Annotated in this window: 60 protein-coding genes (1 of these 60 only partly in view); 37 read left to right on the forward strand and 23 right to left on the reverse strand. The window is 31.5% G+C overall.

Annotation, left to right across the window (positions count from 1 at the left end; all coding sequences use genetic code 11):
* Positions 1-56 precede the first annotated feature (56 nt).
* The 12 genes from Q0842_RS08510 to Q0842_RS08565 all read left to right on the forward strand — a co-directional run bounded on the left by Q0842_RS08510 (position 57) and on the right by Q0842_RS08565 (position 14,199).
* Entirely contained in the window at positions 57-2,432 is a 2,376-nt protein-coding gene (locus Q0842_RS08510) for a heavy metal translocating P-type ATPase metal-binding domain-containing protein (RefSeq protein WP_298496848.1), read from the forward strand.
* Positions 2,433-2,621: 189 nt separating this feature from the next.
* Positions 2,622-2,807: a cbb3-type cytochrome oxidase assembly protein CcoS gene (gene ccoS / locus Q0842_RS08515; protein WP_298496851.1), complete on the forward strand. Its 186-nt coding sequence runs from the start codon at positions 2,622-2,624 to the stop codon at positions 2,805-2,807.
* A gap of 10 nt (positions 2,808-2,817) precedes the next feature.
* Complete coding sequence (ccoN, locus tag Q0842_RS08520; RefSeq protein ID WP_298496854.1) at positions 2,818-5,010, forward strand: cytochrome-c oxidase, cbb3-type subunit I; 2,193 nt, start codon at positions 2,818-2,820, stop codon at positions 5,008-5,010.
* 21 nt (positions 5,011-5,031) lie between these two features.
* Positions 5,032-5,217, forward strand: coding sequence for a CcoQ/FixQ family Cbb3-type cytochrome c oxidase assembly chaperone (locus Q0842_RS08525; RefSeq protein ID WP_298496857.1), 186 nt, complete (start codon positions 5,032-5,034; stop codon positions 5,215-5,217).
* A complete protein-coding gene (locus Q0842_RS08530; RefSeq protein WP_298496860.1) occupies positions 5,214-6,119 on the forward strand; it encodes a cbb3-type cytochrome c oxidase N-terminal domain-containing protein in 906 nt (301 codons plus the stop codon). Before Q0842_RS08525 ends, Q0842_RS08530 begins: the two co-directional genes overlap by 4 nt.
* Positions 6,120-6,204: 85 nt before the next feature.
* Positions 6,205-7,629, forward strand: coding sequence for a cytochrome c oxidase accessory protein CcoG (gene ccoG, locus Q0842_RS08535; RefSeq protein WP_298496862.1), 1,425 nt, complete (start codon positions 6,205-6,207; stop codon positions 7,627-7,629).
* Between the two features lie 124 nt (positions 7,630-7,753).
* Complete coding sequence (locus tag Q0842_RS08540) at positions 7,754-8,200, forward strand: FixH family protein (protein ID WP_298496863.1); 447 nt, start codon at positions 7,754-7,756, stop codon at positions 8,198-8,200.
* A 1-nt stretch (position 8,201) separates the two neighbouring features.
* Positions 8,202-8,903 (forward strand): sulfite exporter TauE/SafE family protein, encoded by a 702-nt coding sequence (locus Q0842_RS08545; protein WP_298496865.1) that lies wholly within the window; start codon positions 8,202-8,204, stop codon positions 8,901-8,903.
* 192 nt (positions 8,904-9,095) lie between these two features.
* Positions 9,096-9,767 (forward strand): TetR/AcrR family transcriptional regulator, encoded by a 672-nt coding sequence (locus tag Q0842_RS08550; protein WP_298496867.1) that lies wholly within the window; start codon positions 9,096-9,098, stop codon positions 9,765-9,767.
* A gap of 2 nt (positions 9,768-9,769) precedes the next feature.
* Complete coding sequence (locus Q0842_RS08555) at positions 9,770-11,437, forward strand: ATP-binding cassette domain-containing protein (RefSeq protein WP_298496869.1); 1,668 nt, start codon at positions 9,770-9,772, stop codon at positions 11,435-11,437.
* A 3-nt stretch (positions 11,438-11,440) separates the two neighbouring features.
* The gene (locus tag Q0842_RS08560; RefSeq protein ID WP_298496873.1) at positions 11,441-12,799 is read left to right on the forward strand and encodes a biotin/lipoyl-binding protein; all 1,359 of its coding nucleotides are present in this window, start codon (positions 11,441-11,443) and stop codon (positions 12,797-12,799) included.
* On the forward strand, positions 12,796-14,199 hold the full coding sequence (locus tag Q0842_RS08565; protein ID WP_298496875.1) for a TolC family protein: 1,404 nt from the start codon (positions 12,796-12,798) through the stop codon (positions 14,197-14,199). The genes Q0842_RS08560 and Q0842_RS08565 overlap by 4 nt, the downstream gene beginning before the upstream one ends.
* A gap of 39 nt (positions 14,200-14,238) precedes the next feature.
* Here Q0842_RS08565 and Q0842_RS08570 read toward each other — a convergent pair whose 3' ends face one another.
* The gene (locus tag Q0842_RS08570) at positions 14,239-15,072 is read right to left on the reverse strand and encodes a universal stress protein (protein WP_298496879.1); all 834 of its coding nucleotides are present in this window, start codon (positions 15,070-15,072) and stop codon (positions 14,239-14,241) included.
* A 16-nt stretch (positions 15,073-15,088) separates the two neighbouring features.
* Positions 15,089-16,453, reverse strand: a complete 1,365-nt coding sequence (gene hemN, locus Q0842_RS08575) for an oxygen-independent coproporphyrinogen III oxidase (protein WP_298496881.1) — start codon at positions 16,451-16,453, stop codon at positions 15,089-15,091.
* Between the two features lie 122 nt (positions 16,454-16,575).
* On the opposite strand from hemN, the gene Q0842_RS08580 reads away from it, so the two are divergent.
* The 4 genes from Q0842_RS08580 to Q0842_RS08595 are packed head-to-tail and all read left to right on the forward strand — an operon-like array spanning position 16,576 to position 19,076.
* Positions 16,576-17,145 carry a superoxide dismutase family protein gene (locus Q0842_RS08580; protein WP_298496884.1) on the forward strand — a complete coding sequence of 190 codons (570 nt, stop codon included), beginning with the start codon at positions 16,576-16,578 and terminating at the stop codon, positions 17,143-17,145.
* 38 nt (positions 17,146-17,183) lie between these two features.
* Positions 17,184-17,714, forward strand: coding sequence for an RNA polymerase sigma factor (locus Q0842_RS08585; protein ID WP_298496886.1), 531 nt, complete (start codon positions 17,184-17,186; stop codon positions 17,712-17,714).
* Positions 17,715-17,717: 3 nt separating this feature from the next.
* The gene (locus Q0842_RS08590) at positions 17,718-18,515 is read left to right on the forward strand and encodes an anti-sigma factor (protein WP_298496888.1); all 798 of its coding nucleotides are present in this window, start codon (positions 17,718-17,720) and stop codon (positions 18,513-18,515) included.
* Positions 18,516-18,542: 27 nt separating this feature from the next.
* On the forward strand, positions 18,543-19,076 hold the full coding sequence (locus tag Q0842_RS08595) for a CIA30 family protein (protein WP_298496891.1): 534 nt from the start codon (positions 18,543-18,545) through the stop codon (positions 19,074-19,076).
* On the opposite strand, the gene Q0842_RS08600 is transcribed toward Q0842_RS08595, so the two are convergent.
* On the reverse strand, positions 19,077-20,435 hold the full coding sequence (locus Q0842_RS08600; protein WP_298496894.1) for a pyridoxal-phosphate dependent enzyme: 1,359 nt from the start codon (positions 20,433-20,435) through the stop codon (positions 19,077-19,079).
* A 200-nt stretch (positions 20,436-20,635) separates the two neighbouring features.
* Positions 20,636-21,871, reverse strand: a complete 1,236-nt coding sequence (locus Q0842_RS08605; protein ID WP_298496896.1) for an FtsX-like permease family protein — start codon at positions 21,869-21,871, stop codon at positions 20,636-20,638.
* Between the two features lie 9 nt (positions 21,872-21,880).
* Here Q0842_RS08605 and Q0842_RS08610 point away from each other — a divergent pair, with 9 nt between their 5' ends.
* Entirely contained in the window at positions 21,881-23,134 is a 1,254-nt protein-coding gene (locus tag Q0842_RS08610) for a DUF1343 domain-containing protein (protein WP_298497061.1), read from the forward strand.
* Complete coding sequence (locus Q0842_RS08615; RefSeq protein ID WP_298496899.1) at positions 23,131-24,195, forward strand: serine hydrolase; 1,065 nt, start codon at positions 23,131-23,133, stop codon at positions 24,193-24,195. Before Q0842_RS08610 ends, Q0842_RS08615 begins: the two co-directional genes overlap by 4 nt.
* A gap of 111 nt (positions 24,196-24,306) precedes the next feature.
* Here Q0842_RS08615 and Q0842_RS08620 read toward each other — a convergent pair whose 3' ends face one another.
* The 3 genes from Q0842_RS08620 to Q0842_RS08630 all read right to left on the reverse strand — a co-directional run bounded on the left by Q0842_RS08620 (position 24,307) and on the right by Q0842_RS08630 (position 26,915).
* Positions 24,307-25,599, reverse strand: coding sequence for a cell surface protein (locus Q0842_RS08620; RefSeq protein ID WP_298496902.1), 1,293 nt, complete (start codon positions 25,597-25,599; stop codon positions 24,307-24,309).
* Positions 25,600-25,683: 84 nt separating this feature from the next.
* The gene (locus Q0842_RS08625) at positions 25,684-26,238 is read right to left on the reverse strand and encodes a DUF4331 family protein (RefSeq protein WP_298496903.1); all 555 of its coding nucleotides are present in this window, start codon (positions 26,236-26,238) and stop codon (positions 25,684-25,686) included.
* Positions 26,239-26,264: 26 nt separating this feature from the next.
* Positions 26,265-26,915, reverse strand: coding sequence for a DUF4331 family protein (locus tag Q0842_RS08630; protein ID WP_298496906.1), 651 nt, complete (start codon positions 26,913-26,915; stop codon positions 26,265-26,267).
* 150 nt (positions 26,916-27,065) lie between these two features.
* Here Q0842_RS08630 and Q0842_RS08635 point away from each other — a divergent pair, with 150 nt between their 5' ends.
* The 3 genes from Q0842_RS08635 (at position 27,066) to Q0842_RS08645 (ending at position 29,860) form a co-directional block, all read left to right on the forward strand.
* The gene (locus tag Q0842_RS08635) at positions 27,066-28,238 is read left to right on the forward strand and encodes an LETM1-related biofilm-associated protein (RefSeq protein WP_298496908.1); all 1,173 of its coding nucleotides are present in this window, start codon (positions 27,066-27,068) and stop codon (positions 28,236-28,238) included.
* A gap of 60 nt (positions 28,239-28,298) precedes the next feature.
* Complete coding sequence (gene lpxD / locus Q0842_RS08640) at positions 28,299-29,291, forward strand: UDP-3-O-(3-hydroxymyristoyl)glucosamine N-acyltransferase (protein WP_298496911.1); 993 nt, start codon at positions 28,299-28,301, stop codon at positions 29,289-29,291.
* An 89-nt stretch (positions 29,292-29,380) separates the two neighbouring features.
* Positions 29,381-29,860 carry a GNAT family N-acetyltransferase gene (locus tag Q0842_RS08645; protein WP_298496914.1) on the forward strand — a complete coding sequence of 160 codons (480 nt, stop codon included), beginning with the start codon at positions 29,381-29,383 and terminating at the stop codon, positions 29,858-29,860.
* Positions 29,861-30,010: 150 nt separating this feature from the next.
* Here Q0842_RS08645 and Q0842_RS08650 read toward each other — a convergent pair whose 3' ends face one another.
* The 6 genes from Q0842_RS08650 to Q0842_RS08675 all read right to left on the reverse strand — a co-directional run bounded on the left by Q0842_RS08650 (position 30,011) and on the right by Q0842_RS08675 (position 34,524).
* Positions 30,011-30,766 (reverse strand): LytTR family DNA-binding domain-containing protein, encoded by a 756-nt coding sequence (locus Q0842_RS08650; protein WP_298496916.1) that lies wholly within the window; start codon positions 30,764-30,766, stop codon positions 30,011-30,013.
* Between the two features lie 146 nt (positions 30,767-30,912).
* Positions 30,913-31,242 carry a 2TM domain-containing protein gene (locus Q0842_RS08655; protein WP_298496919.1) on the reverse strand — a complete coding sequence of 110 codons (330 nt, stop codon included), beginning with the start codon at positions 31,240-31,242 and terminating at the stop codon, positions 30,913-30,915.
* Between the two features lie 12 nt (positions 31,243-31,254).
* Entirely contained in the window at positions 31,255-31,557 is a 303-nt protein-coding gene (locus tag Q0842_RS08660; protein WP_298496922.1) for a 2TM domain-containing protein, read from the reverse strand.
* 12 nt (positions 31,558-31,569) lie between these two features.
* Positions 31,570-32,916: a 2TM domain-containing protein gene (locus Q0842_RS08665; RefSeq protein WP_298496923.1), complete on the reverse strand. Its 1,347-nt coding sequence runs from the start codon at positions 32,914-32,916 to the stop codon at positions 31,570-31,572.
* Between the two features lie 22 nt (positions 32,917-32,938).
* On the reverse strand, positions 32,939-33,562 hold the full coding sequence (locus Q0842_RS08670; protein ID WP_298496926.1) for a hypothetical protein: 624 nt from the start codon (positions 33,560-33,562) through the stop codon (positions 32,939-32,941).
* Between the two features lie 230 nt (positions 33,563-33,792).
* Positions 33,793-34,524, reverse strand: coding sequence for an energy transducer TonB (locus Q0842_RS08675; protein WP_298496928.1), 732 nt, complete (start codon positions 34,522-34,524; stop codon positions 33,793-33,795).
* A 287-nt stretch (positions 34,525-34,811) separates the two neighbouring features.
* Between Q0842_RS08675 and Q0842_RS08680 the strand changes: the two genes are divergently transcribed.
* The 7 genes from Q0842_RS08680 to Q0842_RS08710 all read left to right on the forward strand — a co-directional run bounded on the left by Q0842_RS08680 (position 34,812) and on the right by Q0842_RS08710 (position 38,398).
* On the forward strand, positions 34,812-35,117 hold the full coding sequence (locus Q0842_RS08680) for a metalloregulator ArsR/SmtB family transcription factor (protein ID WP_298496931.1): 306 nt from the start codon (positions 34,812-34,814) through the stop codon (positions 35,115-35,117).
* Between the two features lie 50 nt (positions 35,118-35,167).
* A complete protein-coding gene (locus Q0842_RS08685) occupies positions 35,168-35,404 on the forward strand; it encodes a thioredoxin family protein (protein ID WP_298496934.1) in 237 nt (78 codons plus the stop codon).
* A gap of 10 nt (positions 35,405-35,414) precedes the next feature.
* Complete coding sequence (locus Q0842_RS08690; protein ID WP_298496937.1) at positions 35,415-35,822, forward strand: OsmC family protein; 408 nt, start codon at positions 35,415-35,417, stop codon at positions 35,820-35,822.
* Positions 35,815-36,792, forward strand: a complete 978-nt coding sequence (locus tag Q0842_RS08695; protein ID WP_298496939.1) for a permease — start codon at positions 35,815-35,817, stop codon at positions 36,790-36,792. The genes Q0842_RS08690 and Q0842_RS08695 overlap by 8 nt, the downstream gene beginning before the upstream one ends.
* Before the next feature lie 19 nt (positions 36,793-36,811).
* Entirely contained in the window at positions 36,812-37,249 is a 438-nt protein-coding gene (locus tag Q0842_RS08700) for a nitrophenyl compound nitroreductase subunit ArsF family protein (protein WP_298496942.1), read from the forward strand.
* Positions 37,250-37,957, forward strand: coding sequence for an aromatic aminobenezylarsenical efflux permease ArsG family transporter (locus Q0842_RS08705; protein ID WP_298496944.1), 708 nt, complete (start codon positions 37,250-37,252; stop codon positions 37,955-37,957).
* Positions 37,958-38,080: 123 nt separating this feature from the next.
* Positions 38,081-38,398: a hypothetical protein gene (locus Q0842_RS08710; RefSeq protein WP_298496946.1), complete on the forward strand. Its 318-nt coding sequence runs from the start codon at positions 38,081-38,083 to the stop codon at positions 38,396-38,398.
* Between the two features lie 429 nt (positions 38,399-38,827).
* Here Q0842_RS08710 and Q0842_RS08715 read toward each other — a convergent pair whose 3' ends face one another.
* The gene (locus tag Q0842_RS08715) at positions 38,828-40,981 is read right to left on the reverse strand and encodes a TonB-dependent receptor (protein WP_298496949.1); all 2,154 of its coding nucleotides are present in this window, start codon (positions 40,979-40,981) and stop codon (positions 38,828-38,830) included.
* Between the two features lie 218 nt (positions 40,982-41,199).
* Between Q0842_RS08715 and Q0842_RS08720 the strand changes: the two genes are divergently transcribed.
* Positions 41,200-41,694: an RNA polymerase sigma factor gene (locus Q0842_RS08720; RefSeq protein ID WP_298496951.1), complete on the forward strand. Its 495-nt coding sequence runs from the start codon at positions 41,200-41,202 to the stop codon at positions 41,692-41,694.
* A gap of 4 nt (positions 41,695-41,698) precedes the next feature.
* Positions 41,699-42,340 (forward strand): hypothetical protein, encoded by a 642-nt coding sequence (locus tag Q0842_RS08725; protein ID WP_298496953.1) that lies wholly within the window; start codon positions 41,699-41,701, stop codon positions 42,338-42,340.
* Between the two features lie 286 nt (positions 42,341-42,626).
* Here the strand turns inward: Q0842_RS08725 and Q0842_RS08730 are convergent, their stop codons facing one another.
* The 4 genes from Q0842_RS08730 to Q0842_RS08745 all read right to left on the reverse strand — a co-directional run bounded on the left by Q0842_RS08730 (position 42,627) and on the right by Q0842_RS08745 (position 46,860).
* A complete protein-coding gene (locus tag Q0842_RS08730; RefSeq protein WP_298496956.1) occupies positions 42,627-42,956 on the reverse strand; it encodes an HNH endonuclease in 330 nt (109 codons plus the stop codon).
* 7 nt (positions 42,957-42,963) lie between these two features.
* The gene (locus tag Q0842_RS08735; protein ID WP_298496959.1) at positions 42,964-43,860 is read right to left on the reverse strand and encodes a restriction endonuclease; all 897 of its coding nucleotides are present in this window, start codon (positions 43,858-43,860) and stop codon (positions 42,964-42,966) included.
* Positions 43,861-43,982: 122 nt separating this feature from the next.
* Complete coding sequence (locus Q0842_RS08740; protein ID WP_298496963.1) at positions 43,983-44,582, reverse strand: pseudouridine synthase; 600 nt, start codon at positions 44,580-44,582, stop codon at positions 43,983-43,985.
* A complete protein-coding gene (locus tag Q0842_RS08745; protein ID WP_298496965.1) occupies positions 44,569-46,860 on the reverse strand; it encodes a type IA DNA topoisomerase in 2,292 nt (763 codons plus the stop codon). The genes Q0842_RS08740 and Q0842_RS08745 overlap by 14 nt, the downstream gene beginning before the upstream one ends.
* Positions 46,861-47,059: 199 nt before the next feature.
* Between Q0842_RS08745 and Q0842_RS08750 the strand changes: the two genes are divergently transcribed.
* Positions 47,060-48,202 (forward strand): fibrinogen-like YCDxxxxGGGW domain-containing protein, encoded by a 1,143-nt coding sequence (locus Q0842_RS08750; protein ID WP_298496968.1) that lies wholly within the window; start codon positions 47,060-47,062, stop codon positions 48,200-48,202.
* Between the two features lie 13 nt (positions 48,203-48,215).
* On the opposite strand, the gene Q0842_RS08755 is transcribed toward Q0842_RS08750, so the two are convergent.
* A complete protein-coding gene (locus Q0842_RS08755; protein ID WP_298496971.1) occupies positions 48,216-49,022 on the reverse strand; it encodes a 1-acyl-sn-glycerol-3-phosphate acyltransferase in 807 nt (268 codons plus the stop codon).
* A gap of 42 nt (positions 49,023-49,064) precedes the next feature.
* Positions 49,065-49,703, reverse strand: a complete 639-nt coding sequence (locus tag Q0842_RS08760; protein WP_298496974.1) for a CoA pyrophosphatase — start codon at positions 49,701-49,703, stop codon at positions 49,065-49,067.
* 5 nt (positions 49,704-49,708) lie between these two features.
* Here Q0842_RS08760 and Q0842_RS08765 point away from each other — a divergent pair, with 5 nt between their 5' ends.
* The gene (locus tag Q0842_RS08765) at positions 49,709-50,413 is read left to right on the forward strand and encodes a peptidylprolyl isomerase (RefSeq protein WP_298496977.1); all 705 of its coding nucleotides are present in this window, start codon (positions 49,709-49,711) and stop codon (positions 50,411-50,413) included.
* Positions 50,414-50,460: 47 nt separating this feature from the next.
* Here the strand turns inward: Q0842_RS08765 and Q0842_RS08770 are convergent, their stop codons facing one another.
* On the reverse strand, positions 50,461-51,072 hold the full coding sequence (locus Q0842_RS08770; RefSeq protein ID WP_298496978.1) for a trimeric intracellular cation channel family protein: 612 nt from the start codon (positions 51,070-51,072) through the stop codon (positions 50,461-50,463).
* A 56-nt stretch (positions 51,073-51,128) separates the two neighbouring features.
* Positions 51,129-51,848, reverse strand: a complete 720-nt coding sequence (locus Q0842_RS08775; RefSeq protein ID WP_298496981.1) for an RDD family protein — start codon at positions 51,846-51,848, stop codon at positions 51,129-51,131.
* Between the two features lie 24 nt (positions 51,849-51,872).
* Between Q0842_RS08775 and Q0842_RS08780 the strand changes: the two genes are divergently transcribed.
* The 5 genes from Q0842_RS08780 to Q0842_RS08800 all read left to right on the forward strand — a co-directional run bounded on the left by Q0842_RS08780 (position 51,873) and on the right by Q0842_RS08800 (position 57,247).
* The gene (locus Q0842_RS08780) at positions 51,873-52,862 is read left to right on the forward strand and encodes a stage II sporulation protein M (RefSeq protein ID WP_298496984.1); all 990 of its coding nucleotides are present in this window, start codon (positions 51,873-51,875) and stop codon (positions 52,860-52,862) included.
* A complete protein-coding gene (locus Q0842_RS08785) occupies positions 52,859-53,584 on the forward strand; it encodes a hypothetical protein (protein WP_298496988.1) in 726 nt (241 codons plus the stop codon). Before Q0842_RS08780 ends, Q0842_RS08785 begins: the two co-directional genes overlap by 4 nt.
* Complete coding sequence (locus Q0842_RS08790) at positions 53,584-54,789, forward strand: DUF4350 domain-containing protein (protein ID WP_298496991.1); 1,206 nt, start codon at positions 53,584-53,586, stop codon at positions 54,787-54,789. The genes Q0842_RS08785 and Q0842_RS08790 overlap by 1 nt, the downstream gene beginning before the upstream one ends.
* A gap of 71 nt (positions 54,790-54,860) precedes the next feature.
* On the forward strand, positions 54,861-55,862 hold the full coding sequence (locus Q0842_RS08795; protein ID WP_298497065.1) for a MoxR family ATPase: 1,002 nt from the start codon (positions 54,861-54,863) through the stop codon (positions 55,860-55,862).
* Between the two features lie 53 nt (positions 55,863-55,915).
* Complete coding sequence (locus Q0842_RS08800) at positions 55,916-57,247, forward strand: DUF58 domain-containing protein (protein ID WP_298496994.1); 1,332 nt, start codon at positions 55,916-55,918, stop codon at positions 57,245-57,247.
* Positions 57,248-57,253: 6 nt separating this feature from the next.
* Here the strand turns inward: Q0842_RS08800 and Q0842_RS08805 are convergent, their stop codons facing one another.
* Positions 57,254-57,671: the final stretch of a hypothetical protein gene (locus Q0842_RS08805; protein ID WP_298496997.1), read on the reverse strand. It continues 821 nt past the right edge of the window; only the last 418 of its 1,239 coding nucleotides appear in the window; the start codon falls outside the window, past its right edge; the stop codon is at positions 57,254-57,256.

A 57,671-nucleotide genomic window follows, 5' to 3' on the forward strand; every position in this document is an offset into this window, starting at 1 on the left:
TTTATTATACATTTGTTATTTAAATTTTGCAAACAGGTATAAATGAGCAAATATTTATGGAACATAAAACATGTTTCCATTGTGGGTTAGATTCATCATCTTCCGAAATCACTTTTGATGATAAGTCGTTTTGTTGCAATGGCTGCAAAACCGTGTACGAGATTTTCTCTACTAACGATTTAACCTGTTACTATGATCTACAAAGCGCTCCAGGTGCTACTCCAAAAGAGATAGAGGGTAAATACAACTTTTTAGACAATGTTAAAATTGTAGAAAGTTTATTAGAATTTAATGATGAAAAAACACAAATTGTAACTTTATACATCCCTCACATTCACTGTAGTTCTTGTATTTGGATTCTTGAAAATTTAAACAAATTACACCCATCAATCAGTTCTTCTATTGTAAACTTTGGAAAGAAAACTGTAAGGATTAACTATTATACCGAAAACTTTTCTTTAAAAGCCTTAGTAAAACTTTTAAGTAGTATAGGTTACGAACCTTTTATAAGTTTAGACGATTATAGTGTTGGAAAAAAAAATGTAGATAGATCATTAATATACAAACTAGGTGTTTCTGGTTTTGCTTTTGGTAACATTATGTTTTTATCGTTTCCAGAGTATTTCCAATCTACAGAATTTTGGTTAGAACAATACAAGCATTTATTTAGGTGGTTAATGTTTGTGTTTTCAATTCCTGTGGTATTTTATTGTGCGCAAGATTATTTTATATCTGCCTACAAAGGGTTAAAAGCTAAAATTTTAAATATTGATGTACCTATAGCTTTAGGGGTAACGGTGCTTTTTTTAAGAAGTACAACCGAAATTGTTTTAGATTCTGGCTCTGGTTTTTTCGACAGTCTATCAGGACTTGTTTTCTTTTTATTACTTGGTAAATTTTTTCAGCAAAAAACCTATAATTTTTTATCTTTTGAACGTGATTATAAATCTTATTTCCCAATTGGAATTACCAAAATACATACAGATGGACATGAAGAGTCTATTCAAGTTTATGACATAGAGAAAGGTGACAGATTACTAATTAGAAATGAAGAACTAATTCCTGTAGATAGTATTTTAATAAAGGGGAGCGCTAGGGTTGATTACAGTTTTGTTACTGGTGAATCTGAAGCTGTTTCTAAACAATCTGGTGATAAACTTTTTGCAGGCGGAAAACAGCTTAATGGAAGTATTGAAGTTGATGTTTTAAAAACTGTTGAACAGAGTTATTTAACTCAACTTTGGAGTAATGATATTTTTAATAAAAATAAAGAAGATAGCTTTACTACGCTAACTAATGCCATTAGTAAAAAATTTACTATTACCATTTTAAGCATTGCCATTATTGCCACAGCTTATTGGTTATTTATTGATTCTACAAAAGCATTAAATGTATTTACAGCAGTATTAATTATAGCATGCCCTTGTGCAATTGCCTTAGCTGCTCCATTTACATTTGGAAATTTATTGCGCATTTTTGGCAAGCTAAAATTTTATGCTAAAAATGCTTCTGTAATTGAACAATTAGCCGCAATCGATACTATTATTTTCGATAAAACAGGAACCATTACAGCGAACAAAGAAACTTCTATTGAGTATGATGGTTTTGAACTTTCGGGTAATGAAGAATCTTTATTGAAAAGCACCTTAAGAAACTCAAACCACCCTTTAAGTAGATCTTTATACGCACTATTAACTGAAAACGACATTGTAACTTTAGACGCATATGAAGAGCATATTGGAGAAGGTATAGAAGCAAAACACAACAAAGATTCTATAAAAATTGGCTCTGCTCCTTTTGTTGGTTACTCTTCTGAAACAGCCACACTAAACACAGCTGTTCATGTAAGTACTAATAACCTATACAAAGGAAAATTTACGTTTTACAATAAATACAGAAAGGGGCTTTCAAAATTATTTAATAAACTTAAGAAAGATTATGATTTGGTAATTCTTTCTGGCGATAATTCTGGAGAACAGGAAAATTTAACTAAATTACTACCTGCTAAAACAAAACTGTTTTTTAACCAGAAACCTGAAGACAAATTGGAATACATAAAACATCATCAAAATTCTGGAGCCAAAGTATTAATGATTGGTGATGGTTTGAATGATGCCGGAGCATTAGCACAAAGTAATGTTGGAATTGTTATTTCAGAAAATGTAAATGTATTTTCACCAGCATGTGATGCTATTTTAGATGCTACTAAATTTAATAAATTATATAATTTCATTAAGGCTTCTAAATCGGCAATTAAAATAATAAAATGGAGTTTTTTCCTATCATTTATATATAACAGTATTGGGCTTTATTTTGCAGTTACTGGACAACTAGCACCTGTTGTAGCAGCTATTTTAATGCCTTTAAGTTCTATTAGCATTGTAATTTTCACAACTGTTTGCACAAACATTTTAGGAAAGAAATTACATTAATATTAAAGATAAAATTTGGCTGACAAATGCGTTAGGGATTGTAAAGAAAAGCCCACAGCGAGGCACGAGCGAGGACTTGTATTGAAAAGCCCGACCCTTGTGGAAACGCCAAAAAAATAAATAACATGACAAATGTCATCTTTTAACAATAAGCATAAAAGTATTTTTGAACCATAACTTCAAGTAGGTATGAGTGTTATATATATTTTATTAGCTATAAGTATTATAGTGGCAATTGGTTTTTTTATAGCCTTTATTGTCTCTGTAAAAAGCGGACAATATGACGATAGTTATACACCATCGGTACGCATGTTATTTGAAGATGAGTTAATTAAAAACAAACCTGAAAAAACGATACTAACCAAAGAAGAATAATTTATAAACTATGGAAATGCAACAATTTCATTACGATAATAAAATAGTTAAAAACTTCATTTACGCCACAATGCTTTGGGGTGTTGTGGGTATGCTAGTAGGCTTATTACTAGCGTTTATGTTTTTATTTCCAAACTTAACAGACGGTATTTCGTGGTTAAGCTTTGGTAGACTAAGGCCATTGCATACCAATGCTGTAATTTTTGCCTTTGTAGGAAATGCCATTTTTGCTGGTGTTTACTACTCCACACAACGATTATTAAAAGCTAGAATGTTTAATGATACCTTAAGTAAAATTAACTTTTGGGGTTGGCAACTTATTATTGTTGGTGCCGCAATTACTTTACCTCTAGGCTTTACAAGTTCTAAAGAATATGCCGAATTAGAATGGCCGTTTGATATTGCCATAGCGCTAATTTGGGTCATTTTTGGATGGAACTTAATAGGAACCATGCTTAAAAGAAGACAACGCCATTTATATGTTGCTATTTGGTTTTATATCGCTACGTTTGTTACTGTTGCAGTACTACATATTTTTAATAGCTTAGAGCTTCCTGTAAGTGCTTTTAAAAGTTACTCGGTTTATGCCGGTGTACAGGATGCCTTAGTACAATGGTGGTATGGACATAATGCTGTGGCTTTCTTTTTAACAACACCATTTTTAGGATTAATGTACTATTTTGTACCTAAAGCTGCGAATCGTCCTGTTTACTCTTATAGATTATCTATTGTACACTTTTGGTCGTTAATCTTTATTTATATCTGGGCTGGACCGCATCACTTATTATATACAGCTTTACCAGAATGGGCGCAAAACTTAGGTGTTACATTTTCTATAATGTTATTAATGCCATCTTGGGGAGGTATGATAAACGGCTTATTAACACTTCGTGGTGCTTGGGATAAAGTACGTACAGATCCTGTTTTAAAATTTATGGTGGTAGCCATTACTGGTTATGGTATGGCAACTTTTGAAGGACCAATGCTTTCGCTTAAAAATGTGAATGCTATTGCACACTTTACCGATTGGATTATTGCACACGTACACGTAGGCGCTTTAGCTTGGAATGGTTTTTTAACTTTTGGTATGATTTATTATTTAGTACCACGTTTATTTAAAACCAAATTATACTCTGTTGGGTTAGCTAACCTACACTTCTGGATAGGTACTTTAGGTATCATAATGTATGCTTTACCAATGTATGTTGCTGGTTTTACTCAAGCAAGTATGTGGAAACAATTTAATCCAGATGGAACTTTAACATATGGTAACTTTTTAGAAACTGTTACAGAAATAATCCCAATGTACTGGATGCGTGCTATTGGTGGTACTTTATATATAACTGGTATGCTAATTTTAGTTTACAATATTATTGTAACCATTAAAAAAGGTAGTGTAGTTGAAGATGAATTAGCTGAAGCTCCTGCCTTAGAACGTGTAACTAAAAAACGTACTGCTAACGAAGGATGGCATACTTGGATTGAACGTAGACCAATACAACTTACTATTTTAGCTACAATAGCTATTTTAATTGGTGGTCTTGTTCAAATTGTACCAACTATTGTAGTAAAATCAAATATACCAACCATAGCAAGTGTTAAACCATATTCGCCTTTAGAATTAGAAGGACGTGATATTTATATTCGCGAAGGTTGTGTGGGCTGCCACTCACAAATGATTCGTCCGTTTAGAAGTGAAGTAGAACGCTATGGTGAATACTCTAAAGCCGGTGAATATGTTTACGATCACCCATTCCTTTGGGGTAGTAAACGAACTGGTCCAGATTTACATAGAATTGGAGGTAAATACTCTGACAACTGGCACTTTAATCACATGTACGACCCACAAAGTACATCATCAGGCTCTATTATGCCTCGTTATCCATGGCTAATTACTGGTAGTAGTAGTAAATTAGATAAATCGATGACAGAGAAAAAAATGGAAGCTATGGTAACATTAGGAGTTCCATATACAGATGAAGAAATTGCAAATGCTCAACAAAGCATGCTTGAACAAGGTGCTCAAATTGAACAAAACCTGCATGCAGATCCTGATTTCACTAAAACCTATGAAGCAGATAAAAAATATGCTTCTGATAATGGTGAAGACTTTATAGAAATGAAAAACAGAGAAATAGTTGCACTTATTGCTTATTTACAAAGATTAGGAACTGATATTAAAGTAGAAACAGCTCAAAATTAACCAACTAAAATATTTAAAACCATGTTGAAATTTGTAAAAAACCATATGGAGAGTATTACAGGAATTGAAATTTATCCAATAATTTCTCTAATTATCTTCTTTACTTTTTTTGTACTATTATTTTGGTGGGTTATTACTGCTAAAAAAGACTATATAAATACTGTAAGCAACTTACCATTAGACAACCAAAACGACGATATATCATGAGAAAATTTCCATCCTGGATTCGGGTACCAGTAGTATTTTTTATAATTTTCGGAGCCGTTGAGTATTTTATTGACTCTGGTGAACAACCAGCTTTTATAGAATACCCTGCTGTTTTACTTTTTCTTCTTTTAGTATTATTAATACTTATAGCTATTGAAGCTATAGTTGGCGCTTTAGAAAATGTAATGCTTCATAAATTAGATGAAGAAGCTAAAGCTCGCTTTTTAGCTGAAAAAGAAAATGCATTTAAACTTACTTGGTTACAAGATACATATCAAAAACTGTTAGGTCAAAAACCTATTGAACAAGAAGGTGAAATTATTCTTGACCATAATTATGATGGTATAAAAGAATTAGACAATAATTTACCACCATGGTGGGTCTATTCTTTCTACATCTCTATTGTTTTTGCAGCTGTTTATTTATTAAGATTTCATGTTTTTGATGGTTATAGTCAAGCTGACGAATTAGAAACCGAATTAGCAGATGCAAGAATTGCAATAGAAGAATACAAGAAAACAGCAAAAGACTTAGTAGACATTAATACTGTTACACTTTTAACTGATGCTGGAGATTTAACTGCTGGTAAAACCATTTTTCAAACCAACTGTGTTGCATGTCATATGGCAGATGGTGGTGGTGGTATTGGACCAAACTTAACAGACGAGCATTGGATATTAGGTGGTGGTATAAAAAATGTATTTAAAACAGTATCTGAAGGTGGACGTTCTGGTAAAGGTATGATTGCTTGGAAAGCGCAACTAAAACCATCTGAAATGGCTCAAGTAGCTAGTTATGTTTTAAGTTTTCAAGGTACAACTCCTGCAAACCCTAAAGCTCCTGAAGGTGATATTTGGGTAGAAGAGAATAATGAAACAACGGATAATGTAGTGACTGATTAATAGCAAATAATAATAACTAAACTATCCATTCCTGCCAGTTTTTAACTAAATATATGTTACTGGCAGGATTTTAAAACAAAAAATCGTGGAAACCCCTGAAAACGAAGTATTTAGAGACTCGATTGGTACGATTACTGAAGACGGTAAACGCGCTTGGGTTTTTCCCAAAAAACCTAATGGAAAATTTTATGAATATAGAAAATATGTAAGCTACTTTCTATTAGCCTTTTTAATTTTATCGCCTTTTATAAAAATAAACGGTAATCAGTTTTTAATGTTCAATGTTTTGGAACGCCGATTTAACATATTCGGGTTTCCTTTTTGGCCACAAGATTTTCATTTGTTTGTTATTTCTATGATAATTGGTGTCGTTTTTATCACACTATTTACAGTTGCTTTTGGTAGGATATTTTGTGGTTGGATTTGTCCACAAACCATTTTTATGGAAATGGTTTTTAGAAGAATTGAATACTGGATTGAAGGAGACAGAAACAAACAGCGTAAATTAGCTAGACAAAAATGGGATGCTGAAAAAATTAGAAAAAAAGGACTTAAATTTATCATATTTGCTTTAATATCATTCATAATTGCAAATGTATTTTTAGCTTATTTAATAAGTAGCGACAAACTTATTGAACACATTTCCGAAGGGCCATTAGAAAATATAAGTACATTAATTTCTTTATTAATTTTTACGGCCGTTTTTTATTTTGTGTTTGCGTGGTTTAGAGAGCAAGTTTGCATTATTGCTTGCCCTTATGGTAGACTTCAAGGTGCATTATTAGATAACAAATCAATAGTTGTTGCTTATGATTATAAACGTGGTGAAGCCGAAAATGGTAGAAAAAAGTTTAGAAAAAATGAAGATCGCGAAGCTTTAGGTTTTGGAGATTGTATTGATTGTTTACAATGTGTTCATGTATGCCCAACAGGAATTGATATTAGGAATGGTACACAATTAGAATGTGTTAACTGTACAGCTTGTATTGATGAATGCGACCATATAATGGAGAGTATTAATTTGCCAAAAGGGTTAATTAGATATGCTAGTGAAGAAAACATAGAAAACAATACGCCTTTTAAATTAACACCCAGAATTAAGGGATATATAGCTGTACTAGCCATATTAACAGGGTTGTTAATTGGTATGTTATTTTTAAGAAATGATGTTGAAGCAAATGTTCTTAGACTACCAGGACAACTGTATGAACATAAAGAAAACAATATAATAAGTAATGTTTTTACTTATAAGTTGGTAAACAAAACGTCTGAAAATATTGAGGATGTTAGTTTTAAATTAATGTCGCATAAAGGTGAATTAAAATTGGTATCAACAAGTGATGATTTTATTGTTCCAAGTCAAGGAATTGCTGAAGGTACTTTGTTTATCGAGATTAATAATTCTGCATTGACAGGAGATAGAAATAAAATTAAAATTGGTGTTTATAAAGGTGATAAACTTATTGAAACTACAACGGCAAATTTTTTAGGACCTAGAAGTTTTAAATAAGATATAAGTATAAAAAACAGTTTTGGTAATTAAAAAATGTATTAGAATTTAAACAGTACGTATAAGTTCACAAACAAAGTAGTAAGAGACCAGCCCAAAAGGGTAATGCTAAATAAAAGAAATTATGAAATTTAATTGGGGAACAGGAATTGTATTAGCGTTTATAGGGTTTATTTCATTTATCATGTACTTTATTATTACTATGAATGTAAATGATAAATATGATCATGATTTAGTAAGTGATGATTATTATGCAGACGAGTTACAATACCAAAACGATATAAATAAACTAGAGAATACTAAAGATTTAAGCACTAACATTAGTTACGAAAAAACAACTAATGGGTTAATAATAAAATTCCCAAAAGGATTAGATTACAAAAATATTAAAGGAAAATTGTTCCTATATAGACCATCTAACAAACAACTAGACTTTGAGACTGCTATTTCATTGTCTAATCTTAATTTGCTCATACCTGACAAACGTTTGGTAGATGGTCGTTGGAACATAAAAATAGATTGGCAATATAATGGAAAAAATTATTTATTTAAAGAATCTATAAATTATTAACATGCTATTTTCGGCATTTATACTTGGGCTATTAGGAAGTTTCCATTGTGTTGGCATGTGTGGGCCTATTGCTTTTATGTTGCCTGTAGACCGAACTAATAAGGTTAAAAAAATATCACAAATCACTATATATCATATAGGTAGACTTTTAGCCTATAGTTTAATTGGGTTAATTTTTGGACTTATTGGCAAGAGTCTCTTTATCTTTGGCTACCAGCAACAACTATCTATAATTATTGGTGTTTTAATGATTTTAGTAGTTGTTATTCCTCAAAAAACATTTAATAAGTATAATTTCTCTAAACCTATATATAAAATTATTTCTAAAGTTAAATCGTCATTAGGATCTGCTTTAAAGAAAAAAACCATGGATACATTTTTAACCATAGGTTTTTTAAACGGTTTCCTTCCTTGTGGATTAGTATATATGGCTTTATTTGCCGCATTAGCTAGTGGTAATGCGGCAAGCGGAAGTTTATATATGGCTGTTTTTGGTTTAGGCACTATACCTTTAATGACAACTGCAATTTATTTAAGTCACTTCTTAAAAGGAACCATAAAACAGCAAATTCAAAAAGCTATTCCTGTTTTTGTCGTTATTATTGGCTTGTTATTTATTTTAAGAGGGTTGGGGCTAGGTATCCCTTACATCTCTCCAACTCCAATTAACGATTTAGTTACTAATGGCATAGACTGCCACTAATTAAGATATATTAGTTGTTTACTTTCTTTGGTTTTCAACAAGCAAACAATTCACAAATAATTGTTTTACAGAATATTAACAAAAAATAATTTTGTTCATAAGATTTTATTATGATTACTATTAGCAAAATCAATAGCTTTATTTTCTATTGTAATAGTATTACTATTATATTTGCGAATAAATTAATTAATTATGGATTCATTACTTTCAAACTTAAAAATTTCTGTACCTGAAAAAATCTATGTAAAAGATCCAGAATCTTCAGATTTAGGTAAACGCATTATAGAACACAGCATACTTCTTATAAATGATATAGGTTTTGATAGTTTTACTTTTAAAAAACTTGGTAACATTATTGGTTCAAACGAAAGTTCTATCTATCGTTATTTTGAAAGTAAGCATAAATTATTACTTTATTTGTCATCGTGGTATTGGGCATGGATTGAGTATCAATTAGTGTTTGAAACTCATAGCCTAAAAGCTGGTAATAAAATTGAAAAAGCTATTGAAATTGTAACCAGATCCATAAAAGAAGATTCAAAATTCTCACACATTAACGAAGTTGTTTTAAACAAAATTATGGTTAATGAAAATTCAAAATCATTTCTTACTAAAGAAGTAGACAAAGAAAACAAAGATGGCTATTTTATAATTTATAAGCGCATTGTTCATCGTTTAAGAGATATGATTATTGCAATAAAACCAAATTATGAATACCCTTCAAGTTTAGCGAGCACCATTTTAGAAGGTAGTTTACACCAACACTTTTTAAAAGACCATTTTATTTCAATAACAGATTGCAATAATGGACTTACCCCTACCGATTTTATGAAAAACCTTGTACTAAACACATTGAAATCTTAACTATGGAAAACAAACAAATGACCCCTTGGCAGCGTTTAATAGGTTTACTTCAACTTGAAAAAAGAGATATTTTACAAATTTTTTATTATGCCATCTTTGCTGGTGTAGTTGCCTTATCATTACCATTAGGAATTCAAGCTATTATTAACTTAATACAAGGTGCTCAAATATCAACCTCTTGGATAATTTTAGTAATTATTGTAACAATTGGAGTTGCATTTTCTGGTGCTTTACAATTAATGCAATTAAGAATTATTGAAACTATTCAACAACGTATTTTTACTAGGGCATCTTTTGAGTTTGCCTATCGTTTTCCTAAAATAAAAATGTCTGAATTGCGTGATTATTACCCACCAGAACTAGCAAATAGATTTTTTGACACATTAACAATTCAAAAGAGTTTATCAAAAATCTTGATTGATGTGCCAACAGCTGTACTACAAATTTTATTTGCTTTAATTCTACTATCATTTTACCATCCATTCTTTATAATTTTTGGATTGCTCCTATTAGTTTTAATATTTGTTGTATTCAAATTTACAGCCATAAAAGGGCTCGAAACTAGTTTAAAAGAATCTAAAAACAAGTATAAAGTAGCACATTGGATTCAAGAAATTGCAAGGTCTGTAATAAGTTTTAAATTATCAGGAAGTACAAGCTTAGGCATAAATAAAAATGATGATTTGGTTAGCGATTATTTAAAAGCTAGAGAAAGTCACTTTAAAATATTAATGCTTCAGTTTATTCAAATGATAAGTTTTAAAGTTATTGTAACTGCAAGTTTATTATTAATTGGTGGTGCATTAGTTTTAAACCAAGAAATGAATATTGGTCAGTTTGTAGCTGCAGAAATTATTATACTATTAGTAATTGCATCAGTTGAAAAACTCATTTTAGGATTAGAATCATTTTACGACACCTTAACATCTTTAGAAAAAATCGGGCAAATAGTTGATAAAGATTTAGAAAGTCAATCCGGCGAAACACCACAATTCACTAAAGGAATTCAAATTGAATTAGAAAATGTAGCTTATGAGGTTGATAATAGAGATAAGCATATTTTAAAAGACATATCATTAAAAATAAACTCTAAAAGTAGAATCCTAATTAAAGGAGAAAGTGGTTCTGGAAAATCTACTTTATTAAGATTAATTGCTGGTGTTATTGAAGCTACTGGTGGCCATGTTTATGTAAACGATATGTCTATTAACAGCATACACTTAAACTTTTATAGGTCGCAATTAGGTTTATCACTATCAGATGAAAATCCTTTTGAAGGTTCTATTAGAGAAAATTTAACCTTTTCTAACACTAATATAACCGACGAAAAAATATATGAAATACTTGATATAGTTGGACTTAAATCATTTATCAAAGAACAGCCTGAAGGTTTAAATACAGTTCTTTATCCTGATGGTAGGCAAATGTCTTACTCATTGTCTAAAAAAATTGTTTTAGCTCGTGCAATATTAAAAAATCCAAAAGTACTTATTCTTGAAGATGCATTAGATAGATTTAATAGATCTGAAACTAAAGCTATTGTTGATTATTTATCTCACCCAGAAAGGCCATGGGCACTTATTGTAGTTAGCTTTAGTACTGTTTGGACAGATAAATGTAACGAAATTATCACCTTAGAAAAAGGTAGAATCAAATCTAAAACCTCTTAAGTTATGCTCAATATATCAAACAACCAATTGAATAAAAAAATAGACATAGCCGAATTTAAGTCTGGAAAAAAAATCATGAATGTTAAGTATTATAAATACTTTAATAGATTTTTACTTACTGCAGCCATAATAGGTTTTATCGTTTTGTTTTTACCATGGACTCAGAATATTACGGGTCAAGGCATTGTTACTACTTTAAAGCCAAATCAACGACCGCAACATATCCAGTCTCAAATTCCAGGCCGTATTGAAGAGTGGTATGTACAAGAAGGTGATGAAGTAAAAGCAGGTGATACTATTTTAAGAATATCTGAAGTTAAAAGTGATTATTTCGATGACAAATTAGTTGAAAGAACTAATGATCAAATTAAAGCAAAGTCGTCATCAGTAATAGCTTACAAGGATAAGGTTGAAGCTTTAAACCGTCAAATTTCTGCTTTAAAAAGTGAGCAAAATTTAAAGATGGAGCAAACTAGAAACAAATTATTACAATCTAAATTAAAAGTAAAAAGTGATAGTATTGATTTAGAGGCTGCTAAAACAAATTTAAAAATCGCAGAAACTCAATATAATCGTATTGAAACTTTAGAAAAAGAGGGATTAAAAGCCGTTAAAGATGTAGAAGAAAAACGTTTAAAACTGCAAGAAACACAAGCCAAACTTATATCTCAAGAAAATAAATATCTAGCCAGTAAAAATGAAGTAATTAATGCTAAATTAGAATTATCTAGAACAATTGCGGCTTTTGCTGATAAAATTTCGAAATCGCAAAGCGATATGTATACTGCACAATCTAGCGGTTACGACACGCAAGCACAAGTAACAAAACTAGAAAATTCATATAGTAATTATAAAAAACGTAATAGTTTATTATATGTTACTGCACCACAAAACGGTTTTATAAATAAAGTATTAACCGGAGGGATTGGTGTAACATTTAAAGAAGGCGCAGAATTGGTAGGCATTATGCCTTCAAAATACGATCTAGCCGTTGAAACCTATGTTAGACCTATAGATTTACCCTTACTTCATGTTGGCGAAAAAGTTCGTGTACAGTTTGATGGTTGGCCAGCTATAGTTTTTAGTGGATGGCCTAATGTTTCTTATGGTACTTATGGTGCAAAGGTTGTAGCTATTGAACGTTTTATAAGTGATAATGGCAAATACAGAGTCTTATTAGCGCCTGATGACTCAGACCATACCTGGCCAGAAGCTATTAGAGTTGGTTCTGGAGCAAAAACTATAGCCCTATTAGAAGATGTTCCAATATGGTTTGAATTATGGCGCCAAATAAATAGTTTCCCTCCAAATTATTATCAACCTGAAGATGGTAAATCTTCATCAATAAAAGACAAAAAATGAGAGTAACCTTATTAACTTTATTTCTTTGTTTTAGCGTATTTAGTAACGCTCAAGATAGTACAAAAACAATCACATTATCTGAATATTTAGGGTATGTTAAGTCCTTCCACCCTATTGTTAAGCAAGCTAATTTGATTATAAACGAAAGTGAAGCTAAACTTATGAAAGCTCGTGGTGCTTTTGACCCTAAGTTAGAGGTAGATTATGATAGAAAGAAATTTAAAGGCACCGAATATTACGATAGACTAAATGCTTCTTTTAAAATTCCAACTTGGTTTGGTGTAGAATTTAAAGGGAATTTCGAAGAAAATACAGGCGATTTTTTAAACCCGCAAAGTTTTGTACCTCAAGATGGTTTATATAGCGCAGGCGTATCTATTCCTGTTGCAAAAGGATTACTAAGCAATAGCAGAATGGCCATGTTAAGGCAGTCTAGACTTTATGTAAAACAAGCTAAAGCAGATAGACAGTTACTTGTTAACAACATTTTATATGATGCAACTGTAGCTTATTTTAATTGGCTAAAAACTTATAATGAAAAAAATGTATACGAAGATTTTTTAACTAACGCCGATATGCGTTTTAAAGGTATTATAAAAAGTTTTGAAGTTGGAGAAAAACCAGCTATAGATACTTTAGAAGCAAGAATAACATTGAATAACAGAAAACTTAATTTAGAAAAATCAAGAATTAAGTTTATTAAATCGTCTTTAGAATTATCAAATTACTTATGGTTAAATGATAATACACCAATAGAAATTAAAGAAGGTATTATTCCAGACATTAACACTTTTAATACTATAGACAATACTTTAAACACCTCTGGTTTAGATATAGAAAGTTTTGATTTTGAAAGTCACCCTAAACTTCAATCACTAGATTACAAATACAGAAGTTTAAATATTGAAAAAAGATTAAAGCTGAATAATTTATTACCTCAAATAGATTTACAATATAATTTTCTATCTCAAACCCCAGAAGTAGCAAGATCATTTAGCACATCTGCTTATAAAAGTGGCGTAAACATTAGTTTTCCTTTATTTTTAAGGAAGGAACGTGGAGACTTGAAATTAGCAAAAATAAAATTACAGAACACTAAATTTGATATTCAAAATACAAGAGTAAGTCTTAAAAACAAGATTGATGCTATTAATCAAGAACTAGATTCTTATGTTTTACAAAACGATTTTACAGATGTTATAGTAAATGATTACTCAAAAATGCTATCAGCAGAAGAACGCAAATTTTTTCTTGGTGAAAGCTCCTTATTTTTGGTAAACTCCAGAGAATCAAAATTAATTGAAGCCAAACTTAAGGCCATAGAAATTGAAAACAGCTTCTTTAAAACTAAAGCTAATTTATTTAATGTGTTAGCGCTTTCTGAAGTACAAATGAATTAAAAATTATCATTCCTATTACTTATAGGAATGATAATATATTTAAATTTTAAAGGTCATTACTGGCAATGTAGAGTGATTTGCAACATCTTCTCCTATACTACCTTCAAAGAAATGCGCTAATCCTTTTCTGCCATGCGTTGGCATAACAATAAGGTCTGCTCCTATTTTATTAGCACAATTCAAAATGCCTTCTTCTACAGAATAATCAGCCACATAAAAAACATCTTTCATTTTATCTAAATTGCCTTCTGCTTTTGTAAAGAAATTAACTACTTTTTTCTCAATTTCTAAAGTACTCATAAACCTATCATTAGGTAAATTAACATGAACTAAATAAACTTTAGTATCTACTTTACTAAGCATTTTAGTTGCATTTAAATAAGGTTTTATTGTTTCTTCTGAAAAATCGCATGCAAAAGTAACCACATCAAAATTCACATCAGATACATTGTTTTTTACTACTAAAACAGGGATGTTTGCATTACGCACAACTCGCTCTGTATTAGAACCAACAAAATATTCTTTTAGACCACTTGCCCCATGTGATCCCATTACAATTAAATCTGCTTCCTGTTTTAAAGCAATATCATTAACCTCACTAAACACTTTAAAATGTTTAATAATAGGAGTTAATTTAATATCTTTTAAATAGTCTTTATCTAAAAAATCTTTAAACTTTTGTTCTGCTAGCTGAAGAAAAAATGCTGTTTTTTGATTTTGAAGTCCATCTGAAGTTGTTAAAACTATATCAGACATTTCAAGCATATGTAGTGCAAGTAATTCAGCATCATATTTTTTAGCAAGTTTTGCAGCTGTTCTTAATGCGTATTCTGAGTGTTCAGAAAAATCTATTGGGATAATAATTTTTTTCATGATTTCTTTTTTTTAGTTAAACAGTCATAGAAAACAATTGTGTATCTGGTTGTTTTCTTTGTAATAACACATCAAATGCCATACATACATTTCTAACAAATGGCCGACCCTTTAAGGTTACCTCAATTTTATTATTGCTAATTTTAAGTAACTCATCTTTTTCCATTTCTTTTAATTGAATCAATGCTTCTGGCAACTCATTAAAATATAAGCTATCTTTTGTCCAAGTTGTTTCAAATTTACACATTAAATTCAAAATATGTTTACGGATAATTAAATCTTCTTCATTTAAAATATGCCCTCTATAAACAGGTATTACATTATCGTTAAGCAGTTTATAATAGCTATCAATATCTTTTACATTTTGAGAAAAACCATACCAACTATCACTAATAGAAGAAACTCCTAAACCAATCATAGCTTGTGTTTTAGAAGCTGTATAGCCCATAAAATTTCTATGTAAATCGCCATTCTCCATAGATTTATAAAGTGAATCTGTTGATAATGCAAAATGATCCATCCCTATTTCCTCATAACCAACTTGAGCTAATAAATCTTTACCTAATTCGTACTGACTTCTTTTTAACTTAGCAGATGGCAAATCGCTATCGTTAAATCCACGTTGTCCGTTTCCTTTTATCCATGGCACATGTGCATAACTATAAAAGGCCAATCTATCAGGCAACAACTCCTTTGTTTTTAAAATAGTTTCTTCAACATGTTTTAAAGTTTGAAATGGCAATCCGAAAATAATATCATGTCCAACAGAAGTATATCCAATTTCTCTAGCTAGCTCTGTTGCTTTTTTAACATTTTCAAATGGTTGAATTCTATGAATGGCTTTTTGAACCGTTTCATTATAATCTTGCACACCATAACTTACCCGTCTAAAACCAACATCAAACAGCGCTTGTAAATGCTCTCGAGTTGTATTATTTGGGTGTCCTTCAAAACTAAACTCATAGCCTATGGCTAATTCTGAAGTTTCTAAAATTTTAAGTATTAAGTGTTTTAAATTATCTGGACTAAAAAATGTTGGTGTACCGCCACCTAAATGCAATTCTTTAATAACTGGTTTCTCATCAAACAGTTCTAAATACAACTGCCACTCTTTTAAAACTGCATTTATGTATGGTGATTCCACACTATGCTGTTTAGTAATTCTCTTATTACATCCACAAAATGTACATAAGCTTTCGCAAAATGGCAAATGGATATATAAACTAACACCTTCTTTTAAATTGCTTTCATTAACTGATTGAATCAATGAAGTCTTCCAGTTTTTTAAGGAAAAAGTTTCATTATTCCAATAAGGAACAGTTGGATAACTCGTATAACGAGGACCAGCAATATTATATTTACTGACTAAAGATTCTAACATACCTGACTAATATACATCAAAATTATAGTTATAGATTAGATTAAAATATGATTTATGTCATACCAACTCTTGCAAATCAGTTATTAATCCCTTAACTTTCGAGTAAATAAAATTTAAAAAAAATGAAAAAACTAAGCGTTATACTATTCGCCCTAATTATAAGTTTAGCATCTTGTAAAAAAGAAAAAAAAGAAATAAAAACTGTTGAAACTGAAGTAACAAAAACTGCAGTTGTTGCACCAAAAAAAATAAAAATTGCTCTATCTGCAAAAAGTGGAAGTGATGTTAGTGGGAATGTTGTATTTAAAGAAGTAGATGGTCAAGTTAGCATGACTGCTATTATTAGCGGATTAACGCCCGGACAACATGCTATTCATATACATAACTCTTCTGATTGTTCTTCTCCAGATGGAAAATCTGCTGGTGGCCATTGGAATCCTACAGCACAACCACATGGTAAATGGGGAGCAGAATCGGGTTATCACAAAGGAGATATTGGTAATTTTACTGCAGATGAGAATGGTAATGGAACTATTTCTTTTACTACTAACGAATGGTGTATTGGTTGTGGTGATGAAACTAAAGATATTATTGGAAAAGGTATTATTGTTCATGCCGGAGAAGATGATTTAACATCGCAACCCTCTGGAGCTGCTGGTGCTCGTGTTAGTTGTGCTGGAATTATTCAATAAAAAATCCATTTAATTAAAATCTTTTTTAAATCCTTTGAATGGATATAGACCTTCTTGTAGAAAAATTTAAGCAGAAAGACGAAAAGGCTTTTGAAAAACTATACAATATGTATTGCGATAGCATGCATGGTGTGATTTACAATATTGTTAGAGACCATGATATTGCTGAAGAGGTTATGCAAGATGTTTTTATTAAAGCATGGCACAAAGCAGATAGTTATTCCTCAAAAAAAGGACGCTTTTTTACATGGATTTTAAATATTTCTAGAAATGCCGCTATTGATAAAACGCGCTCTAAAGCGTTTAAAAACTCAAAACAAAACCTCAACTCTGATTTTTTCGTAGATATAATTGAAAGCAATGAACGTTTAGACAATACAACGGATGCTATTGGTATAAAAAAGTTTGTTGGTAAACTTGCTGAAAAATGCAAACAAGTTATTGAACTTCTATACTTTAAAGGCTACACACAAAGTGAAGCATCTGAAGCTCTAGATATGCCAATTGGCACAATAAAAACAAGAAACAGAAATTGTATTCAAGAACTTAGAAATATGGTATTGAATTAACGAATGGATATAAAAGCATACATAGAATCTGGAATTTTAGAGCTATACGTAGCTGGCACACTTTCTGAAAAAGAAAATGAAGAGGTGTATGCACTTATGCAAAAACATCCTGAAATATTACAAGAAGTTTTAGAGATTGAAGCAGCTATTGTTAAGTTAACTGCGTCAACTTCTCAAAGAGATAACAACCATATTTTACAACGCATAAAACAATCATTAGGGCTTAATGATGACGATGCTAAAGTTATTTCGATAGCTAAACCTAAATACAACTGGATTACTTATACAGGTTGGGCAGCTTCTATTCTTTTGGGTGTTGGTTTATTATGGACCGTTAATCAAAACAAACAATTACAATCTTATATTCAAGTTGCAGAAACTCAGCAGTCTTTATTAGAAACACAAATTGAAAACTCTAAAAATAGTTTAGAGGAAGCTAACACTTTAATAAGTGTTTTACGTGACGATAACATTACCAAAATACCTCTAGCAGGTCAAGGAAATTTTGCTGATACTTATGCTAAAGTATATTGGGATAAAAATTCGAATCGTATTTTTTTAGATGCACAAGGATTACCTGACCCTCCAGAGGGTAAAGTTTATCAAGTATGGTCTTTAACATTAAGTCCGCTTACTCCAACCAGTTTAGGAACTATTGATAGTTTTACTACTGATACTAATAAAATCTTCGAAATAGAAAACGCTAATGAGAGTGAAGCGTTTGGTATTACTCTAGAACCAGCAGGTGGAAGTGAATCTCCAACTATGGAGCAATTGTATACTTTGGGTGTGGTGAGTTAAACAACAGTTCTGGATTAGTTTTATTTTATGTTAAAACACAATATTATATTCCTTTTATTTATAGTAACCCAAATACCTATGATGCTATTCGATTTTAATTCTAAAAGTGATATTTCCAATTGGAGTACAGTTGATGATGTGGTTATGGGCGGACGCTCTAACGGAAGTTTTAAAATTAATGATGCTGGAAATGGTTTATTCTTCGGTAAAGTTTCTTTGGAAAACAATGGTGGATTTTCGATGGTGCAATACCATTTTGAAACGAAAAATGTTACTAATTTTTCTAAAGTTTACATAAGATTAAAAGGAGATGGGAAACCATATCAGTTTAGAGTAAAAACCAATACTTCTGATAGACACTCGTATGTTGCACCTTTTAATACTTCTGGCGATTGGGAGATTATCGAAATTTCTTTTGAAACCTTATCGCCTGCTTTTAGAGGTAGAAAACTAGATATCCCAAATTACGAAGGTAATCAAATGGAGATGCTTGCTTTTTTAATTGGTAATAAAAAGGCGGAATCTTTTAGCCTTGAAATTGATTCTATAGTTTTAAAATAACTAAAGTGCGCTAATAATATCGTACTTGGTAATGATTTGATAATTACCATCGTCCAGCTTAACCATTACGGCATTATTTTCTTTATTAAATAATTTGGAGACAGCCTCAATAGGTGTATTTTTATCTACTATTGGGAATGGTTTATGCATCACATCTTTAATAGGTAAATTTGAAATGTCTTTATTTTCGATGTACTTTCTTAACAAATTTGCTTCATCAATAGCACCAACAAAACCCGTTGAATCTTCAACTGGAATTTGAGATATTTTATGAGCTTTCATACGTTCTATAGCATGAGACACCAATTCTTCTGTTTTAACAGTAACTAATGGTTTTTCTGAATGGTTTGATACTAAATCTGCAGCCGAGGTTATTTCATCTTCAATAAAACCACGCTCTCGCATCCATTCATCATTAAACATTTTACCAACGTATCTGCTTCCATGATCGTGAAAAAGCACGACCACCACATCGTCTTTTGTAAAATGTTCTTTTAACTGAAGCAGTCCCTTTATAGCTGCCCCGGCAGAATTACCAAGAAACATACCTTCTTGTTTGGCTAATTTTTGTGTATAAATAGCAGCATCTTTATCGGTTACTTTTGTAAAACCATCAATAACACCAAAATCTACATTTTTTGGTAAAATGTCTTCACCAATACCTTCGGTGATATATGGATATATTTCGTTTTCATCAAACACGCCTGTTTCATGATATTTTTTAAATACAGACCCATAAGTATCAACGCCCCATATTTTTACATTTGGATTTTTTTCTTTCAAGTATTTACCTACTCCCGAAATAGTTCCGCCAGTACCTACACCTACAACAAAATGTGTTACTTTACCATCGGTTTGTTTCCAAATTTCTGGCCCTGTACTTTCATAATGTGCTAAACTATTACTAGGATTATCGTATTGGTTTACATACCATGAATTTGGGGTTTCTTCTGCAAGTCGTTTAGATGTAGAATAATAGGATTTTGGATCTTCTGGCTCTACATTTGTTGGGCAAACAACCACTTTACTACCAACAGCACGAAGAATATCCATTTTTTCTTTGCTCTGTTTATCACTTATTACACAAATCATTTTATAACCTTTAACAATGGCTGCTAGGGCTAAGCCCATACCTGTATTTCCGGACGTTCCTTCAATAATGGTCCCTCCTGGTTTTAAGCTACCATTGGCCTCGGCGTCTTCTATCATTTTTACGGCCATCCTATCTTTTGTAGAATTTCCTGGATTAAAAGTTTCGTATTTTGATAATACTAAACACGGCAAGTCTTTAGTTAAAACATTAAGTTTTACCATTGGTGTATTGCCTATTGTTTCTAGTATATTTTTTGCGTAATCCATAATGAATATATTATTTCAAAAGTACTAAAAAGCATATTGATAAATGTTAAATGTTAGTTATTTTGCGTGTTAAGGATTGTATTAAAAAGCCCATAAAGATGCACAAACTAGGACCTGTAATGAAACATTTATGTTCATTAATTCAAATTTAAAAATAGAAAAGCGTGAATAAAAGTCTACTCCTTGTGGTATTGCCTTTTTTAATTAAAACGAATAGCTTTAACTGGCGATATTTTTGTAATAATGTAAGAAGGTACAAGTAACATGAGTAAACAAAGTAATAATACACCAATATTTAGGGCTAGAATGTATCCAAAATTGATATAAACAGGTGCTTCTGTTACGTAATACACGCTTGGGTCTAGTGGAAATAGTTTGAAATATTTTTGTGCAAACAAAAGCCCTAAACCTAAAATATTTCCCCATAGTAAACCCAATAAAATAAGGTATGAGGCATTGTAAAGAAATATTTTTCGGATGCTCCAGTTACTACTGCCTAGAGTTTTTAAAACACCAATCATTTGTGTGCGTTCTAAAATTAAAACGAGTAAAGCAGTTATCATATTAAAACCAGCAATTAAAACCATAATACCAATAATTCCATAGGTGTTTTTATCAAAAATTTTAATCCACTCGAATATTGAATAATAACGATCTGTAATGGTTTGAGAGTCTAGTAATGATGATATGTTTTTGTGTATTTCTGCCCCTTTTTCTTCTAAATCATTATAATCGTTTATAAAAATTTCAAAATTTCCAATTTGATCTTTTTCCCATCTGTTAATACGCTGTAAGTGACGAATATCTCCAATTAGATATTGCGCATCTAAATCTTGAAATCCCGAATTAAATATACCTGAAATATTATATGTAATGATATTGGGTAATTTCTCGGGATCGTCTTTTGCAAAGAACATTTGAAACTTATCGCCCACTTTAAAATGTAAACGGTTGGCAAGGTATTTTGAAATTAACACGTTTTCATTACGTTTTTGGGTGTAATCTGGTAATTTGCCCTCTACGAGAAACTGTTTAAAATAGTCCCAATTATAATCTGCTCCAACACCTTTTAAATTAACGCCTTCAAAATCGGTTTCGGTACGTATAACACCAAATTTAGAAGCTACACCTTGCACATGTTTTATACCTTTAACGGTTTTAAATTCTGGATAAAAATCTTGATTTATCGATATTGGATTTAAACTCTCTTGTGAGTTATTACTATCATAATTTGAAATTGTAACATGTCCATTAAAGGCTACTACTTTATCTCTAATTTTTTGTTGCAAACCAATACTTATGGCAACTGTAACCATCATAACTACCATACCAATAGCAATTGCAGCGATTCCAATTTTTATTATTGGTGCCGATATGCTACTTTTATACGCTTTACTACTAATAATGCGTTTTGCTATAAAAAACTCGTAATTCAAATGTTACTTATGCGGTTTAATGTTTTCAAAAATACAGTTTTATTATTTGTTTTAATCATGATTTCTTGCGGAAGTAAGTCGAAGTCTGAAGCTTTAAGCTCGGAACTAAAACCAGATGAATTAAAAACCACCCCAACACAAGTTCATGAAGACAAAAATATTATAATTGGAGCCAATAGAACTAATATGTATTTGCCTTTATTGAAAGGAAAACGTATTGGTGTAGTGGCTAACCAAACAAGTGTTATTTTTAAAAAAGATAAAAGTTATACTCACCTTATAGATTCGCTACTTGCTTTAAAAGTAAATATTACAAAAGTTTTTTCTCCAGAACATGGCTTTCGAGGTAAAGCTGATGCAGGTGAACTAGTTAAAGATGGTATTGATACAAAAACTAATTTACCGATATTTTCTCTTCATGGGAGCAGTAAAAAACCATCTAACACACAGTTAGATAATTTAGATATTATAATTTTCGATATTCAAGATGTTGGCGTTAGGTTTTACACTTACATTTCTACATTACATTATATTATGGAAGCTTGTGCAGAACAAGACATACCTGTTTTAATACTAGACAGACCTAACCCTAACGGACATTATATTGATGGACCTACTTTAGAGATTAAAAACAAAAGCTTTTTAGGTATGCACCCCATACCTTTGGTACATGGTATGACCATTGGCGAATATGCTAAAATGATTAATGGCGAAAAATGGTTAAAAAATGATGTAACATGTAATATTATCATTATTCCTTTAAAAAATTACACCCATAAAACCCCTTATAGCTTAGCTATTAGACCCTCGCCTAATTTACCAAACGATAAATCCATAAAACTATACCCAAGTCTTGGTCTTTTTGAAGGCACCAACGTAAATGCTGGTCGCGGAACAGAATTTCAATTTCAAAGATATGGCGCTCCGTTCTTAGATAAGAAATTTTATAAATTCAACTATACACCTGTAGCTAATTTTGGCGCCAAATACCCAAAGCACAAAAATGTTGTTTGTTACGGTAAAGACTTAACAAATGAAGTGTTAAATGATAATATGACCATTAAATGGATAATTGAAGCTTATCAAAACTCGACTGATAAAACCTTATTTTTTAATACTGATAATTTTACAAAACACGCAGGAACCAGTAAATTACAGCAGCAAATAGAAGCTGGTTTAACTGAAGAAGCAATTAAATTAACTTGGAAAAAAGGGTTGGAAGATTTTAAAAAAACTAGAAAAAAATATTTAATATATCCGTGAAAAACATTTTAGCTATTATAATCCTTTTTTTTACTACTGTTGGTTTTTGCCAAAAAACAGAGCATCTTAAAGACCCTAGAATTAAAACAGCAAAAAAAAAAGCTAAAAAATTTTTACGACAGCAAGGTATTCCGGGTATGTCTATTTCTGTGTCTGATAATGGGGAATTAATATGGTCTGAAGGTTTTGGTTATTCTAAAAGAAAACCTAAAACAAAAGTTGACCCAAGTAAAACACTTTTTAGAATTGCTAGTATTTCAAAATCCATTACCGCATTAACACTCGCCAAATTGGTTGACAAAAAGTTAATTGATTTAGATGAAAGTGTATATACCTATCTTCCCGATTACCCCAAAAAACAATTTGATTTTACTGTTAAAGAGTTAGGCGGGCACCTTGCTGGCATTAGGCATTATAAGGGTAATGAGTTTACAATAAACAAAAAGATGTCTATTACAGAAGGGATTGGCTTGTTTAAAAATGACACGCTTTTATTTGAACCGTCATCGCAATTTTCTTATAATACTTTTGGCTATGTTTTACTTAGTGAAATTATGCAAAAAGCTGCTAAAAAAGATTTTAACACATTGGTTAAAGAATCTATTTTTAAACCTTTAGGAATGACCAACACCATGTTAGAGGATTCTGAAATAAACTTACCAAACAAAACGAATTTCTATCGAAAAAAACGTATACTTTCAACCTCTGTAGCCAATGAATATAAAGTTGCTGGCGGCGGTTTTTTATCAACCTCTGAAGATTTAATTAAGTTTGGAGAAGAAATTATTTCACCCAAAACAGTTACAAAAAATGCATTAGCCAATATGGTTACTTCGCAAAAATTAAAGTCAGGAAAAATAACGGGCTATGGTATTGGTTTCTCCGTTGAACACACAAAAAACAACACGTATAAATATTACCATACAGGTGGTGGTGTTGGGGCTTCTACTATACTTTTAATTTATCCTAAAGAAGAAATTGTAATTTCCGTTTTAACAAATAAATCTGGTGTTAGTATGGAAGCCTTTGGGAAAGCACTTGAAACTATTTTTGTTGATTAAAAAAGAAAGTGCTTAATCACATTTCTGCAATCAAACACTTTCAACCTAACAAAAAAACCTTAAAATCAACACGTCAATAAGGTTTTCTCTAAAAACTAATCAAACCAACTTTTATATATTATTAATTTCATGTTCCATAAGCGGACCAAGTTCAAAAGTACTTTCAAGCAATTCTTCTTTTAAGCGTTTTGCTTTTTCTAACTCACCATTAGTTTTGTATATTTTAGCTAAGTGAAATAACACATCAGGCTCAGAGGTTTTCCCAAACACGTGCTCTTCAGCTACCTTTAAAGCTTCTTTAATATCACCATGATTATAGTGTGTCCAAGCCAGTAAGTCATACGACTGTGGTGTTGGTCTATTCGTTATTTCAATATGAGCAATTTTTAATGCTTCAGAGGTTTCTTTTTTATTTTCGGCAAGTAAAATGGCATTGTGTGTATTATACATATCTCCATAAGAAGGATTTTTAACGGCTTCCACGTAGCGTGCTAATTGATTTTCTTTTAACTCAATATCGCCTTTAAATTCTGCAATTTCTGCTTTTAATAAATGGTAATCTGGTGCATTAAATGTTTTAGTAATTTCGTTTAAAATACGTAGTGCTTCGTCTGGATTTTTTTCATAGGAATATACAATCCAAGCAATTCCTTTTTTTGCATAAGCATCAGTTGGATCTAATTCCAAAGCTTTTAAATAATGCTCATATGAGTCTTTTATTCTTCCTGCATGACCATAATAATCAGCTAAATTTGTATACACCCATTGTTTTATTGAAGGTACATTTGATGATTCTGCAATCCCTTTTGCTTGTTCCATATATTTTATGGCAGCGTCTAAATTTCCACGATGATCAGACCATTTTGATAATCGTATTAAATAATCAAAATCTGAATCTTTTTGAATCTTTTTTAAATATGATTTTGCCTTTTCAAAATTTCCAAGTTCTAAATGCACATCAAAAAGCATTTTTTCTGTACCCTTTAAACCTTCACCATTAATTTCAGATTTTTTCAATAATTCTAAAGCTTCCTTAAATCTGTGTTGAGAAATATAATTTCTTGCTAAAGCTTTTAAATACCCTGCATTATTATAATTAGTAGCTTTATTTGCTTTTATTAAGTATTTCTCTGCCTTAATTAAAGCCTCAATATCTCCAGTTTTATTAAAAATTTGAGATTGAGACGCTGCAGCTTTAGCTAAATATGGAAATTGATTTGGTTCTTTTTCTAGCTTTTTTTCCCAGAATTTAAAATCCTCTTTTGCTAATTGCAACATCTCGTTCTCTAATGTTTCTAAATAAACAGTATACTCTTCTGTGTTTGTTATTTGTTTTGGTTCATTATTACAACTTACTATGAGTAGTAATAAAAAAATAAATACTATTTGATTAATGGTTTTCATTTTCGTGTGGGTTTTTATGTTTTCGTTTAGGTTATAAAACTCTGAAGTGATAATTAATTAATCACTTCAGAGGTGATTTTATATTTAGTGAGGTGATGCTAAATAAGGAAATGAGGTAAAAAAAGCTTTATCATTAGCATCAACATTATCATTTGATAATCCTGGGTTTTCGGTAAAATCTTCACCACCAAAGATTAATAATAACTCAACCGTAATAACATCATCAGCTAATGCTCTACCAGAAAGTGTGTTTGCCGCAACACCATCAAAAAAAGTAGTTGTTCCATCAAGCGACACGTTTAAAACATCTGTAGCTAAAAGTCCTGTAAATGCTGCTACATCTTGTCCAAGCGCATTCATTCCACCGTTAGCATAAGCTGGACTTAAGGCTAATAAATTAGTCTCAAACTTACTTTGAAAAGCCGCATTTTGTGCAGATGGTATAGTTACATTAAAAGCATCTTTATCTGCGCTAGCATTAAATACAGTATTTACAGCTGGTCTACCCATTTGATCTTCTTGAGTATAAGTTCCAGAAAAATCTATTGTGGTTGTTTTTATATTATCATCGTCATTTGAGCAATTGAATACCATTAACGAAACGGTTAACACTAAGGTTAATATTTTTATATTTTTCATCTTATTAAATTTTAGAGGTTTTGTTATTATTTTCTTTTAGATTCTACCCAAGTATTAATTTTTCCCGAGCCACCAATCATAGATTTTGGTACTTCTACAACAATAGACATCACATTACTTCCTGCAAAAGTATCAGCACCAGGCATATTAAAACTTGTGGCATTTCCAGCTATAATTTCAGAGTATTGTGCAAAATCCATAAAGAATGGATCGTCTCTTGGTCCAGCAAAAAAGCTCATTCCTCCATTAGTTGAAATGTTTGCAGCATCACCATAAGCAGTAATATCTACAATACCACCTGCTGTGGCGTTAGTTTGAATGTTACTATTTAAACCCGTTTGCGATGGCGTTACAGGACCAAAGAAATACATTTTACCATTTCTTGGAATAGCTTGAATTACTAAGTCTTCAACGTTATCTTGATCTGTATCAATATTAAATTCTACTAATACATTTTCATTAAATGTTGCTGCTCCTGTATTTGCAGGACTTAACAATCCTTGAAGGTTTGCTACAAAAACTAGATTATCTGTGTTTTCCCCTTGAAAGGCATAAAAGTCAGTAATATCACTATTACCTCCTGCTACTTCTGGCGCATCAATATGATCTGCCGCTACAATGAAGTAACTAGCTATCGCTACCACTCCAAGTCCTAATACTCTTTTTAAATTTTTCATAATTTTGAGATTTTTGTTATTGTTAATTTCACTCTCTGCCATACCTACGCAAAAAAGAAAAGAGTGGTTTTGTTAAAATTATGTTAAAGAAAAAATAATACAGATATTCATCGAAAAGTTTACTTTTACAATCTATTTGATAATTGAACTATGAACCCATCATCTGCAGGTTGGATTAAGAAGTTACTTAAGGAGATTGAAAGCAATAATCGTTTCTTAGAGTACTCTGAGGAATCGTTTTATGATGCTTTAAGAACTTGTGGATTTATTTATGGTAGTAACTTAGATGTAGTTAGTCAAGTCGTTCTCAAAAAAGATTTTACAGAGGAAGAACTTTGCAAAATCAATTTATGTTTGGGTTTACATTATGCATACGCAAACTCAAAGTCTAATACTCCTTTTATTGAAAGTGTTATTGGTTTTTATTCGGATATTGATGAAATTAAAACCTCTTTTTTTAGAGATTTATTAGGTGGTAAAAAATCTCACGAACAACTTGAAAAAATAATCTATAAACGTATTCAAATAGACGCTAATGTACTCACCAAGAATTTTAATTATTTTATAATCAACGCCCTTTTATTTGTTGATGTCTTAGCATATAAGAAGTATTTAGAAAAGGAATCCATTTCTAAAGACTACTTAAGAAATATTGAAGCATCTATTACATCTATTTGTTTGGATGTTTTAAACGCTAAAGAAACTATAAATCAGTACGACGAGAGTTTAATAAAGCTGTTTGAATCGTCTTTGCGATATCAAGAAGACACCCATTTAGGGTATAAAAAAGCTATAAAAAATATTACTACAGATTTAGAGAAGTACTACATTCTTGATTTAGCTTGTATGGCTACTTGGAGTGATCAAACCATAGATATTGAAGAACAACACTTTCTAGAAAAATTGGGTAATGATTTAAACTTAAGCATATCAAAAACTCAGCAGTCTATAAAAGCTGTTAATCATTTTTACACAGTTAATAAAAATAATATTGCGCTATTAAGCTCTAAAAATATTGTACAAAGTTTTTATAACAACTCTAGTAAAATGGTAAACAAATTGATTACCAGAAATAGTAAACGGTTGTACCAAGAATTACAAGACAGTAAAGAGCTTATGGTTTTACTTACTCAATCTACCATTAGAGACTTGAATAAAGACGAACAAAAAAAAGTACAAGAGCAGCTTCTTGATATTTTTAAATCCATACCAAGTCTAGCTATATTTTTGCTTCCGGGTGGTGCCTTGTTACTGCCGTTAGTTGTTAAATTTATTCCAAAATTATTACCATCGGCCTTTGATGAAAATAGAATAGAAGATTAAAAATTATATATTTCTTTTTTTTTCTAGTAGTTTTACAAATACAGAAACTAAATAAACTACATGATATCATATACTATACAACAAATTAACGACCTAATTAAAGGTGAATTAATTGGTAATACTACACAACAAATAGAAGGCCCAGAACAACTACAAAACGCTAAAGAAAACCATATTACCTTTATAGGAAGTAGCAAATACTTAAAATATTGGGCAGACTCTAAAGCTTGTGCTGTATTAGTAAATGATAATTTAACGCTTGAGCCTGGAGATAATCGTGCGATTATAAAAGTTAAAAATGCTGATTTGGCAATGGCTAAAGTTTTAGAATTATTTAATCCGCCTGCACCAGAGTTTGAAAAAAATATCCATCCAACTGCTGTTATACATGAAACTGCTAAAATTGGTGATGGTTGTAAAATAGGTGCCAATTGTTATGTTGGAAAAGATGTAATTTTAGGCAACGGCGTTACTCTTTATCCAAATGCTTGTGTTTTTGATGAAACCATAATAGGCGATAATACCATTGTATGGTCTGGAACAGTAATTAGAGAACGTTGTATTATTGGTAGCCATTGTATTTTTCATACCAATGTTAGTATTGGTGCCGATGGTTTTGGATATCGCCCTAGTGACGATGGTAGAGGACTCACCAAAATACCTCAAATTGGTAATGTAATAATTGGACATCATGTTGAAATTGGCGCCAACTCTTGTGTTGATAGAGCAAAATTTAGTAGTACCATTATTGGAGATGGTTGCAAAATAGATAATCTTGTACAAATTGCCCATAATAGTGTTATGGGTCGCTCTTGCATTATGGCAGGACATAGTGGTCTTGCAGGCTCGGTAACTTTAGGCGATGGTGTAATTATTGGCGGCTCTGCCTCTATAAAAGACCACACAACCATTCATTCTGGCGCAACTGTTGGAGCGGGATCTGGAGTTGTTGGAGATGTTAAGGCTGGAGCAACCGTTTTAGGATACCCTGCTCAAGACTCGAGAGATATGCTTAAACAATGGGTAATGATGCGCCGATTGGCTAAGAAGTAATATTTAGCTACTTGAGAGTTTGTAAAAAATTTAAATAGCTTCGTTAAACTTCTGATATAAAACATTATGACGTTTCATATCTGCCTTAGTTGGCATTAATTAAAAAAACTGAATTGGAAATTAGAGAAACCCATAAAAATGATTTTACTGTTTCAACAGACAAGAAGAAATTAAATGTTGACAGCATTCACAAATTCCTTTCAAATGAAACTGATTGGGCTAACGGAATTCCAATTAATACTTTGAAAACATCAATTGAAAACTCTTTGAATTTTGGACTTTATTACAAGAACGAACAAATTGGGTTTGCTAAAGTAATTTCTGACTATTCTACTATTGCATATTTAGGAGATGTATATATCTTAGAAGAATATAGAGGAAATGGATTAAGTAAATGGCTGATTAATGAAATAATGGAACATCCAAACCTTCAAGGGTTGAGGCGTTGGATTTTATTGACTGATACAGCTGAATGGCTTTATAAAAAATTCGGATTTACGGAATTACCTAAACCTGAATTTTATATGGAAAAGCATAATCCAAATGTTTATAACGGAATAAAAAACTAATGCAACAACGTGAAAAATTAATTGTTAGTTTTGGCTAGTTTACGAAAGTCCTCGCGGACTTTCTATCTGTGTTTTATTTACTAACTTTAGTGTATAAAACACGCAACAAACCTTACACACAAACGTTAAACAAAACACACCAAAAAACTACTACTCCAACCAGCCTTTAAAATCCTTAACACGCTCTCGAGCAACAATAACATCTTGCTCGTTATAAGAGTTTAGTTTTATTTGCAAACGCGAGTTGGTATAACTTACCATATCTTTTATAGCGTTAATATTTACAAAGAATTTTCGGTTAATACGAAAAAAGGTTTGTGGTTCTAGCTCGTTTTCTAAATGTTCTAGCGAGCTATCTATAAGATAGTTTCTACCCTCGGTTGTATGTAAGTATGTGCCTTTGTTTTCACTATAAAAACACTCTATTTCGTCTATATTAATAAGTTTTAGGTGTTGCCCTACTTTTACCGAGAAACGTTTTTTATATTCACGATCTATGGGGTTTACCAATAGTTTTTTAATATCATTAAAGTCTAATGTTACAGCTTGTTTTTGAGGCGCACGCTCTTGATATTTTTTTACCGCAACACATAAATCGTCGTCATCAATAGGTTTTAGTAAATAGTCAATACTATTAAGCTTAAAGGCTTGAAGCGCATATTCGTCATAGGCTGTTGTAAAAATAATGGCCGACTTGACATCGATGGTCTCAAATATCTCAAATGATAAGCCATCGCTTAACTGTATGTCTAAAAATATGAGGTCTGGATGCTCGTTATTTTGAAACCATTCAATAGATTCTTCTACAGAATGTAACATGGTTTCTGCCATTAAATCTAAACTTTGCAACATACGTTGCAGGCGTCTTGCTGATGGTTTTTCGTCTTCTATGATGATTACTTTCATGGTTGTTAGATTGTTTAATATTATACTAAAATATAGTTGGAAATGCGATAGAAATTGAAGCAGTATCCTTTTTCTGATTAATTTAAACCTTTAAACTTTTTTAAAAGTAACATACAAAAAAGATACAGCGTAAAGCCCTTATTATTTTAATTCCATTTGGTTTTATCGCTATCCATGAATTCTTTAATTTTTCTTTCTTCCCAGTTTTTATTAAAAAGAAGGTTTTTGCCAAACACACCAATAGCGTGAAAGCCCAAACCAATACCCCAAAAAAGTGCGGTAGAATAAGTGCCAAAATGAAATAAATCACCACCATTTGATACAATGACAGTCACAATAAAAATATTTACGGCAACATACCAGAAGGCATGCCAATAAAAGCCCTTTAACTCTTTTACTCTTTTTTTTGCACGTAAATACGCTTGTTCTTTTTGGTGTTCTTTATCTTGGTAAGGTTCTATTTTATTCGTTTCCATAATATTAATATTTTAATCCCACTTGTTCTGTTCTTTATTCATTAATTCTTCTATTTTGCGAGCTTCCCAATTACTACTATACGTGCCTTTGTGTATAAATATGCAAAACGCATGAATGGCAACGCCAATACCCCAGCCAATTAATGGATACCAAAACCATTTATAATCCCAATACGTTCGATAATTAATAAAAATAATAAACGGGATAAATAAGCAATATGAAAGTAAATGTTGGTAAAAATCTTTTATATTTTGAACACGTTTGCGTGCTCTTGCATATTTTTTGTCTGTTTTTAAATCTGATAATCTTTCCATAATTTCTAAATTTTATTTCCAGTTATTTTCATCATTATTCATAAACTCTTCCATTTTACGCTTTTCCCAGTTTCTACCAAAAGCACCGTCGTTTACAAACACTCTAAATGCCTGAATGATTAAACCTATACCCCAGCCAAACATAGGGAACCAAAACCATTGAAAGTCCCAAGAGGTTGAGTAATTAATGAAAATTAAAAACGGAATGACTAGGCAATAAGACATTAGACTGTAATAAAAGCCTTTTAGTTCGTCTACATGGTTTAATGCACGCATGTAACTATCGTCTAATTTTGATGTTGATGATGACTGTTCTGTTCTCATGACTGATATTTTTTTAGTTAGCATAGGTATTGCGACTGCAAAACGGTTTGCTTCTTTATATATATTTACTTTTTTGTTGGTTAACAACCCATATCGTTGCATGATATTGCTTAAACCAACACCGCTACTTTTTTTTACAATTTGTTTAGGTTGCAAATTGTTTTCTACTACTAAATCGCCGTTGCTTTCATAAATCCTGATATTTAAAGGCTTGTTTGATGTAACCATATTATGCTTTACAGCGTTTTCAAGTAGTAATTGCAATGATAGTGGCACCACCTTACTTTCTGGATTTGACGCCTTTTCGGGCATGGTAAAAACAATACTATCTTCAAATCGCATTTTAAGCAAAGACATGTACGTTTTTGCAAATTTCAACTCCTCATCAACAGTAACCAACTCTTTACTTTTTTGCTCTAAAACATAACGGTATACTTTAGATAATGATGTTGTAAACTTTTGTGCATTAACGGGGTTCTCCTCTATTAAACTAGTTAACACATTTAAACTATTGAATAAAAAATGCGGATCTAATTGATTTTTTAAAGCATTGAATTTAGCACTTGCCGTACCTGCAATAACCTTTTGTTCTTTAATTTTATTTTGTTGAAATCTATTATAAAAATAGATAACATGAAAAGTGACCACAATAGTTAAGGTAACCCATAAACCAAATTGATAGTTACTAAGTTTTTCGTTTGAAAGAAATTCTGCAAATGTTAAATCACTTAAAACCATATAGGTTATAGATCTTAAGATAAAAAGTCCAATTAAAGTGATAATAATTGCACCAATAATTCCAATAACAACACGTTTAATGGTATCCTTCTTTTTCCAATTTCGGCGTTCCATAAAATCGAAAAAATACATATTGGAATAACCTAGCACGAAAGAATACAATTGATAAAAGCCAAAATCGACTAAAAACTCGTTAACATTTTTAAAATCAAAACCGTCAGATAATAGATTGCCAATTACAAAAATGATACAGCCTATTATAAAGGTAAGGAAGATATTTTTAGTCGATTTTGTCATGATTTTATATCCTTTTAATTTTTTACTTTCCGCAAGATTCTAATAACATTTTTGCTCGATCTGCTCCCCAATTAGGGTGAAATGGTGTTTCAGGTTTAAAGTTAGCAAAAAGTTCTGTGGCATGTTCAAGTTCTTTACAAAATGGTGTTGTGTCTTGTCCAAAATATTTAGCGCCTCCTATTCCCCACTCGGCTTTACAATAAACTACTCTTGGGTTTTCTGGTGCAATCATATGAGCTTTCGTATAAAGCTCTATCACTTTACCAGAAAGCGTCATGCCATACGTAGCACCATCAAAGGCCACCCACGCTGTGTGCAATAAAGCTTGCAAAACCATAATTTCTGGGTTTTCTTTTGAAATGGCTGTGGCATCATTTAATAAATCTTGTGCTTTTTTTAATTTGGCAGATAACACCTCTTCATCTTGCTCTCCAAAACAATAAATAATATTAACTTGAGCTGCATAGTAAGGTGGCAACCAATTATCTGGTTCTGCTTTGGCTATACGCTCAAATAAATTTGATGCTTCTGTTGGTTGATTCTCACTCCATAGATCAAAAGCTTTTTGCATGCCTTTTTCGTAATTTGTTTGGCCAATTACAAACCCTGAGATTAATAGTGTTGCGATAATAATTAATTGTTTCATGTTCGTTTGTTTTAAATGATGAAACAAATATCTAACACAATTAAAGTTTTTTAAAAACCAACTTACCGAACTGTAATTTTTTGTTACTGAAATGTTGATTTTAATTTTAAACTTAAAAAAATCAGGATTATAAACTATTAGTAAATCTAAAAACCTTAAATACAAAAGGCAGTCTAAATATTTTCAGACTGCCTTTCCACACATTGAAATAAAAAACCTATTACGACCTATTAACCATCTTGGTATTTAAAGAAAATAGGTACTGCATAAGCTACTTTTACTGGCTTACCACGTTGTTTACCTGGTTTCATTTGTGGTAATTTACCAATTATACGTTCTGCTTCATTTTGTAAAATTCTATCTGGTCCTCTAGATCGTATTCCTGTTATATGCCCGTTTTTGTCAATTACAAAAACTACAGACACACGTCCTTGAATTCCAAGATCTAAAGCTGTTTGGGGGTAATTAAAGTTACTAGCAACATGAGCTTGCACCTTTTTTTGAAAACAATCTTTTGTAGCTTGTTTGGATAAGCCTTCGCATCCAGGAAATACCGGTACATCTTCAATAACTGCAAAAGCAACTTGAACATCTTCATCTATTTCTTCTACTTCTACCTCAGCAACATCAACAATACGTTCTTCAATAGCATCGTCTTGACCTATTTCTGTACTTTCTATGACGGTTTCTTCAATCTCTTCGGTATCCTCTACAATTTCAATAGATTCTTGTACTGCAGCTGGTGGCGGTGGTGGTGGCGGTGGCGTATTTGCGTTAACAATAGGAATTTCTTCTTCAAATTCACTTTCCATCTCAACAAGATCAATAGTTACATTGTCTTTCTCAAAAGTCTTATACTCTAAAGCTTGCCAAGATAAAAACAACATTACATTAAGTCCAATAGCAAAATAAATGCTGCTATTTCTTCCTATTTCCAGTTTTGGATTTTTTTTAGCTTCCATGACATTTAATTTTAACTGATGACAAAATCATCTTATTACTAATAGAATAAAATTATCAAATTAATAGAAAAACAACTATGATATTTATCATATCTCAAAATAAACCCATTATTCTATTAATACCTTATTTAAGTGACATTCAATTTGTTATATTCAATATGCTTATTTGATGAAAAAAAATATTATAAATGTTACTTTAGAACCCAAAACCAATCGTATATTTGCGATAAAAAATAAGTGATTTTATTTTACAAATCCGTTTCAACACAAAAAAATAGCATTAACACTTGAAAAGAAGTTTAGAACATATAGAATATAAAGAAGACACCGAAGCTTTAGCCAAATTCGCCAAAGCTTTAAGCCATCCAACACGTATTGCTATTTTAAAACATCTTGAAAATCAATCATGTTGTTTTACTGGCGATTTAGTAGATGTTTTTCCTTTGGCTCAATCTACAGTTTCGCAGCACCTTAAAGAATTGAAAAATGCTGGTTTAATTCAAGGCGAATTAAAACCACCAAAAATAAAATACTGTATTAATCAAGAAAACTGGAATATTGCAAAATCTTTATTTCAACAATTTTTTGATTGATATTTTTTTAATAAACATATCGTCTATTGGCGATAAACAAAACTAATATTATGAGTAAAACAATTAAAATTTTAGGTACAGGATGCCCTAAATGTCAAACTATGACAAGTTTAGTAAAAGATGTTGTTACAGAAAACAATATTGATGCAACCATTGAGAAGGTTGAAGATATTATGGAAATTATGAAATTTAATGTTATGACAACGCCAGCTTTAGTAATAGATGATGTTATTACTATAAAAGGTAGAATTCCGTCAAAAGACGAGGTGTTGAAACTTTTAAATTAATTTATATGTTATGAATTATCATATTAAAGCATCCTCAATTTCGAATAAAGATGCTATAGTTCATATAAAAGAATCGAATATAGATTTTGGTACAACGTCTAAAACTACAGAGGTATTGCCAAATCCTGCAGAACTTTTCTTAGGTTCATTTTCTGCGTGTATGCTAAAGAATGTTGAACGTTTTTCGACTATGATGGCATTTACTTATACAAAGGCCATAGTGGAAGTTAATGCAACACGACTTGAGAGCCCACCAAGGATGGATAACATTAATTACAATTTAACAATTTATAGTAACGACAAAAAGCTTAACCCTGTTTTATTAAAAAAGAACATTGAAAAATTTGGCACTATCTACAATACAGTAAAGTTAGCTTGCACCATAACTGGAACAATAAACATCATAGAAAATGTTTAATTGGATACAACATATTGCAGATTGGCTGGTCTATGATGTTTTTAATTTAAACAAAGACGCGCATTTAGCAGAAGCGCTAAACTTCTTTATTTATGACACCACAAAAATTTTAATCCTTCTTTTTGTTGTCATCTTTTTTATGGGAATAGTTAATAGTTACTTTCCTATTGACAAGGTTAAAAACTATTTATCAAGAAATAAATTATACGGGCTGGAATACCTCACAGCAAGTCTTTTTGGCGTAGTAACGCCATTTTGCTCCTGCTCTTCTGTGCCTTTGTTTATAGGTTTTGTAAGAGGCGGCATTCCTTTAGGAGTCACCTTTGCATTTTTAATTACCTCACCTTTGGTAAATGAGGTTGCCATAGGGCTTTTTGTGGGGCTGTTTGGTATTAAAACAACCATTATTTATGTGATTAGTGGTGTTTTACTAGGTACTATTTCGGGTGTTATACTTCAAAAATTAAAACTAGAACGTTTTTTAACGCCTTGGGTAAAAGAAGTTCTGGCTAATGCTCAAAAAGATCAAGATTTATTTATAGCAGAAAAACAAACCTTAAAACAAAGACTGCCTATTATTTGGGAAGAAGTTCTAAAAATACTTAAAGGTATTGTGCCTTATGTTTTGGTTGGTATTGCTATTGGCGGTTTAATGCATGGTTATATACCAGAAGGCTTTTTTGAAAAATATATGGATAAAGACAATCTTTTTGCTGTCCCAATTGCTACTATTTTGGCTGTGCCCATGTACTCGAACGCTTCAGGAATATTACCTGTAGTTCAAGTATTAGTAGCAAAAGGCATTCCTTTAGGTACTGCAATTGCTTTTATGATGGGCGTTGTAGGCTTGTCTTTACCAGAAGCCATGCTTTTAAAAAAAGTAATGACTATAAAACTAATTTCAATCTTTTTTAGCGTTGTTACGCTATGCATCATCATATCAGGGTATGTATTCAATATATTATTATAAACATAAATCAATAAAAAAAATGAAATCTATCAAATTTTTAGCCATTCTAACAATCAGTTTATTGCTAATGGCCTGTAACGACCAGACAAAAAGTAAAGCGCAATCTTTAGATACAACCATTTCTAAAATTGAGGTTTTTGACTTCCACTCTACACATCGATGCATGACTTGTAATGCCATTGAAGCCAATACAAAATACACGCTAGATACTTATTTCTCTGATGAATTAAATGAAGAAAAAATCTCTTTTAAGGTTCTTAATGTAGATGACAAAGAAAATGAAAACATCGCTGAAAAATTTGAGGCTTCAGGAACTGCATTAATATTGAATGTGATAAAAAACGGAAAAGAAACCAAAATAGATTTAACCGAATTCGCCTTTATGGAAGGAAACGATCAAGAAGCCTTTTCAAAAGCATTAAAATCTAAAATAGAGGCGCAATTAAAAACACTCTAAATGGATTTTTTACAATCTTTATTAGAGCATAATAACATTCCTATTTTATCTGCATTTATTCTTGGATTAATGACAGCCATTAGCCCATGTCCTTTAGCTACTAATATAACTGCAACAGCATTTATTTCTAAAAACATTTCGAGTAAACAAAAAGTGTTTTTAAGCGGATTGATTTACTCTTTAGGAAGAGGTTTTAGCTATACAGCCATTGGTTTAATTTTATATTTTGGAGCAAGTAAATTTCATATTGCAAGATTTTTTAATCAGAATGGTGAAAAATTTTTAGGCCCGTTATTAATCATAATCGGGCTAATAATGCTAAACTTTATCAAACTCAATTTTTTAGGCAAGTCGAGTTTTCAAGAAAAACTATCGGAGAAATTTAAAGATAAAGGCTTGCTTGGTTCTTTTTTAATTGGTGTTGTTTTTGCGTTAGCATTTTGCCCTTATAGCGGAGCCTTATTTTTTGGTATACTAATCCCCATGACCATTACATCGGCAAACGGACTTTATTTACCAATAATTTTTGCCTTCGGAACCGGATTACCAGTCATTCTTTTCACCTATTTATTAGCGTTTACAGCAGGAAAAATAGGTGTGTTCTATAATAGAATTACGAAAATTGAAAAAGTAATGCGTATAGTGGCTGGTGTAGTTTTTATTATAACTGGTCTGTATTATGTTTCTATTTTTATTGGAATATTGTAGCCATATCTTGACTTTATAAAAATTTTCAGCTAACTTCGTTTACAGTCGGATATAAAACATTAAAACGATTTCATATTCGCGAAACATTAGCTGTAATTGACTACATAACAAACTCAAAATTCAATGACTGAAAATAAATTTCACGGAAAATTAGGGGAATTGATTGAAAGAGCAGAAAGTGGAAATACAGAAGATGTAGATTTTATAATAGGTCATTTAACTGATAAATCTAGTTTAGCTATGACTCGTTATGTTGACTATGCTCTAAGCTTAGTGAAAAATGAAATTGGAGTTTTACGTTTAGAATATTATTTATTTAACGGAACACCTATTCAACGGAATTATTGTTGCTTATTTTTTAACAGAAGATTAGATTATAACATTGTAGATCGAGCTTTCCGATTAGGTTTGATAGATGAAATTCAGGCATTTTCAAGATAAACTAACTTATTAAGAATTGATAATTTGAACCATTCCTTAATGGTAAAAAAGTTAATGATAAAATGTGAACTTTATTAACTGGATTTAACCAGACTGATTAATACTCTTAGGAATAGTTTTCTCTTAAGTTTATCCAATATACGACTTAGTAATGGTAATCTGAAAAAAAAATAAGCTAACACCGTATATAATTTATTGCTAGTTCTAGCCTACTTACGAAAATCCTCGCAGATTTTCAGCTTGTTGTGTACTTGCAAAGTTAAGTGCTAAAACACGCCACTAACCATACACAAAACCATTAAACAAACTTTCCCAAAAAAACCACTTTTTAGTTTAAAACCTAAGCTAGCAGATATGCTTGCGTTAGGCCTGACGAAGGAAGTGCGAGTACTTGTAACAAATAGCCCTACCCCTTTTTGGGGTAACACCCTACAAATTATCCAACTGGTTACTCTTTTTATCTTCGCTAATGGTCCAAAAGAAGCCTACAAAAAAGAATTGATCGGTGGCTGGCTGTAAAGCTCTTCTATTAAAATTACCATTAACATCGGGTGCATTAGCATATTGGTAGCCATTTATATTTTTAAAACCTAAAACATTATTAACAGATGCGTATAATATTTTTTGCGGGCTAATTAAATACGCCCAGTTTAAACTCAAGCTATTAAAAGCTTTAGTTTTGTCGTTTAAAAAACCAGCTTGATTAGGATTCGTATACGTTCTTCCTGAGGCAAACGAATAGCTCATACCTACTTGACTTCTCCATTTATCAATCCAATACTTCCCTACTACAGATACATTGTGTGTATTTGCAAAGTTAGGTTGGGCTTTAGTTAAGTAGTTTTGATAATCGCGCTCGGTATCCAGAAATGAATAGCTTAACCAATAATCAAAGTTTTTAATGGTTTTACCATCTCTCCAAAAGAAATCTACCCCTTTTGCAAAACCACTACCATTGCTGTTATAGTTACTATCAAAGTTTGTGAATTCTGTATCATACTTAACCAAATTATCATATTTTTTATAATACGCTTCAGCTCTAAATATTTTTCTATCAGCATTAAACTGATAGTTAAATATATAATGCGAGGTGTTTTCAGCTTTTAGGTCTTGATTAAACTTTAAAATATTACTAGATGGGTTTTGGTAAAAATTCCCATAGGCTAAAGACACTTGACTTTTCTCGGTAGTTTTATAAGCCAAAGATGCTCTTGGTGCTATTGTAAAGTCTTTAAACAATTCGCTGTACTCACCACGCAAACCTGTTTTAATTGCTAATTTTTTCGATATAAAAATATCTGCTTCAGCATACGCAGCGGCAATATTGTTATTATAACCGTAATTAACTTTACTAATCGTTTCATCATTATAAGTTTCATTATAATCGGTAGCAAAATATTCTGCCCCAAAATAGAGTTTTAAGCGGTTGCTAACTCTATTTTTAAACTTCACTTTAGTATGCAAGGAGTTTTCAGTATTATTAATATCACTTTCAATAATGTTTAAGCTGTTTTTAGCTCTTGTATAGCTAACACCTCCAAAAAGTGTCCAAGTATCGTTTAAAACACCTTGATAAGAGCCATTTAAATAAAAGTTATTATTGTTTAATTTAAAATAGGCGCCTTCTGGGGTATTGATGTCTTCTTGCGTTAACTCAAAACTAGTCGCATCAAAAGCACCATATAATTTAAATAAACCCGCATTGGTTTTCTTTCTAAAAACGGCTTCACCAGATGCTGTTTCAAAAGGTTTTATCCAATCATTTCTATTTTTAAAAATAGCATTATAAGGCGCTAAATTAATGTAAGATGCGTTTACACTTAAAGAACTTTTTTCCCATTTTTGTGTGTTACCAAGTGTGGCACCAACACTCATAATACCAATATCGGTTTTTTCTTGGTCTGGCTCATCAATAGTATTTAAAAGCAACACACTTGATAAGGCTTGCCCAAATTCTGCCGAATAACCACCTGTAGAAAAGGTAATCCCATCAAATAAAAATGGTGAGTATCGTCCTCTAGTTGGTGCATTATTGGTTGTTGGCGAATACGGTGTAAACACACGAATACCATCAATAAAAATTTGTGTTTCATTGGCATCACCACCACGTACAAACAACCTACCATCTTCTGCAACCGTAGTTGTTCCTGGCAAGGTTTGTAAAGCACCAACAAAATCGCCTAAAGCACTTGCAGTAGTTACAACATCTAGTGGTTTTAATGCATTTACTTTACTATTATCGCCTGCAGAAAATGTACCAGCAGACAGCACAACAGCATCTAAAGTATTTACATCTTCGCGAAGTTTAATGGTAACATCTTTCATGTAAGATACATCGCCAACCATAGTAAAAGGCTCATAAGACATAAAAGAAACAATTAAAGTTTGAGTACCAGTCTCTGTGGTTTTAAATAAAAACTCACCATGTTCTCCAGAAGTGCTTCCATCATAAGTGCCTTCTAAATAAATATTGGCACCTTCAATAGGTTCATTTTTCGTGTTAAAAACTTGACCGCTAATAATGGATTGAGCCGACAATTGAAAACTTATTAAAGCAACAATTATAATGGTAATTTTTTTCATGATTGATTAATTTTACTGTTCGTTTTGTGTTTGATGACATACCGAAATAAATTCAGCACGCAGCAAATTTGCAACACAAAAGCCATTACTAAAACTCTTAATTACCGAACTGTAAAATTTACATGATGAATTGAAATTATGTATTTTATAAATTTATTTTCATATCTATGTAACGTTTTAAAACATTAAGCTACTTACATAGTAACTAAACCACACCATTGAATAAAGAACTAGAACATAGTTTTGTAGAATTGCTAGAAAAGCATCAAAATATTGTGCACAAAGTTTGTCGTTTGTACACCAATAATTATGATGCTCATAATGATTTATTCCAAGAAATCACCATTCAACTCTGGAAAGCATATCCTAAATTTCGAGGCGATGCTAAATTCAGTACCTGGATGTATCGTGTTGGGCTAAATACTGCAATAACACTCTACCGTAAATCGAAACGTACCATAAATACACAAGATTATGCTGGTGTAGAGTTTAAAATAAAAGCAGAAGATTATGACGATACCGAAGAAGAACAATTAAAAGTATTATATAAAGCTGTACACCAACTAAACGATATTGAAAAAGCATTGGTTTTTCTTTATTTAGAAGACAAAGACTATAGAGAAATTAGTGAAACATTGGGAATAAGTGAAGTAAATGCCAGAGTGAAAATGAATAGAATTAAAAACAAACTTAGAACCATACTAAATCCGTAACATTATGGATGAATTAGAATTATTAAAAAAAGACTGGAATAAAGGAGACACCGCGTATCCTAAGCTTTCCTACGACGATATTTATAAGATGATTGTAAAAAAATCATCCTCAATAGTAAAATGGATTTTTATTATAAGCTTACTAGAATTTGCATTCTGGATAGGCCTATCATTCATTTTAAAAGGCACATCCTATTCCGATAAAATGGAAGAGCTTAATATCGACCATATACTCATTCCAATAACTATAATTAGCTACGGTATTTTAATTTATTTCTTTTACCTGTTTTATAAAAATTATAGAAGTATTTCTGTTACAGACAGCTCTAAAGCCTTAATGGAAAGTATTATAAAAACAAGAAAAACGGTAAAATACTACGTAATATTCAACTTAGCAACATTAGTAATTGGTGCAAGTATAGGTGCTTTTTACTCCTTTAATCATAATCCAGATTTCTCAAACAATTTAGAATTAGCAACAGCAAACGGCGAAGTATTTAAATTTTACGCAGTAATTATCATGGTAACCTTATTAATACTTGCCCTAGCCATTGGTGTACTATTACTATTTTACTGGCTTATTTACGGCATCCTATTAAAACGCTTAAACAGAAATTATAAAGAGTTAAAAAAGTTAGAAGTTTAAAATTTTTTGGGCGTTACCCGAAAAGGGTCGGGCTTTTACTACTCGCTTCCTCCTGCGTCGGCGAGCTCAAACATGCCGTTCAATCCCTAACGCACTTGCTTGCTAGCTTGGGTTTTTAAATTATTAGGTATTGGTTTTTGGAGAGGTTTGTTTAAAGGTTTTGACTATGGTTTCGTTACGGAATGGTACGCGAGTATCATTCCGTAACGAAACCATAAATTTAGCAAAAAGGCTCGAAATTCCAATTAGGAATTTCAGCCGTAATGAACTAAAGCGGTTGTTGGGCTTAGTTATTTTTTATTTTCGGTGGATTGGCAATAGCTTCTTTAACTACAGTTGCAATATTGTCAATTGTAATGTTCTTTCTTTTACAATATTCAGATTGTAGCCAATCTTCTATTAGTTTCGCTCCTTTACTCGCATTACACGAAATACAACACAGAGCGATATTGTCCTTTCCATTTATTCTTATATCATTTACTATATGTTCCCATGACGGTTTTGATTTTCTTGAGTCATTACTCTCAAAAAATTCCACTCCACAATAAACACAATTCTTATCTCGCTCCTTTACAAAGATTTCTACATCGATTGGAATTCCCCATTTATTTGCCATAGGTCAATTATTCTCCCTCAAAGAAATCGTTATCAATTTCTTTAACCTCATAAGTCGTCTTTACTTGAACACCAACATTGTATTGATGCATTAAGTCAACCAGTTTAGGTCCATCAATCAGTATAATTGAATGATGAGCTTCTCTCGCTTTCTTAATTGCAGAATCGTCAAAAGTTGATGTGGTAATGAAAACTCCTTTTGAAGTGTCTCCACTCATTGCTCCAATGAAATTCCTTATATCCTTTTCGCGTACTTTATTTTCATTGTACCTTTTTGCTTGAGTGTAAATCTTTTCAAGCCCGAGTTTGTCCTCGTTTATGATTCCATCAATTCCGCCATCTCCAGTTTTTGAAGTTTCAATAAAATCTCCATAACCCATTCTTTTGAGTAATATCAAAATTACTTTTTCAAAGAAGTAAGGGTCGAGTTCTTTAAGTTTATCGAGAAGCTCGGTTTTAACTTCTGTTTCAATTGTTTCAAATCCAGTATCGATTAGGTCTTGAGGTGATGCATTGTCAACATCAACAGTTTCCAATTCGGTTTTGTCCTCTTTTTTACTTTTAACTGAAGAGCGATGTTGGATAAAATCAGGGTCATTTTGTAAGTCCGACAAAAGTAATTTTCCACTTGCCAAAGCTTGTTTTCCTTTTTCTCCGATTTGCACCATTCCTCTTTTCGGATAGAATACAAACTTGCCCATTTTCAGATAGGACTTTCCCCAAAGTATTCGGTCAATCAAGGTATTGGCTCCAGTACTTGTTTTCTTATCTAAGAGTTCTTTTGGTAAGTCCGAATAATACTTGTCACGAACTCTTATTGCTAATTCTCGACTGCTTATTGATTCAATCGAGCTTAACGTTTCTAAAATCGGCATAAAAGTTTCGTGATATTTAGGTAATTCCATTTATTATTTTGGTTATTTTTTAATTAATGCCAATGCGATGATATAAACCCGTTTTAAAAACTTATATCAGACGCTAAACGAAGTTAGTTTATTTTTCTGACAAAGCCAAGCAATAAATGGTGTCAATCCATAAAAGTTTCAAACGCATCCACCTCAACAACATCACCAGCCTGCATCGTATTTACATGAATCGCTCCTACCCTAACCCTAACTAAGCGTAATGTAGGGAAACCCACTACTGCAGTCATTTTTCTTACCTGCCTAAACTTACCTTCTTTTAAAGTTATAGACACCCAACTTGTTGGCCCATGCCTATCGTCTCTAATCTTTTTTGCGCGTTGTGGTAAATTAGGGGGCGTTTCTAATTTAAAAGCTTTACAAGGCTTGGTTTTGTAAACGTCACCATCAACAGTTATGTCAACTCCCGTTTTTAATTGCTTAATAGCATCTGCAGTAACAACACCATCAACTTGTGCGTAATACTCTTTTTCAACTTTTTGGCTGTTTATAGTGGCACTCATTTTACCATTTGTAGTTAGTAAGAGTAAACCCTCGGATGCTTCATCTAACCTACCAATAGCCATAATCCCTTCTGGAAAATCATGTAAACTACCCAAAAACTTTTTAGATTGTTGTTTAGAATCGTTACTAGCAAACTGACTTAAATACCCATAAGGTTTAAAGATTAAAAAATGCCTATGTTTGGTTTTAGATACTTCCATTCAAAATACGATGCACGAGTTCTTTTGTTGGTGTTTGCCCATTCATTTTAGCTCTAACAGCATCAAACGTTACTTTAAAATCACAACCCGATTTATAAGCACTACAGCCATAAGCCGTTTTACCTTTTATAACCGTTCCTTTTTTACATTTAGGACACACCAATTCATCTGACTTTGGTTTTACAGCAGTTTTTTTAGGCTCTAATTTTAACTTGAAATTCTCATCAAAACGAAGTAAACCTTCTACGGTTCCAGAGCCTGTTTTAAAGCCTTTTAAATTAACTGTTGAGCCTTTTTGAAGCAATCTTATAAATTGTTTTTCAGATATTTTTTTACCATTAAAACTAAATGGCATAACAAAATTACAGCCCGATTTATACGCGCTACAGCCATAAGCCGATTTTCCTTTAATTATTTGCCCTTGTTTACATTTTGGGCAACTTTCAGCAGTAATGCCTGCACTCTTTTTAGCATCTACTTTTGCGGCACGTTTTTTTACAGTTGTCGCATACGATATGTTAGCACGCTTCGTTTCACTTCGTACTTCGTAAACCAAAGCATCAACCATGCGTTTCATGTTATTTATAAAGGCACCTGCACTAAATTCGCCTCTTTCAATATCTTTTAATTGCTTTTCCCAAGAGCCCGTTAATTCTGCCGATTTTAATAAATCATTTTTAATCGTATCAATTAATTGAATACCTGTTACTGTTGGTAATACTTGTTTCTTGTTACGCTTTATATATTTCCTTCTAAAAAGTGTTTCTATAATATTGGCCCGGGTTGATGGTCTTCCTATACCATTCTCTTTCATTAAATCTCGTAACTCTTCATCATCAACCTGCTTACCTGCAGTTTCCATAGCACGTAGCAAAGAGGCTTCTGTAAACTGATTTGGTGGTTTGGTCTCTTTTTCTAAAAAAGAAGGTTCATGTGGTCCTTTTTCGCCTTTTTCAAAAGTTGGTAAAATACCAGATTCTTTTTCTTTAGCATTTGGATTCTCAAATACTACGCGCCACCCTTTTTCTAAAATTTCTTTACCAGTAGTTTTAAAAACAACTTTTGCGGCATGCCCTAAAACGGTGGTGTTTGATACGGTACAATCATCATAAAAAACAGCAATAAATCGTTTTACAATAATATCGTAAACTTGTTGCTGGTTATATTGCAAATTGGTTTGCATGCCGGTTGGAATTATAGCATGGTGATCGGTTACCTTTTTATCATTAAATACTTTAGTAGACTTCTTTATTTTTTTTCCTAAAAGTGGCTGTGTTAATGTTGAATAGTTAGTTAGCTTCTGGAGTATTCCAGATACTTTTGGATACACATCATTTGGTAAAAATGTAGTATCAACTCTAGGGTAAGTTACAACCTTACGCTCGTATAATGCTTGTACTATTTTTAAGGTTTCATCTGCAGAAAAGCCAAACTTAGTATTACAATATACCTGCAAACCTGTTAAATCGAACAGTTTTGGCGCATATTCTTTTCCTTTCTTTTTGGTAATAGATTGTATTTCAAAATCACTCTCCTTTACTTTACTAGCAAGTGCTTCGCCATCTTCCTTTTTAAGAAACCGACCATCTTCGTAGCTAAATAACGTCTCTCTGTAAAGCGTTTGTAATTCCCAATACGGTTGTGGTTTAAAGTTTTCAATGTCTTTAAAACGGTTAACAACCATGGCTAATGTTGGTGTTTGCACACGACCTACAGATAACACTTGTTTGTAACCACCATGTTTTACTGTATATAATCTGGTTGCATTTATACCTAATAACCAATCGCCAATAGATCTAGAAAAGCCAGCATAATACAAATTATCGTAATCTTTGGCTGGTTTTAAGTTTTCAAAACCTTCTTTTATAGCTTCTGTGGTTAATGATGAAATCCATAATCGTTTTACTTCGCCTTTGTAATTAGCCTCATTCATTACCCATCGCTGAATAAGTTCTCCTTCTTGCCCGGCATCCCCACAGTTTATTACAAGATCGGCTTTATCAAATAAACTTTTTACAATATTAAATTGCTTTTTTATACCAGAATTAGAAGATACTTTAACTTCAAATTTTTCTGGAAGCATTGGTAAATTATTTAAATCCCAACTTTTCCAATAGGGTTTATAATCTACAGGTTCTTTTAGTGTACACAAATGCCCAAAAGTATATGTTACCGCATAACCATTACCTTCAAAATAGCCATCACGTTTAGTATTTGCTCCTAATACAGCAGCAATTTCTCGGGCAACACTTGGTTTTTCGGCTATACAGACTTTCATATATCTATCTTAAAACAGAGATGCAAAATATAACTTTTGATACCGATTTTAAAAGAGAATTGTTAGGAGTTATTAACCAAAAATTAATACTGGAATATTCTTACTCTGCAAAATAATAATTAATTGTATCATTTTTATTACACTATAAATTAATATATTTACACAGTTAATTGCTATTTTATTTACTCCCTCCCTAAATATGAAAAGAAATCTACTTATTATAGTATTGCTATGTATTAGCTTTACACATAGTTTTTCGCAAGTTGGTATAGGTACAACAAACCCAGACCCATCGTCTATTTTAGATGTTCAATCCACCACCCAAGGTTTTTTACCTCCAAGATTGACTACTACGCAAATTAATGCTATTACAAGTCCGGCTGAAGGTTTGTTTGTTTATAATTTAGATGATAACTGCTTTAAGTTTTATAATGGAACTTCGTGGTCTGGTTGCTTAGCAGAAATAGCTACTAATTCTTTAGATTGCAGTTCTGTAACAGCAAATGGCACATACGCTATTGGCAACACTTTAAACGGCAGTAATACAATAACTCTAGATGTTCTTGTTAATGTAATAGAAACTTATACCATTAGTACAAATACGGTAAATGGCTATAGTTTTTCTGGTACTGGAGCATTTAGTTCAATTGGGTTAAACACCATAACTCTTGCAGGGTCTGGCACACCAATTGCCGCTCAAACCGATACTTTTACTATTACTTTTGATGGAAAAAGTGACACCTGTAATACAGATATAACTGTTACAACAACATTACCAAATTGTTTAGCATACTTAAATGCTGGATTCACTACAGATGGTGTATATACCATTGACCCTGATGGGGCAGGCCCAAACCCTGCTTACGACTGTTATTGCGACATGACTAATGATGGTGGCGGCTGGACACTTGTATTTAACCATAATACAGCTGGTGGATTTTGGGCTAACAATGCAGAAGCAAACGAATTTAATGTTGCAACACCTAATATTACTACAAATAAGTATTCTATTTTAAGCAAAATAGATGAATTAAAAAGTAATGCACCTTATGAATTTAGATTGCACTACCCTACGTTAGGTGTAACAAACCATTGGAGCCAAACTTTTGACCCTAAAAGTGGAGCCTCTGCAACAAGACCAGTAGCTGGCTATGTTGCAATTAACATTGATTCGACTAGTAATTTTTGGGGTGGCTTAGAGTTATCGTTAACAAATACTTACTTAGACGGCTCTGTAAACAGTACTAATTGGTGGTATTCAATTGGTAGTGTTAATCCTTATGGTGGTGGAATGCCAGGACCAGGATCGGTAGTAAATGTGGTTCAGCTTTTTATTAGATAAGTTGTTAATTTATCTAATCTATTTTCCACTTTCGTAACTTATCTAGTTCTTCTTGCGCTTTTAAATCGGCTTTAGAGATAACCTTTAAAAACGACGAATGTTGCTCGATAGCAAACTCTATTCTTTTTACAATATCATCAGTAGTTTCGTTATCATAATCAATATCCAATGGTGCTTTAATTTCCATTGACTGAAGAATATTTTTTTTCTTAATACGTAATCCTTTTTTATCGAAAGAACGACGAAAACCATCAATAACAATAGGCACAACAATAGGTTTATAACGCTTAATTATGTGTGCTGTTCCTTTTCTAATTGGTTTAAATGGTGTAGTTGTTCCTTGCGGAAAAGTAATTACCCAACCATCATCTAAGGCTTTACCTATATTAGATATATCACTCATTTTAACCTGCCTGTTTACGTCCTGCCCTTGAGATCGCCATGTGCGCTCAATACTAATAGACCCCATATAAGCTAAAATTTTTGGCAATAAGCCCGCTTTCATGGTTTCTTTAGCTGCTACGTAATAAATATTTAATTTCGGATTCCAGATATAACCTATATTTTTAATTGAATCTGTACGACCACTTAAACTAGCATTAAAAACATGAAACATGGCAACTACATCTGCAAAATATGTTTGATGGTTTGATATAAACAAAACGTTTGTATCTGGTAAATCTTTAATGATTTCAGACCCTTCTATTTGTAGCTCATTAAAACCTCTAAATCGCCTATGTGTTAAGGCTCCAAAGATTCTTATAAGCCATTTTTTTAAAAAAAGTATATGGCCAAATGGATTTTTTTTAAATAATCCCATAAATCACGAGTCAATATTGGTTAGGTTACAAATGTAGTAAAACTAGAGTTGTTTTAACAAGTCTTTAATTTCACTAAGCATCATTGCAGTTGCTCCCCATACAACATAGTTATTTAATTTAAACGCAGGTACTTCTACCTCAACACTATATGAGGTTTTTACACTTTTAGTAATTAAAGACTGATTATCTAAAAAATGTTCTAAATCTACTTCAATAAGCGCCTCAACCTCCTCATCCTGCTTAACAAATTGGGGTGTATTTTGAGTAACTCCTATAAATGGCTGTACATAGAAATTACTTGGAGGAATATATACTTGAGATATTTTCTTAACGATTTGAATGGTATTTACGGGCACTCCTACTTCTTCAAAAGTTTCTCTTAATGCGGTATCTTGCAAAGTTTCATCTTGATCTTCAAATTTACCTCCTGGAAAAGCTACTTGAGCCGAATGCACACCTTTATAAGTGTTTCTTAGAATTAAAATAATCTTTGTCTCTTCTTTTTTATCCGGATAGAACAAGGCTAAAACCCCAGCGTGTTTTGCTTTTTTTATAGCTTTTTGCTGCTTTTTTAATAACTCATGACGATACGGCGGCACCATTTTAAAGTGAGATGTCTCGGCTGGTAGCTGTATATTTTCTATTTTTGAAATTGATTTTAAAAATTCTTCAAACTTCATAGTCTATGCGCGTCGTATTGTTTTTCTGTTTTTTTATTTTACTTCTATCTTGTGAAGATAAAAAAACTACAACTAAAAACACAACTAAAACTAAAGTTGAAAAACCTATTAAAAAAGACTTAGAAAAAGATACCATACAAGAGCCTGAACGCGAATTCCCTAAGCTAAATTCGAAAAGTGCCATGGAGTTTTTCTTAGAATACGATAAGCACCATAAAGAAAATAAAGTTCGTATCACTACAGATTTTGGCGAGATTGATATTTTACTTTATAACGAAACTAAGTTTCATCGTTCTAATTTTATTTGGTTAACAAAACAAGGTTATTTTAACGATACACAATTTTATCGCGTTATTGATAATTTTATGATACAGGCAGGAAATAGTGATGATGTTAAAACCGCTAGAAAACGCTCTTATATTGGCAAATACCTATTACCACCTGACACTAAACGTGGTTTTAAACATGATCGTGGTGTTATTTCTATGCCAAGTAGTGAAATTAGAAATCCGCATAAACTAGCTTCGCCATTTGAATTTTTTATTGTTTGCCAAAAAGGTGGCGCTCACTTTTTAGATGGTGATTACACAATTTTTGGACATGTAACAAGAGGCATGAGTGTTGTTGATAAAATAGCTGCTGTAGAAACCGATGATGGCGACTGGCCAGATAAGAACATTTACATACGAAATGTTGAGATTATAGATTAAAACATTACTAATGATTATTAGCTAGAGCTATATTATTTAAGCTCAAACTACATTTTAGTTTCTGAATATACTGTAGGTAATGCAATTTTAAACTTTACAGCAATTAACCTAACAACGATAACCACAATTCCTGCAATTATAAAAACATAGTTATCTACTATAGGAAACTCACGTAAAACAAAATAGGTTACACCACCTAAAATACAGGCTGTAGCATAAATTTCTTTTCTAAATATAACGGGGATTTCATTACATAAAATATCTCGAATAACACCTCCAAAACTAGCTGTCATAGTTCCTAATGCTATACAAATTATAGGATGTAATTCTGCATTTAATCCTTTTTCTATACCAACTAATGTATACAAACCAATTCCAATGGTATCGAATAAAAACAACGAGGTTCTTAGGTAATTAATTTTACTTCTAAACAGTATAGCGAATACTGCAGATCCTAAAACAACATAAGTATACGTGATATCTTTCATCCAACTTACAGGAGTATTTCCTATTAGCAAATCTCGTAACGTACCACCACCAACAGCTGTTACAAAAGCTATAATAAGAATACCAAACAAATCCATCTTTTTGTTTATTGCTACTAATACGCCAGAAATAGCAAATGCGATAGTTCCTAATATATCTATGGTATAAAACATTTTTTTTATAAATTTTGGGATGAGTGATTTAATAATTATCTAAATACACTTACTACTTACATATTCTGAGTATAAAAATTATAATCTTTTAAAATTACATCAATAAACTCCATATCACTACTTTGTTTTACCGTTTTTATACCTACAACCTCAATAATTTTTAGTCGTAATTTTATTAATGTTTGATAGTCTTTTGCTGTTCTTGCAACACTAAATGTTTCTTTTATTATTCTGGCATCATTATCTGATAACTTAATGACATTAGGATAGGTAGGTTTGTAGTCTTCTCTTAAATTTTCAAGAATAGTATGGCTTATATTTATGTTATCTTTTAAACCAATTACAGCTGTTCCTGCAGCCATATCACCAAAGCGTTGGGTTTTTTTATTAAATAACATAACGAAGAAACCTAAACCAAAAATGTAAACATCAACAATTCTAAAAAACCATCGTACCACATAATCTGAAAATGAAGCTTGGTAACCATCAATTTTAACAACCCTAATTTTTAAAACTTTTTTTCCAATGGTTTGCCCTTGCAAAATAGACTCTAAAGTCAAGGTATAAAACATAACGGGGAAACTAAGCACCGTATTTATTGCTATTTGCGACCATTGATCCATATTATCAAACGCACCGAAAGTCCAATTTAAAACCAACATATAGCCAATTTTAATGGCCATATCTATAATAAATGCCAATAATCGCTCTCCTGCTCCAGCAGCATTAAACGTTATTTTTACATTTTGAGTCGTGTTAATTTGTAACTCTGACATTTTATATTTTAATTTATCTAATATATGAGGGAAGTTGCATTTATCAAGCAAAATAAGGAAAAATGGTTGAGTTTTGAAAAAGCAATCGTTAATAATGATTTTAATGATCCTGACGAACTAGCCTCACAATACATTCATGTTATAAACGATTTGGCATATGCACAAACTTACTACCCTAAAAGTAAGGTTATTGCATATTTAAATCAGTTATCTGCAAACGCCTATCAAAAGATTTACAAAACTAAAAGTACCGACACCAACAGAATTATTTCTTTTTGGAAAACCGAGGTGCCTTTAATTTGCTACCAATACCGAAAATACATATACATTGCTTTTATTATTTTTTCGGCTTTTACTTTTATTGGTGCTATTTCAGCAGCTAATGATGGTGAATTTGTTCGCTCTGTTTTAGGAGATGATTATGTAAACATGTCGTTGGAAAACATTGAAGCCGGAGACCCCGTAGCTGTTTATAAAAGCGGTAGTAATTGGGGAAGCTTTATTGGGATTACTATTAATAATTTAAAAGTGGGTATTATAGCTTTTGTATTAGGTGTGTTTTTAGGAATTGGCACACTTTATATTATGTTTAATAACTGCATTATGCTAGGCTCATTTCAATATTTCTTTTATGAAAAGGGTGTGTTTTGGGAAAGTGTTCGTGGTATTTGGATACATGGTGCCATGGAAATTTTCGCCATAGTTATTGAGTGTGCCGCTGGCTTAATATTAGGTGCTAGTATTTTATTTCCTGCAACACATTCTAGATACACATCATTTAAAATAGGTGCTAAAACAGGTATTAAAATTTTAATAAGTACATTTCCTTTCACCTTTGCTGCTGGTTTTCTAGAAGGTTTTATTACTCGTTATTCTAATATTATGCCGCATTGGCTATCGGTTTTTATCATCCTAATTACACTTAGTATTATTAGTTATTACTATTTAATTTACCCTTTTAAAATTCAAAAACAAATTACTCAAATCCCAAATTTAAGTCCGGCGCATATTTGAAAACTAAACACCTACATATATTCTTTTTTATTTTATTAATGCTTTTGGGCTCTAAGGTATCTTTTGGATTAAATTCTTTACAAACTCCTGAAAAAATAAGAACGTTTGATAAAAATTTTAAAGACCGCTATGATAGTAACAAATATAATTATGAAGGCAAAGAAATAATTTCTGAAACACCTTCTGGATCTGGCAAATATGAAGATTATAAAAATGAAGACGTAAAACGAAAAGAGCGAGACAACCAAGACAGTATAAGTATAAATTTTGGTCCATTTAGGTGGGTATTCTATATCGCTATTGCACTTGCCGTATGTTTTTTGGTTTACATATTGTTTAATGAAGGTGGCACTAACTTATTCACCTCAAACAGAAACAAATCCATTCATAATTATGAAGAGATTACTGCTGAAAACATTGAAAACGCAGATATTCATACCTTAATAAAAAATGCCGAAAATGATAATGACTATAGACTTGCCATTCGTTATTATTATCTTCTGGTTTTAAAAACATTAAGCTTAAAAAACCATATAAAATTTGAAGATGACAAAACAAATAATGAGTATTTAAATGAAGTAAGCAACAAACCCTTTAGTAAAGATTTTGCATACACATCATACCTTTACAACTACATTTGGTATGGCGAATTCCCTTTAAACATAGAAAAGTATAACAAGGCTAAAAGTAATTTTTCAAGCTTTTTAAAACAGGTAAAATAATGAAGAAAACCCTGCCTGTAATTATTATTCTTATTATGTTGATAGTAACAGCTTCTGTGGTTATTGGTGTTAAACGAACCAAAACGGTTGATTGGGAAGAATCTTATGATGAAAAAAGCAACAAACCATATGGTGTTAGTGTACTTTATAAAGAACTACCAAGACTTTTTGAAGACTATAAAGTTAGAACTGTTTATCATCAACCATCTAGTTATTTAAGTGCAAACTCTGAGGATGGTTATGGAGAACATGTTGCAGAAGGTAGTTATATTATAATTGGCAATTCCGATTATTTAGAAGATGATTCTATTGACGAATTACTTAATTTTATTAGTGCTGGAAACACTTTATTTCTTTCAGATTATTATTTCCCTCAAAAATTACACGATACCTTAGATGTGAGTGTCGATTATATTGAAAATGAAAAAGATAGCATTTCATATCTTTCATTAAAACATCTGGCAATTAAAGATATTAAGCTTGACAGAAATGCAAGCGATCAATATTTTTCAGAATTTGATTCTATTAACCATACTGTTTTAGGTTATTCAAAAATTGATTATAAACATGTAAATTTCTTAAAAATACCGTTTGGGAAAGGTCATGTTTATCTTCATACAGAACCTAAAATATTTACAAATTATCATCTTTTAAAAGAAGACAGATATAAATATATTGAAGGTATTTTATCTTATTTACCAGATAACAATATATATTTTGACTCATACACCAAAATCCAAACAGGTTATGATGGCGATGTTGAAAAAAAATCTAATTTAAGCTGGTTTCTTGAGCAGCTATCTTTTAAATGGGCTTGGTACTCTGCTTTAGTATTTGCTTTTCTATTCATGATTTTTAATGCAAAACGAAGACAACGAATTATTAGAATTATAAAACCATTACAAAATACGACTGTGGCTTTTGTTAAAACGGTATCTAATTTATACTTTGACACAAAGGACCATAAAAACCTTATAGACAAAAAAATAACCTATTTTTTAGAAAAAATACGAACTGAATTAAATTTAAACACTAATATTTTAGATGAAGCATTCGTAGAAAAGCTAGCCACAAAAACAGGAAAGAAAAAAGAAGATGTAAAAAAACTAGTTAACTACATTAACTTAATGAAATCTAAAAATGAGTTTACTGAAGACAACCTTATAAAACTCAACAAGTATATAGAAGCATTTTATTCAAAATAATTATGGACGAAAATAAGGAAGAAAAAGCGCAAGAAGGTTTTTTACCAAAACAAGAAGATGTCGTATCATCAATTGACGATAGCGCGTTAAACGATAATAATAATTTAAAATTTCAAAACCGATTAGATTTATCTGAACTACAGGAGAGTGTTCAAAAAATAAAACAAGAGGTTGGTAAAGTTATTGTTGGACAAAAAGACATGGTAGATATGCTTATTGCATCGTTATTAGCTAAAGGGCATTCGCTTATTGAAGGTGTTCCTGGAGTTGCAAAAACCATTACTGCAAAACTTTTAGCAAAGTCGTTAAGTGTTGATTTTAGTAGAATACAATTTACACCAGACTTAATGCCTAGTGATATTTTAGGGACTTCAGTTTTTAATCTTAAAGATTCTGAATTTGAGTTTAAAAAAGGTCCTATTTTCTCAAACATGATTCTTATTGATGAAATTAACAGAGCACCAGCCAAAACCCAAGCTGCATTATTTGAGGTTATGGAAGAACAGCAAATAACTATTGATGGTAATAAATTTTTATTAGATTCTCCTTTTATGGTTCTAGCAACACAAAACCCAGTAGAGCAAGAAGGAACATATAGATTACCCGAAGCACAATTAGATAGATTTCTGTTTAAAATTGATGTAGATTACCCCAATTTAGAAGAAGAAATAGAAATTTTATCGAGAGAACACGTACTGAAAGACAAGGCTAAAACAGATGAAGTTGAATCCTTTTTAACGTCAAAACAAATTGCTGAGTATCAAAATTTAGTTGCTCAAGTTTTAGTTGAAGAACATTTACTAAAATACATCGCACAACTTATTGTAGCAACTAGAAGTAACCAGTTTTTGTATCTAGGAGCATCACCAAGAGCATCCATAGCCATATTAAAATCGAGTAAAGCTTTTGCTGCTATGAGTGGTAGAGATTTTGTAACACCAGAAGATATTAAACGTGCTGCAATCCCTGTATTACACCATCGAGTTATTGTAACACCAGAACGCGAAATGGAAGGTGTTTCCAGTAAACAAATTATAAAACAAATAATTGAAACAGTTGAAATTCCAAGGTAAATAAACATAAAACTAATTTTTCAATCAATACGAATAAAAACAACTAATAACTTTTGAAATTCTTTAAACCCTTCTACATACAACCCCGTTTTTTTTATGCAGGCATTGGCATTGTGGTTTTGTTCGCCCTAAGTTATTTCATTCCTATTTTATTTAATGTTGCACAGCTTTCTATATTAGTTTTAATACTTCTTTTTATATTAGATTTCCTTATTGTTTTCCTTGGAAAAAACAAAATTGAAGCAAAAAGAATTCTTCCCGATAAATTTTCGAATGGAGATAAAAATCAAATAAATCTAGAAATTAACAACAATTACCCTTACTCAATTTATCTTGAAATCATTGATGAAATACCAGAACAATTTCAGGTGCGAGATTTTAAAATAAAGGAAACTATCTTATCTAGAAAAACTAAAACTATTCAATATGATTTAAAACCAACTGAACGTGGCGAATATTATTTTGGGAATTTAAATGTTTACGCATCGTCGGTTTTAAATATTGTTGCCAAACGATTTACTTTCGAAAATGGTGCCATGGTACCAACCTATCCTAGTTTTAAACAACTTAAAAAATTTGAGCTTTTAAACATTAACAAAAACTCATTAGAATACGGACTTAAAAAAGTGCGTCGTCTTGGGCATTCTATGGAATTTGAGCAAATAAAAGATTATGTTTTAGGTGACGATTTACGAACCATAAATTGGAAAGCCACAGCAAAGAAAAACCAATTAATGGTTAATCAATTTCAAGATGAAAAATCGCAACCTGTGTATTCCATCATTGACAAAGGTCGCATCATGAAAATGCCATTTAACGGCTTAAGCCTTTTAGATTATGCTATTAATGCATCACTTGTAATAAGTAATGTGGTTTTAAAAAAACATGATAAAGCAGGCATGCTTTCATTCTCAAAACGGATTAACAATATTGTTGTTGCACAAAGACGAAGCTCGCAAATGCAACTAATTCTTGAAGCCCTTTATAATGTAAAAACAGATTTTTTTGAAAGTGATTTTAGTAGGTTATATGCCAGTATAAAAAGACACATTACGCAACGGAGTCTTATTTTAATGTACACTAATTTTGAAACTTTAGATGGATTGGAGCGTCAACTGCCCTATTTAAAAGCCATTTCTAAAAGCCATATGTTAGTAGTTATCTTCTTTAAAAACACAGAATTAAATAGCCTAATTAATAATAAAGCAGAAACTATAGAGCAAGTTTACAACAAAGTAATTGCAGAAAAATTTGCTTTTGAAAAACGACTCATAGTAAACGAACTAAAAAAATATGGTATCCACTCTATACTTACAACTCCAGAGCATTTAACCATAGACACCATAAATAAATACCTAGAAATTAAGGCACGCGGTTTACTATAATTATATTTAATCATACTGCCTTTTATTAAACCAATTTCCTATAAAATTTAAGTTTATAGTTATTTTATGAAAGTTTTCTTCAACTAAGCTATTGTTTATTGTGCCCTCTTTCCCATAAGAATAAGATATATTAAGTTTTGCTCTGTTAGACAGAGGTAAACCCAAACCAACCGAAGCAAAATAACTATCTATTTTTTGGTTACTTATGTTTAAAAATCCTGTGTTATAATTTAAACCAAATCTATACTTAACTAAACTCCAATATTTATTGTTACGCCCAGCAGGTAAATACTCTGCACCAAAAGCATAAATATCTTGATTCGTATAGCGTTCGTTATTTTGTAATTGGTTTGTATTATCCCAATATAATTTTGTAAAATCAAAACTTGTAGTTACTGTGTTATTTAATTTAGTAGTGACTCCA

The sequence above is a fragment of the uncultured Algibacter sp. genome (assembly GCF_947495675.1).
GTDB lineage: Bacteria > Bacteroidota > Bacteroidia > Flavobacteriales > Flavobacteriaceae > Algibacter_B.

Coding starts and splice junctions, on each gene's coding strand:
- Q0842_RS08600 (WP_298496894.1), bottom strand. CDS start 20,435: ATGGATTACGCAAAAAATATACTAGAAACAATAGGCAATACACCAATG.
- Q0842_RS08555 (WP_298496869.1), top strand. CDS start 9,770: ATGGAAAACAAACAAATGACCCCTTGGCAGCGTTTAATAGGTTTACTT.
- lpxD (WP_298496911.1), top strand. CDS start 28,299: ATGATATCATATACTATACAACAAATTAACGACCTAATTAAAGGTGAA.
- Q0842_RS08550 (WP_298496867.1), top strand. CDS start 9,096: ATGGATTCATTACTTTCAAACTTAAAAATTTCTGTACCTGAAAAAATC.
- Q0842_RS08625 (WP_298496903.1), bottom strand. CDS start 26,238: ATGAAAAATATAAAAATATTAACCTTAGTGTTAACCGTTTCGTTAATG.
- Q0842_RS08775 (WP_298496981.1), bottom strand. CDS start 51,848: ATGTCAGAGTTACAAATTAACACGACTCAAAATGTAAAAATAACGTTT.
- Q0842_RS08585 (WP_298496886.1), top strand. CDS start 17,184: ATGGATATAGACCTTCTTGTAGAAAAATTTAAGCAGAAAGACGAAAAG.
- Q0842_RS08735 (WP_298496959.1), bottom strand. CDS start 43,860: ATGGAATTACCTAAATATCACGAAACTTTTATGCCGATTTTAGAAACG.
- Q0842_RS08560 (WP_298496873.1), top strand. CDS start 11,441: ATGCTCAATATATCAAACAACCAATTGAATAAAAAAATAGACATAGCC.
- Q0842_RS08540 (WP_298496863.1), top strand. CDS start 7,754: ATGAAATTTAATTGGGGAACAGGAATTGTATTAGCGTTTATAGGGTTT.
- Q0842_RS08760 (WP_298496974.1), bottom strand. CDS start 49,703: ATGAAGTTTGAAGAATTTTTAAAATCAATTTCAAAAATAGAAAATATA.
- Q0842_RS08620 (WP_298496902.1), bottom strand. CDS start 25,599: ATGAAAACCATTAATCAAATAGTATTTATTTTTTTATTACTACTCATA.
- Q0842_RS08685 (WP_298496934.1), top strand. CDS start 35,168: ATGAGTAAAACAATTAAAATTTTAGGTACAGGATGCCCTAAATGTCAA.
- Q0842_RS08750 (WP_298496968.1), top strand. CDS start 47,060: ATGAAAAGAAATCTACTTATTATAGTATTGCTATGTATTAGCTTTACA.
- Q0842_RS08530 (WP_298496860.1), top strand. CDS start 5,214: ATGAGAAAATTTCCATCCTGGATTCGGGTACCAGTAGTATTTTTTATA.
- Q0842_RS08730 (WP_298496956.1), bottom strand. CDS start 42,956: ATGGCAAATAAATGGGGAATTCCAATCGATGTAGAAATCTTTGTAAAG.
- Q0842_RS08780 (WP_298496984.1), top strand. CDS start 51,873: ATGAGGGAAGTTGCATTTATCAAGCAAAATAAGGAAAAATGGTTGAGT.
- Q0842_RS08635 (WP_298496908.1), top strand. CDS start 27,066: ATGAACCCATCATCTGCAGGTTGGATTAAGAAGTTACTTAAGGAGATT.
- Q0842_RS08695 (WP_298496939.1), top strand. CDS start 35,815: ATGTTTAATTGGATACAACATATTGCAGATTGGCTGGTCTATGATGTT.
- Q0842_RS08690 (WP_298496937.1), top strand. CDS start 35,415: ATGAATTATCATATTAAAGCATCCTCAATTTCGAATAAAGATGCTATA.
- Q0842_RS08630 (WP_298496906.1), bottom strand. CDS start 26,915: ATGAAAAATTTAAAAAGAGTATTAGGACTTGGAGTGGTAGCGATAGCT.
- ccoN (WP_298496854.1), top strand. CDS start 2,818: ATGGAAATGCAACAATTTCATTACGATAATAAAATAGTTAAAAACTTC.
- Q0842_RS08510 (WP_298496848.1), top strand. CDS start 57: ATGGAACATAAAACATGTTTCCATTGTGGGTTAGATTCATCATCTTCC.
- Q0842_RS08525 (WP_298496857.1), top strand. CDS start 5,032: ATGTTGAAATTTGTAAAAAACCATATGGAGAGTATTACAGGAATTGAA.
- Q0842_RS08670 (WP_298496926.1), bottom strand. CDS start 33,562: ATGAAACAATTAATTATTATCGCAACACTATTAATCTCAGGGTTTGTA.
- Q0842_RS08595 (WP_298496891.1), top strand. CDS start 18,543: ATGTTAAAACACAATATTATATTCCTTTTATTTATAGTAACCCAAATA.
- Q0842_RS08590 (WP_298496888.1), top strand. CDS start 17,718: ATGGATATAAAAGCATACATAGAATCTGGAATTTTAGAGCTATACGTA.
- Q0842_RS08725 (WP_298496953.1), top strand. CDS start 41,699: ATGGATGAATTAGAATTATTAAAAAAAGACTGGAATAAAGGAGACACC.
- Q0842_RS08715 (WP_298496949.1), bottom strand. CDS start 40,981: ATGAAAAAAATTACCATTATAATTGTTGCTTTAATAAGTTTTCAATTG.
- hemN (WP_298496881.1), bottom strand. CDS start 16,453: ATGTTAGAATCTTTAGTCAGTAAATATAATATTGCTGGTCCTCGTTAT.
- Q0842_RS08665 (WP_298496923.1), bottom strand. CDS start 32,916: ATGACAAAATCGACTAAAAATATCTTCCTTACCTTTATAATAGGCTGT.
- Q0842_RS08700 (WP_298496942.1), top strand. CDS start 36,812: ATGAAATCTATCAAATTTTTAGCCATTCTAACAATCAGTTTATTGCTA.
- Q0842_RS08745 (WP_298496965.1), bottom strand. CDS start 46,860: ATGAAAGTCTGTATAGCCGAAAAACCAAGTGTTGCCCGAGAAATTGCT.
- Q0842_RS08660 (WP_298496922.1), bottom strand. CDS start 31,557: ATGGAAAGATTATCAGATTTAAAAACAGACAAAAAATATGCAAGAGCA.
- Q0842_RS08770 (WP_298496978.1), bottom strand. CDS start 51,072: ATGTTTTATACCATAGATATATTAGGAACTATCGCATTTGCTATTTCT.
- Q0842_RS08710 (WP_298496946.1), top strand. CDS start 38,081: ATGACTGAAAATAAATTTCACGGAAAATTAGGGGAATTGATTGAAAGA.
- Q0842_RS08570 (WP_298496879.1), bottom strand. CDS start 15,072: ATGAAAAAAATTATTATCCCAATAGATTTTTCTGAACACTCAGAATAC.
- Q0842_RS08545 (WP_298496865.1), top strand. CDS start 8,202: ATGCTATTTTCGGCATTTATACTTGGGCTATTAGGAAGTTTCCATTGT.
- Q0842_RS08755 (WP_298496971.1), bottom strand. CDS start 49,022: ATGGGATTATTTAAAAAAAATCCATTTGGCCATATACTTTTTTTAAAA.
- Q0842_RS08740 (WP_298496963.1), bottom strand. CDS start 44,582: ATGGAAGTATCTAAAACCAAACATAGGCATTTTTTAATCTTTAAACCT.
- Q0842_RS08565 (WP_298496875.1), top strand. CDS start 12,796: ATGAGAGTAACCTTATTAACTTTATTTCTTTGTTTTAGCGTATTTAGT.
- Q0842_RS08790 (WP_298496991.1), top strand. CDS start 53,584: ATGAAGAAAACCCTGCCTGTAATTATTATTCTTATTATGTTGATAGTA.
- Q0842_RS08650 (WP_298496916.1), bottom strand. CDS start 30,766: ATGAAAGTAATCATCATAGAAGACGAAAAACCATCAGCAAGACGCCTG.
- Q0842_RS08765 (WP_298496977.1), top strand. CDS start 49,709: ATGCGCGTCGTATTGTTTTTCTGTTTTTTTATTTTACTTCTATCTTGT.
- Q0842_RS08610 (WP_298497061.1), top strand. CDS start 21,881: ATGCGGTTTAATGTTTTCAAAAATACAGTTTTATTATTTGTTTTAATC.
- Q0842_RS08675 (WP_298496928.1), bottom strand. CDS start 34,524: ATGGAAGCTAAAAAAAATCCAAAACTGGAAATAGGAAGAAATAGCAGC.
- ccoS (WP_298496851.1), top strand. CDS start 2,622: ATGAGTGTTATATATATTTTATTAGCTATAAGTATTATAGTGGCAATT.
- Q0842_RS08705 (WP_298496944.1), top strand. CDS start 37,250: ATGGATTTTTTACAATCTTTATTAGAGCATAATAACATTCCTATTTTA.
- Q0842_RS08655 (WP_298496919.1), bottom strand. CDS start 31,242: ATGGAAACGAATAAAATAGAACCTTACCAAGATAAAGAACACCAAAAA.
- Q0842_RS08580 (WP_298496884.1), top strand. CDS start 16,576: ATGAAAAAACTAAGCGTTATACTATTCGCCCTAATTATAAGTTTAGCA.